The organism is Aeromonas sp. ASNIH7 (assembly GCF_002903485.1).
Taxonomy (GTDB): Bacteria; Pseudomonadota; Gammaproteobacteria; order Enterobacterales; family Aeromonadaceae; genus Aeromonas; species Aeromonas caviae.
Genome location: NZ_CP026226.1, coordinates 1,823,821 through 1,879,700, shown reverse-complemented (window position 1 = coordinate 1,879,700; position 55,880 = coordinate 1,823,821). Strand labels below are relative to the sequence as shown.

56 protein-coding genes and 1 pseudogene (2 of these 57 only partly in view) are annotated in these 55,880 nt (G+C 60.7%); 26 read left to right on the top strand and 31 right to left on the bottom strand.

Features of this window, described 5'->3' with window-relative positions; translation table 11 throughout:
* The 4 genes from C2U47_RS08910 to C2U47_RS08895 form a co-directional block, all read right to left on the bottom strand.
* Positions 1-743 carry the 5' portion of an ABC transporter permease gene (locus tag C2U47_RS08910; RefSeq protein ID WP_103261592.1) on the bottom strand. Its footprint begins 223 nt before the window's first position, so the window shows 743 of its 966 coding nt (coding positions 1-743); it begins with the start codon at positions 741-743; the stop codon falls past the left edge of the window.
* 2 nt (positions 744-745) lie between these two features.
* Positions 746-1,864 carry an ABC transporter permease gene (locus C2U47_RS08905; RefSeq protein ID WP_103261591.1) on the bottom strand — a complete coding sequence of 373 codons (1,119 nt, stop codon included), beginning with the start codon at positions 1,862-1,864 and terminating at the stop codon, positions 746-748.
* Between the two features lie 79 nt (positions 1,865-1,943).
* On the bottom strand, positions 1,944-3,521 hold the full coding sequence (locus C2U47_RS08900) for an ABC transporter ATP-binding protein (protein ID WP_103261954.1): 1,578 nt from the start codon (positions 3,519-3,521) through the stop codon (positions 1,944-1,946).
* 101 nt (positions 3,522-3,622) lie between these two features.
* A complete protein-coding gene (locus C2U47_RS08895) occupies positions 3,623-4,621 on the bottom strand; it encodes a BMP family lipoprotein (protein ID WP_158657396.1) in 999 nt (332 codons plus the stop codon).
* Positions 4,622-5,209: 588 nt separating this feature from the next.
* Between C2U47_RS08895 and C2U47_RS08890 the strand changes: the two genes are divergently transcribed.
* The 3 genes from C2U47_RS08890 (at position 5,210) to uvrD (ending at position 9,835) form a co-directional block, all read left to right on the top strand.
* Positions 5,210-7,129 carry a hypothetical protein gene (locus C2U47_RS08890; protein WP_125117011.1) on the top strand — a complete coding sequence of 640 codons (1,920 nt, stop codon included), beginning with the start codon at positions 5,210-5,212 and terminating at the stop codon, positions 7,127-7,129.
* A gap of 4 nt (positions 7,130-7,133) precedes the next feature.
* Positions 7,134-7,595, top strand: coding sequence for a hypothetical protein (locus tag C2U47_RS08885; protein WP_124244684.1), 462 nt, complete (start codon positions 7,134-7,136; stop codon positions 7,593-7,595).
* Between the two features lie 68 nt (positions 7,596-7,663).
* Positions 7,664-9,835, top strand: a complete 2,172-nt coding sequence (gene uvrD, locus C2U47_RS08880) for a DNA helicase II (protein WP_103261588.1) — start codon at positions 7,664-7,666, stop codon at positions 9,833-9,835.
* Positions 9,836-9,967: 132 nt separating this feature from the next.
* On the opposite strand, the gene C2U47_RS22840 is transcribed toward uvrD, so the two are convergent.
* Positions 9,968-10,657: a HEPN domain-containing protein gene (locus C2U47_RS22840; protein ID WP_158657395.1), complete on the bottom strand. Its 690-nt coding sequence runs from the start codon at positions 10,655-10,657 to the stop codon at positions 9,968-9,970.
* 153 nt (positions 10,658-10,810) lie between these two features.
* Here C2U47_RS22840 and C2U47_RS08870 point away from each other — a divergent pair, with 153 nt between their 5' ends.
* Entirely contained in the window at positions 10,811-11,791 is a 981-nt protein-coding gene (locus C2U47_RS08870) for an IS5-like element IS5 family transposase (RefSeq protein WP_026141915.1), read from the top strand.
* Positions 11,792-11,899: 108 nt separating this feature from the next.
* Here C2U47_RS08870 and C2U47_RS22835 read toward each other — a convergent pair whose 3' ends face one another.
* The 7 genes from C2U47_RS22835 to C2U47_RS08845 all read right to left on the bottom strand — a co-directional run bounded on the left by C2U47_RS22835 (position 11,900) and on the right by C2U47_RS08845 (position 17,463).
* The gene (locus C2U47_RS22835) at positions 11,900-12,121 is read right to left on the bottom strand and encodes a hypothetical protein (protein WP_158657394.1); all 222 of its coding nucleotides are present in this window, start codon (positions 12,119-12,121) and stop codon (positions 11,900-11,902) included.
* The gene (locus C2U47_RS08865; RefSeq protein WP_032495448.1) at positions 12,118-13,539 is read right to left on the bottom strand and encodes an IS66-like element ISKpn15 family transposase; all 1,422 of its coding nucleotides are present in this window, start codon (positions 13,537-13,539) and stop codon (positions 12,118-12,120) included. Before C2U47_RS08865 ends, C2U47_RS22835 begins: the two co-directional genes overlap by 4 nt.
* 100 nt (positions 13,540-13,639) lie before the next feature.
* Entirely contained in the window at positions 13,640-13,870 is a 231-nt protein-coding gene (locus tag C2U47_RS23055) for a hypothetical protein (RefSeq protein WP_199766846.1), read from the bottom strand.
* Complete coding sequence (locus C2U47_RS08860) at positions 13,863-14,351, bottom strand: DUF262 domain-containing protein (protein ID WP_435301497.1); 489 nt, start codon at positions 14,349-14,351, stop codon at positions 13,863-13,865. Before C2U47_RS08860 ends, C2U47_RS23055 begins: the two co-directional genes overlap by 8 nt.
* Positions 14,352-14,755: 404 nt before the next feature.
* On the bottom strand, positions 14,756-15,286 hold the full coding sequence (locus C2U47_RS08855; RefSeq protein WP_049636728.1) for an REP-associated tyrosine transposase: 531 nt from the start codon (positions 15,284-15,286) through the stop codon (positions 14,756-14,758).
* 210 nt (positions 15,287-15,496) lie between these two features.
* Positions 15,497-16,390 (bottom strand): LysR family transcriptional regulator, encoded by an 894-nt coding sequence (locus C2U47_RS08850; RefSeq protein ID WP_049636727.1) that lies wholly within the window; start codon positions 16,388-16,390, stop codon positions 15,497-15,499.
* Between the two features lie 287 nt (positions 16,391-16,677).
* Entirely contained in the window at positions 16,678-17,463 is a 786-nt protein-coding gene (locus tag C2U47_RS08845) for a hypothetical protein (protein ID WP_049636726.1), read from the bottom strand.
* A 237-nt stretch (positions 17,464-17,700) separates the two neighbouring features.
* Between C2U47_RS08845 and C2U47_RS08840 the strand changes: the two genes are divergently transcribed.
* The gene (locus C2U47_RS08840) at positions 17,701-18,042 is read left to right on the top strand and encodes an SH3 domain-containing protein (RefSeq protein WP_049636725.1); all 342 of its coding nucleotides are present in this window, start codon (positions 17,701-17,703) and stop codon (positions 18,040-18,042) included.
* Between the two features lie 104 nt (positions 18,043-18,146).
* Here C2U47_RS08840 and ydfZ read toward each other — a convergent pair whose 3' ends face one another.
* Positions 18,147-18,344 carry a putative selenium delivery protein YdfZ gene (ydfZ, locus tag C2U47_RS08835; protein ID WP_010672483.1) on the bottom strand — a complete coding sequence of 66 codons (198 nt, stop codon included), beginning with the start codon at positions 18,342-18,344 and terminating at the stop codon, positions 18,147-18,149.
* Between the two features lie 290 nt (positions 18,345-18,634).
* Here ydfZ and C2U47_RS08830 point away from each other — a divergent pair, with 290 nt between their 5' ends.
* Positions 18,635-19,135 (top strand): DUF1993 domain-containing protein, encoded by a 501-nt coding sequence (locus C2U47_RS08830; protein WP_039039533.1) that lies wholly within the window; start codon positions 18,635-18,637, stop codon positions 19,133-19,135.
* 60 nt (positions 19,136-19,195) lie between these two features.
* Here the strand turns inward: C2U47_RS08830 and C2U47_RS08825 are convergent, their stop codons facing one another.
* Positions 19,196-19,852, bottom strand: a complete 657-nt coding sequence (locus C2U47_RS08825) for a DUF3313 domain-containing protein (RefSeq protein WP_049636724.1) — start codon at positions 19,850-19,852, stop codon at positions 19,196-19,198.
* A gap of 127 nt (positions 19,853-19,979) precedes the next feature.
* Positions 19,980-20,423 (bottom strand): SRPBCC family protein, encoded by a 444-nt coding sequence (locus C2U47_RS08820; protein WP_049636723.1) that lies wholly within the window; start codon positions 20,421-20,423, stop codon positions 19,980-19,982.
* 198 nt (positions 20,424-20,621) lie between these two features.
* On the opposite strand from C2U47_RS08820, the gene C2U47_RS08815 reads away from it, so the two are divergent.
* Positions 20,622-21,287 (top strand): chromophore lyase CpcT/CpeT, encoded by a 666-nt coding sequence (locus tag C2U47_RS08815; RefSeq protein WP_041212148.1) that lies wholly within the window; start codon positions 20,622-20,624, stop codon positions 21,285-21,287.
* A 53-nt stretch (positions 21,288-21,340) separates the two neighbouring features.
* Here C2U47_RS08815 and C2U47_RS08810 read toward each other — a convergent pair whose 3' ends face one another.
* The 6 genes and pseudogenes from C2U47_RS08810 to C2U47_RS08790 form a co-directional block, all read right to left on the bottom strand.
* Entirely contained in the window at positions 21,341-21,979 is a 639-nt protein-coding gene (locus tag C2U47_RS08810; RefSeq protein ID WP_049636722.1) for a LysE family translocator, read from the bottom strand.
* Positions 21,980-22,064: 85 nt separating this feature from the next.
* On the bottom strand, positions 22,065-22,868 hold the full coding sequence (locus tag C2U47_RS08805; protein WP_049636721.1) for an AraC family transcriptional regulator: 804 nt from the start codon (positions 22,866-22,868) through the stop codon (positions 22,065-22,067).
* A gap of 56 nt (positions 22,869-22,924) precedes the next feature.
* Positions 22,925-23,820: pseudogene (gene rarD / locus C2U47_RS08800) on the bottom strand (EamA family transporter RarD).
* Between the two features lie 122 nt (positions 23,821-23,942).
* Positions 23,943-24,116 (bottom strand): hypothetical protein, encoded by a 174-nt coding sequence (locus C2U47_RS23050; protein ID WP_010672491.1) that lies wholly within the window; start codon positions 24,114-24,116, stop codon positions 23,943-23,945.
* 124 nt (positions 24,117-24,240) lie between these two features.
* Positions 24,241-25,737 (bottom strand): aldehyde dehydrogenase, encoded by a 1,497-nt coding sequence (locus C2U47_RS08795; RefSeq protein ID WP_041212149.1) that lies wholly within the window; start codon positions 25,735-25,737, stop codon positions 24,241-24,243.
* Between the two features lie 250 nt (positions 25,738-25,987).
* Positions 25,988-26,530: a cupin domain-containing protein gene (locus tag C2U47_RS08790; RefSeq protein WP_010672493.1), complete on the bottom strand. Its 543-nt coding sequence runs from the start codon at positions 26,528-26,530 to the stop codon at positions 25,988-25,990.
* Positions 26,531-26,701: 171 nt separating this feature from the next.
* Between C2U47_RS08790 and C2U47_RS08785 the strand changes: the two genes are divergently transcribed.
* The 6 genes from C2U47_RS08785 (at position 26,702) to C2U47_RS08760 (ending at position 33,190) form a co-directional block, all read left to right on the top strand.
* The gene (locus tag C2U47_RS08785; RefSeq protein WP_045522440.1) at positions 26,702-28,030 is read left to right on the top strand and encodes an aspartate aminotransferase family protein; all 1,329 of its coding nucleotides are present in this window, start codon (positions 26,702-26,704) and stop codon (positions 28,028-28,030) included.
* Positions 28,031-28,128: 98 nt separating this feature from the next.
* Positions 28,129-29,625, top strand: a complete 1,497-nt coding sequence (locus tag C2U47_RS08780) for a CoA-acylating methylmalonate-semialdehyde dehydrogenase (protein ID WP_039039524.1) — start codon at positions 28,129-28,131, stop codon at positions 29,623-29,625.
* An 83-nt stretch (positions 29,626-29,708) separates the two neighbouring features.
* Positions 29,709-30,437 carry a glutamine amidotransferase-related protein gene (locus C2U47_RS08775; RefSeq protein WP_010672496.1) on the top strand — a complete coding sequence of 243 codons (729 nt, stop codon included), beginning with the start codon at positions 29,709-29,711 and terminating at the stop codon, positions 30,435-30,437.
* Between the two features lie 153 nt (positions 30,438-30,590).
* Complete coding sequence (locus C2U47_RS08770; protein WP_041212153.1) at positions 30,591-31,562, top strand: LysR substrate-binding domain-containing protein; 972 nt, start codon at positions 30,591-30,593, stop codon at positions 31,560-31,562.
* Between the two features lie 60 nt (positions 31,563-31,622).
* A complete protein-coding gene (locus tag C2U47_RS08765; RefSeq protein ID WP_049636720.1) occupies positions 31,623-32,462 on the top strand; it encodes a PfkB family carbohydrate kinase in 840 nt (279 codons plus the stop codon).
* A 275-nt stretch (positions 32,463-32,737) separates the two neighbouring features.
* Positions 32,738-33,190, top strand: a complete 453-nt coding sequence (locus C2U47_RS08760; protein ID WP_010672499.1) for an Rrf2 family transcriptional regulator — start codon at positions 32,738-32,740, stop codon at positions 33,188-33,190.
* A 52-nt stretch (positions 33,191-33,242) separates the two neighbouring features.
* Here the strand turns inward: C2U47_RS08760 and C2U47_RS08755 are convergent, their stop codons facing one another.
* On the bottom strand, positions 33,243-33,755 hold the full coding sequence (locus C2U47_RS08755; protein ID WP_010672500.1) for a ferredoxin-type protein NapF: 513 nt from the start codon (positions 33,753-33,755) through the stop codon (positions 33,243-33,245).
* A gap of 137 nt (positions 33,756-33,892) precedes the next feature.
* Here C2U47_RS08755 and C2U47_RS08750 point away from each other — a divergent pair, with 137 nt between their 5' ends.
* Complete coding sequence (locus tag C2U47_RS08750) at positions 33,893-34,108, top strand: hypothetical protein (RefSeq protein ID WP_010672501.1); 216 nt, start codon at positions 33,893-33,895, stop codon at positions 34,106-34,108.
* On the top strand, positions 34,105-35,436 hold the full coding sequence (gene rmuC, locus C2U47_RS08745; RefSeq protein WP_049636719.1) for a DNA recombination protein RmuC: 1,332 nt from the start codon (positions 34,105-34,107) through the stop codon (positions 35,434-35,436). Before C2U47_RS08750 ends, rmuC begins: the two co-directional genes overlap by 4 nt.
* An 82-nt stretch (positions 35,437-35,518) precedes the next feature.
* Here rmuC and C2U47_RS08740 read toward each other — a convergent pair whose 3' ends face one another.
* The 5 genes from C2U47_RS08740 to def form a co-directional block, all read right to left on the bottom strand.
* Positions 35,519-36,961, bottom strand: a complete 1,443-nt coding sequence (locus tag C2U47_RS08740) for a TrkH family potassium uptake protein (protein WP_010672503.1) — start codon at positions 36,959-36,961, stop codon at positions 35,519-35,521.
* Positions 36,962-37,054: 93 nt separating this feature from the next.
* On the bottom strand, positions 37,055-38,431 hold the full coding sequence (trkA, locus tag C2U47_RS08735; RefSeq protein WP_049636718.1) for a Trk system potassium transporter TrkA: 1,377 nt from the start codon (positions 38,429-38,431) through the stop codon (positions 37,055-37,057).
* A gap of 74 nt (positions 38,432-38,505) precedes the next feature.
* The gene (gene rsmB, locus C2U47_RS08730) at positions 38,506-39,798 is read right to left on the bottom strand and encodes a 16S rRNA (cytosine(967)-C(5))-methyltransferase RsmB (RefSeq protein WP_010672505.1); all 1,293 of its coding nucleotides are present in this window, start codon (positions 39,796-39,798) and stop codon (positions 38,506-38,508) included.
* A gap of 60 nt (positions 39,799-39,858) precedes the next feature.
* On the bottom strand, positions 39,859-40,803 hold the full coding sequence (fmt, locus tag C2U47_RS08725) for a methionyl-tRNA formyltransferase (RefSeq protein WP_043153554.1): 945 nt from the start codon (positions 40,801-40,803) through the stop codon (positions 39,859-39,861).
* 12 nt (positions 40,804-40,815) lie between these two features.
* On the bottom strand, positions 40,816-41,328 hold the full coding sequence (gene def, locus C2U47_RS08720) for a peptide deformylase (protein WP_010672507.1): 513 nt from the start codon (positions 41,326-41,328) through the stop codon (positions 40,816-40,818).
* 108 nt (positions 41,329-41,436) lie between these two features.
* Here def and C2U47_RS08715 point away from each other — a divergent pair, with 108 nt between their 5' ends.
* The 7 genes from C2U47_RS08715 to aroE all read left to right on the top strand — a co-directional run bounded on the left by C2U47_RS08715 (position 41,437) and on the right by aroE (position 47,494).
* The gene (locus C2U47_RS08715) at positions 41,437-42,525 is read left to right on the top strand and encodes a LysM peptidoglycan-binding domain-containing protein (protein ID WP_010672508.1); all 1,089 of its coding nucleotides are present in this window, start codon (positions 41,437-41,439) and stop codon (positions 42,523-42,525) included.
* A 1-nt stretch (position 42,526) separates the two neighbouring features.
* Entirely contained in the window at positions 42,527-43,642 is a 1,116-nt protein-coding gene (dprA, locus tag C2U47_RS08710) for a DNA-processing protein DprA (protein WP_043153552.1), read from the top strand.
* Positions 43,635-44,108 (top strand): DUF494 family protein, encoded by a 474-nt coding sequence (locus C2U47_RS08705; protein ID WP_010672510.1) that lies wholly within the window; start codon positions 43,635-43,637, stop codon positions 44,106-44,108. The genes dprA and C2U47_RS08705 overlap by 8 nt, the downstream gene beginning before the upstream one ends.
* 55 nt (positions 44,109-44,163) lie before the next feature.
* Positions 44,164-44,721, top strand: coding sequence for a DNA topoisomerase family protein (locus C2U47_RS08700; protein WP_049636717.1), 558 nt, complete (start codon positions 44,164-44,166; stop codon positions 44,719-44,721).
* Between the two features lie 278 nt (positions 44,722-44,999).
* Complete coding sequence (locus tag C2U47_RS08695; protein WP_049636716.1) at positions 45,000-45,560, top strand: Sua5/YciO/YrdC/YwlC family protein; 561 nt, start codon at positions 45,000-45,002, stop codon at positions 45,558-45,560.
* A 100-nt stretch (positions 45,561-45,660) separates the two neighbouring features.
* Entirely contained in the window at positions 45,661-46,569 is a 909-nt protein-coding gene (gene hemF / locus C2U47_RS08690) for an oxygen-dependent coproporphyrinogen oxidase (RefSeq protein ID WP_049636715.1), read from the top strand.
* A gap of 103 nt (positions 46,570-46,672) precedes the next feature.
* Positions 46,673-47,494 (top strand): shikimate dehydrogenase, encoded by an 822-nt coding sequence (aroE, locus tag C2U47_RS08685; RefSeq protein ID WP_049636714.1) that lies wholly within the window; start codon positions 46,673-46,675, stop codon positions 47,492-47,494.
* A 980-nt stretch (positions 47,495-48,474) separates the two neighbouring features.
* Here the strand turns inward: aroE and yihA are convergent.
* Entirely contained in the window at positions 48,475-49,128 is a 654-nt protein-coding gene (gene yihA, locus C2U47_RS08675; protein ID WP_049636713.1) for a ribosome biogenesis GTP-binding protein YihA/YsxC, read from the bottom strand.
* Between the two features lie 143 nt (positions 49,129-49,271).
* Here yihA and C2U47_RS08670 point away from each other — a divergent pair, with 143 nt between their 5' ends.
* The 4 genes from C2U47_RS08670 (at position 49,272) to hemN (ending at position 53,125) form a co-directional block, all read left to right on the top strand.
* Positions 49,272-49,889, top strand: coding sequence for a c-type cytochrome (locus C2U47_RS08670; RefSeq protein WP_010672518.1), 618 nt, complete (start codon positions 49,272-49,274; stop codon positions 49,887-49,889).
* Positions 49,890-50,689: 800 nt separating this feature from the next.
* Positions 50,690-51,271: a Der GTPase-activating protein YihI gene (yihI, locus tag C2U47_RS08665; protein ID WP_010672519.1), complete on the top strand. Its 582-nt coding sequence runs from the start codon at positions 50,690-50,692 to the stop codon at positions 51,269-51,271.
* An 11-nt stretch (positions 51,272-51,282) separates the two neighbouring features.
* Entirely contained in the window at positions 51,283-51,723 is a 441-nt protein-coding gene (locus C2U47_RS08660; protein WP_039039514.1) for a DUF2489 domain-containing protein, read from the top strand.
* A 28-nt stretch (positions 51,724-51,751) separates the two neighbouring features.
* Positions 51,752-53,125: an oxygen-independent coproporphyrinogen III oxidase gene (gene hemN / locus C2U47_RS08655; protein ID WP_080988650.1), complete on the top strand. Its 1,374-nt coding sequence runs from the start codon at positions 51,752-51,754 to the stop codon at positions 53,123-53,125.
* 68 nt (positions 53,126-53,193) lie between these two features.
* On the opposite strand, the gene add is transcribed toward hemN, so the two are convergent.
* The 3 genes from add to glnL all read right to left on the bottom strand — a co-directional run.
* Positions 53,194-54,195 (bottom strand): adenosine deaminase, encoded by a 1,002-nt coding sequence (gene add, locus C2U47_RS08650; protein WP_049636711.1) that lies wholly within the window; start codon positions 54,193-54,195, stop codon positions 53,194-53,196.
* A gap of 141 nt (positions 54,196-54,336) precedes the next feature.
* A complete protein-coding gene (gene glnG / locus C2U47_RS08645) occupies positions 54,337-55,755 on the bottom strand; it encodes a nitrogen regulation protein NR(I) (protein ID WP_010672523.1) in 1,419 nt (472 codons plus the stop codon).
* A 9-nt stretch (positions 55,756-55,764) separates the two neighbouring features.
* Positions 55,765-55,880, bottom strand: the end of a protein-coding gene (glnL, locus tag C2U47_RS08640; RefSeq protein WP_010672524.1) for a nitrogen regulation protein NR(II). The gene runs 940 nt beyond the window's last position; the window shows 116 of its 1,056 coding nt (coding positions 941-1,056); the start codon falls outside the window, past its right edge; the stop codon is at positions 55,765-55,767.

Below are 55,880 nucleotides of genomic sequence, written 5' to 3'. Positions count from 1 at the left end.
CCGAACACCAGGGCCGCCAGCGCCATGAAGCCTTTGCCCGCGCTCATGTTGGGGATGAACTGGGCAGTCTGGGCCACCGCCAGATAGGTGCCCCCGATCCCCGCCAGCAGGCCGCCGATGATGAGGGCGGTGTAACGCATGCGCACCACGGAGATGCCTGCGGTGTCGACCGCCGCCGGGGCTTCGCCCACCGCCCGCAGCCGCAGGCCGAAGCGGGTGCGGAACAGCACCCACCAGGCCAGGGGCACGGCGGCGAAGGCCACGTACTCCAGCAGGGAGTGACCGCTCAAGAGCTCGCTGTAGAGCTGGCCGATGACGGGCACGTCATAGAGCTCCTTGGCATAGGGCAGGTCGATGGGGGCGAAGCGGGCATCGCCGGAGAGCGCCGGGGTCTGGCCGCCCTGATCGAACCAGTAACGGCCCAGGGTGACGGTCAGGCCGGCCGCCAGGATGTTGATGGCCATGCCGCTCACCACCTGATCACCGCGGTGGGTGATGGTGGCGAAGCCGTGCAGCAGGGCGAACAGGATGGAGATCCCCACCCCGGCACCCAGCCCAATCCAGGCGGAGCCGGTGACGGCGGCGGCCGCCGCACTGGCGAAGGCGGAGGCCAGCAGCTTGCCTTCCAGGGCGATGTTGACCACCCCGGAGCGTTCGCAAAACATGCCCGCCATAGCGGCAAGAATGAGCGGCGGCGCGGTACGGATAGTCGCATCCAGCATCAAAATCAGCATTTCGAACATGGTCAGGCTCCTTTGACTTGCGCGACTGAGCGGTTGGCGAAGGCCAGGTAGGCCTGCTCGATGCGCGGACGCAGCATGTGCTCGAGGGCGCCGCAGAACAGGATCACCAGACCCTGCAGCACCACGACGATGTTGCGATCCACCCCGAATTCGAAGCTGAGCTCGGCGCCGCCCTGGTAGAGGAAGCCGAACAGCAGGCTGGCGATGATGACGCCGACCGGGTGGTTGCGACCCATCAGGGCCACCGCGATGCCGGTGAAGCCGAAGCCTTCCACGAAGTTGAGCTTGATCTGGTGCAGCTCACCCTGCAGCACGTTGAGGGCGAAGAAGCCCGCCAGCATGCCGGAGATCACCATGGCCAGGATCACCACCTTGGGGTAGGAGATACCCGCATAGGCGGAGGCACTCTGGCTTGCGCCCACGGAGCGGATCTCGTAGCCCCAGCGGGTATGCCAGATGAAGACCCACACCAGGGCCGCACAGATCAGCGCCCAGAAGAAGCTGATGTTGAGGGGGCTGTTGGGCATGGCGATGCCGAAACCGGCCGCCAGCTCGCTCATCTTCGGCAGCCAGCTCGCCACGGCGAACACCTTGCTCTCGGTGGCCATGGATCCTGGCGGCTTGAAGACGTCTACCAGCAGGTAGGCCATCAAGGAGGCCGCGATGAAGTTGAACATGATGGTGGTGATGACGATGTGGCTGCCGCGCTTGGCTTGCAGCCAGGCCGGGATGAAGGCCCAGGCCGCACCGAACAGGCCGCCGGCGATGATGGCGAGCGGCAGCAGCAGGGCGAACGGCAACACGTCCCCGAGCAGCAGACAGACCAGACCGACCCCGAGGCCGCCGATATAGGCCTGCCCCTCACCGCCGATGTTGAACAGGCCGGCGTGGAAGGCCACCGCCACCGCCAGACCGGTGAAGATGAAACCGGTGGCGTAGTAGAGGGTGAAGCCTATCCCCTCGCCGGTGCCGAAGGCGCCGTACCACATGATTTCGGCTGCCTCGATGGGGCTGATGTCGAGGTAATAGAACAGGATGGCCGACACCAGGAAGGCCAGCAGGATATTGACTGCGGGCAGCACGCCCACGGATATCCAGGCAGGAACACGTGCTTGGCTCATGAATGGGCCTCCTTGATATCGTCGGGGACTGGTGTGTTGACCATCATCAGGCCGAATCCGTTACAAGTGGTTGTGACCTTCATGATGTGGCTCCTTGTGATTGGCTTGCCGCCACGTCGTCAGGAACTATGTTCGCCATCATCAGGCCGATGGTGCGTTCATCCGCCCTGGCGCCGTCCAGCTCGCCGACGATGCGGCCATCGGCGATGACCAGAATGCGGTCGGAGAGGCTCATGATCTCGTCCAGCTCCACCGACACCAGCAGCACCGCCTTGCCCTTGTCGCGCATGGCGATGATCTGCTGGTGGATGTACTCGATGGCGCCGATGTCGACGCCCCGGGTCGGCTGACCGACCAGCAGCACATCCGGGTCCTGCTCCACTTCCCGGGCGATCACCAGCTTCTGCTGGTTGCCGCCGGAGAAGTTCGCGGTCTTGTGCTCCGGGCTCGGCGGGCGCACGTCCCACTTGTCCATCTTGGCCTGGCAATCCTGGCGGATCGCCTCCTTGTCCTGCAGCCAGCCCTTGTTGTACTGGGCACGGCGGTGATAGCCGAGGATGAAGGCCTCTTTCGCCTCGAAGCGATTGATCAGCCCCATCTTGTGGCGGTCTTCCGGGATGTGGCCGAGGCCGAAGTTGCGCACCTGCTCCGGGTCGGCCGGGTGGCTCTGGCTCACCTCGTGGCGCTGCGTCCCGGCGATGGTGAAGCCGCCCTTGCTGGGCTTGAGGATGCCGCCGAGCATGCTGAGCAGCTCGGACTGGCCGTTGCCGGAGACCCCGGCGATGCCGACCACTTCCCCCGCCCGCACTTCGAAGCTGACGGATTTGACCCGTTCCACCCCGGCGTCATCGACGTAAGAGAGGCCCTCGACCTTGAGCTTGGCCTCGCCCGGCTGAGCGGTGCCCTTGTCGACCTTGAGGCGCACCTTGCGGCCCACCATCAGCTCGGCGAGCTGCTCCTTGTCGGTGTCTTTGGTGGCGACATGGGCCACCATCTCCCCCCGGCGCATGATGGAGACCTGATCCGTGATGGCCAGGATCTCCCGCAGCTTGTGGGTGATGAGGATGACGGTCGCCCCCTGATCCCGCAGCTTTTTCAGCACCTCGAACAGGTGATCCGCCTCTTGCGGGGTCAGCACCCCGGTGGGCTCGTCGAGGATCAGGATGCGGGCACCGCGATAGAGCGCCTTGAGGATCTCGACCCGCTGTTGCAGGCCCACCGGCAGATCCTCGACCTTCTCGTGCAGCGGCACCTCGAGACCATAGTCCCGTGCCAGCTCGCCCAGCAGCTTCTCGGCGGCCGCCAGGCTCTTGCCCAGGCGCCAGCCGTTCTCGGCCCCCAGGATGACGTTTTCCAATACGGTAAAGTTGTTCACCAGCATGAAGTGCTGGTGCACCATGCCCACCCCGGCGGCAATCGCATCTTGGGAGCCATGGGGTTTGAACGGATTCCCGTCGATCAGCATCTCGCCTCTGTCGGCGTGGTAGAAACCGTAAATGATGCTCATCAGGGTCGACTTGCCGGCGCCATTTTCGCCAACGATGCCGTGAATGCTGCCTTTACGAACCTGAAGGTCGATCTGCTTGTTGGCGTACACGTCGCCGAACCGCTTATCGATACCCCTTAATTCGATGGCATAGCGATCTGTCTGGTCCATGATGCAGTCCTTGCGGGTCATGAAGTAGAGACTAAAAACCGGCCCGTGCGGGCCGGTCATCACTGGTTGAGAGTCGTAGCAGTGACTCGGTATTTGCAGGATCAGTACTTACAGGAGTTGTCGCTCATGTAGTCGTGCACCTTGATCTTGCCGGCGATGATGTCGGCCTTGATGCTCTCGACCTTGGTTTTCATTTCCGGGGTGATCAGCTTGGCGTTGTTCTCGTCCAGCGCCCAGTCAACCCCGCCTTCGGCCAGACCCAGGGACTGGATGCCCGGCTTCCAGCTGCCCTTGGCGGCGTCATCCCAGCTCTTGTACGCGGCCAGACCCACGGACTTGACCATGGAGGTCAGCATGGTGCCCGGTTGCAGGTGGTTCTGGTTGGAATCCACACCGATGGCCAGCTTGCCTTCGTCCTTGGCAGCCTGATAGACACCGATACCGGTGCCACCGGCGGCGGCATAGACCACGTCGGCGCCCTTGGCGAACTGGGACTTGGCCAGTTCTGCACCCTTGGCGGGGTCGGCGAAGGCTGCCGGGGTGGAGCCGGTCATGTTCTGATAGACGTCGATCTTCGGATTGATGTACTTGGCGCCCTGCTCATAGCCGCACTGGAACTTGCGGATCAGCGGGATGTCCATGCCGCCCACGAAGCCGACCTTGCCGGTCTTGGAGGCGATGGCCGCCAGGGCACCCACCAGGAAGGAACCTTCATGCTCCTTGAAGATGAGGGACTGGACGTTCGGCTTGTCGACCACCATGTCGATGATGGTGAACTGGGTGTTCGGGAACTCGGTGGCCACTTTCTCTACCGCGGAACCCATGTTGAAGCCGACGGCGACGATGGGGCCGTTGCCACGGCTGGCCAGACGACGCAGGCCCTGCTCGCGCTGGGCTTCGTTCTGGGGTTCGAACTCCTTGACCTTGACGCCTTTGTCCTTGTTGTAGACTTCGACGCCGTTGCGGAACACGGCTTCGTTGAAGGACTTGTCGAATTTGCCTGCGGTGTCATAGATGACGGCGGGCTCGGAGGCTGCCTGGGCGGACAGGGCAGCGAGGGTGAGGGCGGCCACGGTGGCCAGCTTGAGCACTTTAGTCACGATCGTATCCTTGATTGTTATGTGAGGGTCCACAACCTGTCTTGGCAGGTCATAAAGCACGCTGGCTAACTGTAAGTGAGCCAGCCCGTTGGTCAAGGGGATCATAGAGGAAAAACGTTTGCGTTAACGGTTTGAAATATAAGCAAATTGCCTTATAAGTGGTTGTTTTATGGTGTTTTTGCAGAATTAAATTCCGGGATTAATAGGGCTCGATCGACATTTGTGTTTGGATTCATGACGTTAGGCGCAACCGTTTTCCTCCCCTGATGAAAAAACTGGCTTCCATCGGCACCAGCCCTGCGGCCTCATCGACGCCACGCCGGCGGGCGGGCTGGCTGATCGCCAGGAGGTCCGCCCCGGGTGTGACAGCCCACGATGGGTGGCTATTTCCCCTCCCAGGGCCGTCGTCTGTGGCCGTTTTTCCTGCTCGCTCGGGGCCTGCGTGATGGCAAGCACACTCATATGGAAATGCATTGGTGTTTGTCATATGGGTACGCTAGGTTATACCCGGATTAACTTGGCCCCCGGGATGGGGCCGTATTTTTGACATTTGTTCGGGTGATAAAAATGAAAAAAAACGTGCTGAGTATGGCAGTGGCTTGTGTGTTGTCCGGTGTCATGTTGACCGCTTGCGGGGGCGGTGGTGACGATAACGGTGGCGGCAGCAATGGTGGCAACAATGGTGGCAACAATGGCGGTGGCACCGACACCGGCAGCAAGCCTCTTCACACTGCCGTCTTCCTGGATTCCGTCGTGGGTGGCCTCGACTATCGGTGCAACGATTACACCGGTGTCACCAATGCCAAGGGTGAATTCCTGTTTGATGATGGCGACACCTGCGAATTCGCATTGGGCAACCAACGCCTGGGGGCGGTGACCCTCAAGGCGGGCAACTCGCTGGTGACCCCTTACACCCTGGCGGGTGACGACAAGGAGAAAGCGATCCGCATTGCGGCATTGCTGCAGACGCTCGACAGCGACAGCAATCCGGAGAACGGCATCACCCTCGACAAGGCGCAGGTCGCGCAACTGGGGATCGTCGAACTGGGTAGCGATGACGCCTTCAACACCTCCCTGGTCGAGGCGCTGAAAACAGCGGGCCTCACCAAGGCCGTCGTCTCTCTGGCTGCGGCGAAAGCCCACCTCTCCGCCACCCTGGCTGGCGTCAATGGCCGCTCCGTGGCGGTCGACAAGGTGCTGAGCGATCTGCAGGGACTGACCGATCTGAAAAACCTGGACGTCGAGAGCAAGTTCAAGGAGTACAAGGAGACCCTGCAGGCCGAGACCGGTGAGAGCGGCAAGGCCGATCGCCAGATCGTGCTGGCCATGCTGACCATGCTGGAGGTGACCAACAACCCCGTGGTGGCTGAACGCCTGGGCTTCACCTCGTCCGCCATTGGCAGTGGTTACAGCACCAGCCTGGCCAAGGTGATGGATGTCATCATCCACACCCCCGGCACCGCCTCCGTGGCGCTCAAAGGTGGCAAGGGATATACCCGTGACGTGGCCAAGCTGATGGGCGCCTATGCCGACAGCCTGGAAAACGTCGCGGCTGCCCTGGCCGATATCCAGGATCCGGATTACAGCGCCACCTATGGCGATGACGATACCGTCACCCTCAACCTCGACGGTGCCAAGGCCCTGCGGGCCTCGGCGATGGCGATGGCATCGGCCCTCAACATCGCCGCCTCCTACCAGTACGGTCCTGACAGCGCCTATGTCACCCAGCAGGAAGAAGTGACCTTGCCGCGTATGCACATCAAGGACACCTGGGGCATGCAGCCGACCACCACCTATGAAGAGAGCAGCAGCACCTTCGAGACCCAGTTCAGTCAGCAGGAAATCGAGCCGGATGCGCTGGTGGCGCACGCCGATTTCTTCCGTTTGACCGACGATGCCAAAGCACGGTTGGCCAAGGCCAAGTCGCAGTTGAAGGATGCGGTGAGCCTCGCTCTGACCATCGATCAGAGCAAGCTGGACGAGTCGTTGACCCAGGATGAGATCGAGGCCAATGCCGCGACTCTCAAGGAGCTGGCGAACCACTTTGCAGGCACTGTGCCCACTATCCAGTGGGAAAGCGTCGAGACCCGATACGTCAATACCGGCATGGGCTGGCAGCCTCAAGAGGTGGGGGTGAAGTACAACATCAATGTGCTGCCGTTCTTCGATGAGATGCTGGATCGCAGTGACATGACCATCAAGGTGACCGGCGGCTGTGATGGCGCCGTGGGGGCGCGGGATGCCGAGCTGTCCAAGGCCATGGGAGAGCCCATGTGTCTCATCACGAGCGACGAGTTCAAGGCACTTGCCCAGAGCGATCGCGGCGCACTGAAGTACATCGGCTGGATGCAGGAAGATCAGGAGAGCCACACCGCCATCTATGCCAAGGGGGTGGGTTATGACTGGTCAACCCAGATGACGCCGGTGGCCGGGTCGACCTTTGACAAGGTCTTCGTCTCCTGTACCGACCTGGATGACAACAAGGTCAGCTGTGCCGATCAGCTGTAAACCAGTGGGAGCGCTCCTGACGGGGGCGCTCCTGTTGTGGATGCCGGTGGCACAGGCTGCCGGCATGCTGACGCGCTACACCGATTATCGGGAGCGTGTCTTCGATCGTCAGGGTCAGTTGCAATATCAATTGACCACCCACGAATACTTGCAGCGGATGCCCAGCGGGCGTCCGTCATTGTCCAGTCTGTTTGCGTTGCGAGAGATGCAACGAGCATCACTGCAGCTCAAGCAGGGCACCTTGATGGTGAATGACGTCATCGTGCGCTTCGAGCATGGGCATTATCAGGACGGCATGCTGGTGATGGGGAACACGGAAGTGACCCTGCCTGAGGGCCGCATGCTGGCCGCTTCACTGCGATTTGATCCCGTCCAGCAGGTGCTGGATGCCCCCCGCGCCCGGTTGCTCAGCTTTTCCGGTGAGGTACTGGGCCAATACCGGGACTATCACCGCCCCCTTCGTTGATCCTGCCGGTTGGTCTCTGGCGGCTCAGGCCGTATAATCCTCGCCTGTATAAATAAACAGGAGTGGTGATGGACGTTTCAACCCTGCTCGACGGGCTCAATGACAAGCAAAGAGACGCGGTGGCGGCCCCCCGTTGCAACCTGCTGGTGCTGGCCGGTGCCGGTTCGGGCAAGACCCGGGTGCTGGTGCACCGTATCGCCTGGCTGATGCAGGTGGAACGCTGTTCACCCTTCTCCATCATCGCCGTGACCTTTACCAACAAGGCGGCGGCCGAGATGCGCGGCCGGGTCGAGAAGGTGATCGGTGACGGCGTGCGCGGCATGTGGATTGGCACCTTCCACGGCATCGCCCACCGCCTGCTGCGGGCCCACCATCTGGATGCAGGGCTGCCGCAGGATTTCCAGATCCTCGACTCCGACGATCAGTACCGTCTCATCCGCCGGGTGCTCAAGGCGCTCAACCTCGACGAGAAGCACTGGGCCCCGCGCGCCGTGATGGGCTACATCAACGGCAAGAAGGACGAGGGGCTGCGCCCCGGCGACATCGACCTTTACGGCGACCCCGTCACCCGCACCTATCAGCAGATCTACAAGACCTACCAGGAGACCTGCGATCGCTCCGGGCTGGTGGACTTCGCAGAACTCCTGCTGCGCGCCCACGAGCTGTGGCTCAACAAGCCGCACATCCTCGAGCACTACCGCGACCGCTTCCAGAACATCCTGGTGGACGAGTTCCAGGATACCAACGGCATCCAGTACGCCTGGCTGCGGATGCTGGCGGGCGACACCGGCAAGGTGATGATCGTCGGTGACGATGACCAGTCCATCTATGGCTGGCGCGGCGCCAAGATTGAGAACATCCAGCGCTTCCTGACCGACTATCAGGGCGCCGAGACCATCCGCCTCGAGCAGAACTACCGCTCCACCGCCAATATCCTCAAGGCCGCCAACAGCGTCATCGCCAACAACGCCGAGCGGCTCGGCAAGGAGCTGTGGACCGAGGGCGCCGAGGGGGAGCCGATCTCCCTTTACGCCGCCTTCAACGAGGTGGACGAGGCGCGCTTCGTGGTGGGCCGCCTCAAGGACTGGAAAGAGAAAGGTGGCTTGCTCGCCGACTGCGCCATCCTCTATCGCTCCAACGCCCAGTCGCGGGTGCTGGAAGAGGCGCTGATGCAGGACGCCATGCCCTATCGCATCTATGGCGGCCTGCGCTTCTTCGAGCGGCAGGAAATCAAGGACGCCATGGCCTACCTGCGGCTCATCAACAACCGTGGCGACGACGCCAGCTTCGAGCGGGTGGTCAACACCCCGACCCGCGGCATCGGCGATCGCACCCTGGAGATCCTGCGCAATAACGCCCGGGATCAGGGCCAGAATCTGTGGCAGTCCGCCAAGACTCTGCTCAATGACAAGGTGCTGACCGGTCGCGCTGGCAACGCGGTGCGCGGCTTTGTGGATCTCATCGACGCGCTGGAGGAACAGGTCTCCCTGCTGCCCCTGCACCAGCAGGCGGACATCGTCATCCAGAACTCCGGCCTCAAGGCCATGTATCTGGCGGAAAAAGGCGAGAAATCCCAGGCGCGGGTAGAGAACCTGGACGAACTGGTCACCGCCTGCCGCCAGTACCAGCGCCCGGACGAGCTGGAGGATATGAGCGATCTCTCCGCCTTCCTCGCCCACGCGGCGCTGGAGTCCGGCGAGAATCAGGCCGACGAATATGCCGACGCGGTGCAGCTGATGACCTTGCACAGCGCCAAGGGGCTGGAGTTCCCGCTGGTGCTGCTGGTTGGCGTCGAGGAAGGCATGTTCCCCAGCCAGCAATCCACCGAGGAGTCGGGGCGGCTGGAAGAGGAGCGCCGCCTCTGTTACGTGGGCATGACCCGCGCCATGGAGAAGCTCTACATCTGTTATGCCGAGAGCCGCCGCATCTACGGCCGCGAGATGTTCCACAAGCCGAGCCGCTTTATCCGCGAGATGCCCGCCGAGTGTCTGGAAGAGATCCGGCTGCGCACCCAGGTGAGTAGACCCACGCAATATGGCCGCTTTAGCCAGAACGAGGTGCAGCAGAGCTTCGACGCCAGCGGTATCAAGCTCGGCCAGCGGGTGCTGCACCCGAAATTCGGGGAAGGCATAGTGCTTAACTTCGAAGGGGTCGGCCAGCAGAGCCGGGTGCAGATCCAGTTCGACGACGTCGGCGCCAAGTGGCTGGTGACGGCGTATGCCAGATTGGAAGCGCTCTGATTTTTTCTGCCTCTTGATGCAATCAACCCGGCTTAGGCCGGGTTGATTTTTTTATATTGCCTATCGCGACAACTTTAAATACGCGATCGTCCGAATACGCTTCGCTACTCGAACCTACGATCATATGCAACACTATGTTTTTTCATCAGATAAATATGCTTCCAAAGAAAAGGCTTCTTTAAATCCATTTAATATATGAAAACATATTGACTCTATATCTTGAGTTTTCTTTTTCAACGAATCAAGCGTATATCTAGAGCCTATATTAATCGCCTTCTCTCTACCATGAGCGATAGCATTTCGATGGTCCTTAACTTCACTAAGGACCAGTCTGAGACTATTATCTGGTAGATGATGACCTGGCAAGTTGAAAAATTTCCAAACATCCTTTATTTGTTTGTCTGATATATTTATTCCATCAGCGGGGAAAACACTAGCATCAATACTTAGTAAGTCATCTGAAAATAAAGTATCAAAGAATGAGGCTTTTTTCTCCCATAAGTTTTTCTTTCCGCATTCTCTAACAGAGTTAAACTCGGAGTTCAATATAGTACACAACATATACTTATGATACTCTATCGGCCTTCTCTTATGCTTATTAAGCAGGGTTAAAAAGCATGCTGAGCTTGCAGTAAGACTGTACTCTATGGAGGAATACAATGATACGAAAAAAATTCCTTTCTGAATTTTTATTATATCGACCTCTCCAGCCTCTTTTTCAAGCTTTGCACTATTCCCTCCTTCTAATCTTTCAATCAGAGATAGAATTTCTTTCGACTGTCTAATTCTATCTCTAATTTCTTGCTCGGTTGAATCAAACATTGCCCTTAAACCTTTCACAGCAATAATTTATTCGAGAAAATACTCTAGGCTTAGAGTTAGTAGCGCCAGACGTCAGTTTAGTTAGGGAAGGTGCGAACAAGTCCCTGATATGAGATCATGTTTGTCATCTGGAGCCATGAAAAAGGGTTCATCATGAGTCATCAACTTACCTTCGCCGACAGTGAATTCAGCAGTAAGCGCCGTCAGACCAGAAAAGAGATTTTCTTGTCCCGCATGGAGCAGATTCTGCCATGGCAAAACATGGTGGAAGTCATCGAGCCGTTTTATCCCAAGGCTGGTAATGGCCGGCGACCTTATCCGCTGGAAACCATGCTACGCATTCACTGCATGCAGCATTGGTACAACCTGAGCGATGGCGCGATGGAAGATGCTCTGTACGAAATCGCCTCCATGCGTCTGTTTGCCCGGTTATCCCTGGATAGCGCCTTGCCGGACCGCACCACCATCATGAATTTCCGCCACCTGCTGGAGCAGCATCAACTGGCCCGCCAATTGTTCAAGACCATCAATCGCTGGCTGGCCGAAGCAGGCGTCATGATGACTCAAGGCACCTTGGTCGATGCCACCATCATTGAGGCACCCAGCTCGACCAAGAACAAAGAGCAGCAACGCGATCCGCAGATGCATCAGACCAAGAAAGGCAATCAGTGGCACTTTGGCATGAAGGCCCACATTGGTGTCGATGCCAAGAGTGGCCTGACCCACAGCCTAGTCACCACCGCGGCCAACGAGCATGACCTCAATCAGCTGGGTAATCTGCTGCATGGAGAGGAGCAATTTGTCTCAGCCGATGCCGGCTACCAAGGGGCGCCACAGCGCGAGGAGCTGGCTGAGGTGGATGTGGACTGGCTGATCGCCGAGCGCCCCGGCAAGGTAAGAACCTTGAAACAGCATCCACGAAAGAACAAAACGGCCATCAACATCGAATACATGAAAGCCAGCATCCGGGCCAAGGTGGAGCACCCATTTCGCATCATCAAGCGACAGTTCGGCTTCGTGAAAGCCAGATACAAGGGGTTGCTGAAAAACGATAACCAACTGGCGATGTTATTCACGCTGGCCAACCTGTTTCGGGCGGACCAAATGATACGTCAGTGGGAGAGATCTCACTAAAAACTGGGAATAACGCCTTAAATGGCGAAGAAACGGTCTAAATAGGCTGATTCAAGGCATTTACGGGAGAAAAAATCGGCTCAAACATGAAGAAATGAAATGACTGAGTCAGCCGAGAAGAATTTCCCCGCTTATTCGCACCTTCCTTAGCTCAGCATCATCAATCCAAGTAACAACATTTCTATTTGTTATATCGAATCCAGCTTCAATTGCCTCTGCTGCACCAACAGCAATAGCTTCATATAAGTTATATGGTGTATTTTTACGGGAACCTCTTTTAATACCGGATGGTAATTCTTTGCGTAAAGTAGAAAAAGTGTATCTATTCACCAGGACGGGGTTGACGGCATCAGTTCTGCCGGGATGGGATAATCTGTCTTCTCGATGCACGCCCTGACCACGGCCCTCAACCACTCCTGTGGGCAGCGGCCCAATCGCTTGCCGGTCTCCACCAACGACAGGATGCGCTGGCGAAACAGCTCGCCCCGGTGAGACCACACGCCGTAGCTACCCTTGCGCCAGAGCACATAGCCACGCAGCGCCCGCTCCGCCTCGTTGTTGGTCAGCGCTATTTCGTCGTCAGTCATAAACCGCCACAGCATCTCGTCATCCCGCAGCAGCAACTGGCATCGTCCACGGTAGCGTTTGCTGCACAACAGGGCGCCGCGCTCCAACTGGCTTCGCCAGCTTTGCCGGTAACGCGCGAGCCTGCGCAGGTATTTCTGCTTGCTCAACGCACCGCTTTCCCAACGGTGCCGGGTACGAAACACCGCATCCGCCAGCAAGACCAACCGGGCACCGATGGGCTGGTTGCACTGCTCGCTACTCTCGGCGATGGCCACGAGATTGCGGGCCACGTGGGCCCAGCACAGTTGCCGCTGGTCGGCGTCGATAAACCGGTAGCCGGCGTACTGGTCGGTCACCAGCACCCCGTCAAACTCGGCGCCCAGCAGCCGCTTGGCCGCCTCCTGACCACGGCCATAGGCCGTCATGAAGCAGACGGCTATCTTGCTCAGCGCCAGCCACATCCAGCGGCGCTCTCCACCCCGCTGATGCCGGGTCTCATCGGCATGAACGTGGGTGGCCGTCTGCACCTGCTGCTTGATGGCCTGGTAGGTCGGGGTGAGCATGGCACTCACCCGCCCCTGCGCCTCACTGATGGCGCCCCGGCTAAAACTCAGGCCGAAATGCTGTTTGAGCTGCTGCTGTATCTGGCTGACGCTCTGGTGAAACTGGCCGCTTTGCAGCGCGATGTAGCTGAGCAGATTGGCCCCCATCTGGCTGCTGCTGACGTTGTCTGGCAGTGCGGCCTGGGTCGTGCCGATACACCGTGAGCAGGTCGCACGATACAGTTGGTGTTCGGTGACGAGATAGCTCACCTCGGGCAGCTCGAACACCTGATGAACCTGATAGGGTTTGGCATGGGCCACCATGTCCCCGCCACAGCAAGCGCAATCGGCGGCAGGGTAATGCGGGACCAGGGTCAGGCGGGCATCAAGCGGATGCCGCTCGCGGCGATGTCCCTTGTGACCGGGCTGCGCCCCCCGTTGCTTGCCGGACGCCGGACGCTTGCGGGCCGGCGGCGGTGCACCGGGGCCGTCGCTGGAAGGCGGCTTGGAGGAGTTGCCGCTGTGCTGATTGAGGCGGTCCTCCAGCTCGGCGATGCGGTCGAGGAGCTTATAAATCAGCTCGTTGGCCTGCTCCAGAGTGGTGGGCATTCCCGCGGAATGCATGGTGTTTTTGCTCATGGGGGGAGCGTATCTAAGGAGCAGGATCAAGCAAGCAGGAAAGTGGGATCAAGAGACGATCGTCTCATTTTTCCTGTGTCAATACTGTTCCGGTGAATACTTACGAAAAAGTCTCCTCAAATATTTTACGTTCTTTAGAGTAATCAAAACTTTTAACAGACTCAGCCATATAATTATTTAAGAAACCAACGACACTATGATCAAACTCATCACGGTTATTTTTATATGCAAAGAACTTAAGTATTAACTCTTGTTTAGTACCATCATTTAACTTCGGGTCAGGTAAGTTAACAACAGCATTAAAGTCTTGATTGAGAGAAAGTTCAGTCAAGAAATCGTTGAATTGACCACGAAATACACATGCCCCGTATCTCTTGATCTGTCAACTTAATACCACCAGTATTCAATCGTTCAAAAAGATCAAATCTTACTTTCATGTCGCTTTTATCACTAAGCGTTGTAACTTTCAAAGGACGAAGTGAAAATTTTAGTTTTAATGTTGATGGAAGATCATCAAATGTGCAACCATTAAACTCACTCAAAATCTCCAAATCTTTTAATACGAGAGGACTCTCAAAAGAAAATTTCTTTAGCTGTTCAGGTGAACCAGCGAAATGAATCAATGAGTTTAATCTCTGTACACCATCAATCAACTCCCACGTTCCATCCCTGTTAGCAGCCATAAACAAGCTTGGAACAGGAATGCCAAGAAAAACAGACTCAATTAATTTTGATTGATTTTCGGCTGGCCATCTAAATTGGCGCTGATATTCAGGTGCAACATCGATAATATCATCATATGACATGGATATTATTTCTTTAACAGAAATATCGAAAGAATCAAAGTCAACCTTTCTTGTTTCTTGCTCTAAGGAAGGTGCGAATAAGTACCCTATGCGCCAAAACTAAAAAGTTTAGCCATTTAATATCAATAATTTAGAATGGTGTGTTTTTGTGCCAAGTGACTTGTTAGCACCTTCCCTAACTGGGTAATGAAATCTTTCATAATATTTTTACCATTCATATGACTGAAAGCACATAGTAATAACCAGATATGAATTATACAAATAAGTTTTTAATAAATCCGTTTTTTGCGACAACGTGCGTAGTGCGTAGGTTCGATTAGCGAAGCGTAATCGGACGATCGAGTAATCGGACGATCGCGTAAGACGATCGCGTAATCAGACGTTTACAACGGAACAACCCTTTTAGGGGTTTACTCCAATCCTCCCAACACCCCATCCACCGACCCGCACCAATCCGGCGGATAGACGCCACTCGCCACGTAACGATGGAAGGTGGAATACGGCCAATCGGCCACCCGGGTGACATGACCATGTTTGAGGGGGTTGATATGGACATAATCCATATGGTGGCGGTAATCCTGCTCATCCCGGATCAGGTGTTCCCAATAATGGCGTTGCCAGATGCCCCGCTCCCCGTGGCGCAACCGGGTCTGGCTACGCCGCTCGGTCACCGGCAAGGCGCGGGAAAAGTGGCTTTTGATCAACCGCCACCGCAGGGGGAAATCGGTGTCCCCCTGCGGTAAAGAGAGGATGCAGTGGAGATGGTCGGGCAACACTACCCATGCATGAATGGCGAAGGGGTGAGCCTGTTGCACCTTGGCAACGCTATGGCGCAGCAGGTCGATCTGCTCCACCAGCAACCGGTTGTTGCGCCGCTCCAGCAGGTTGACGGTAAAGAACCAGGTTCCTCCGGGCCACCATGCCCGCCGCCAGTTGGCCATGCATTTCCCCTATCTTCGGCAGAAAAGTCAAGCATAGCCTTGCCGCCCGGCGATCCGTTCGTGGGCCCCGTCGCGCGGTTGTCAGATGATGGGATGGACCGGTGACGCGATCGTTCGATTGTCCGATTGTCCGATTACGCGAACGTCCGATTACGCTTCGCTAATCGAACCTACATGCAGGCGGATATCCCAAGCTCCCGCCTGTCTGACTTACCTCGGCTGAAACGCCTTGACGATAAATTCGATAAAGAGCCGCACGTTGCGGGACTGCTCCTTGTGGAAGGGGTAGACGGCGAACAGGGCGTGGGGGTCGGGTTGCCAGTCGGGGAGCAATCTGACCAGGGTGCCGTCCGACAGGTCGTTCGACACGAATTCATCCGGTACCAGGATCACCCCGAGCCCTTGCACCGCCGCCTGTTTCAGGGCGATGCCGTTGTTGGCGCAGAAGCTGGCGGGGGGCAGCTCCACCGCCACGCTCTCCGCGTCCCGGGTGAAGAACCACTTGTTGGGGGAGGAGGAGAGGCTGTAGCGCAGGCAGTTGTGGGCCTTGAGATCCGCCGGGTGGGCGGGTTGGCCCGCCTCCTTCAGGTAGTCGGGGGCGCCGCAGAGCACCCGCTGCACCTCGCACAGGGGTTTGGCGCGCAGGGTGGAGTCCTCCAGGGTGCCAGCCCCCCGGATCACCACGTCCAGCCCCTGATCCACCAGATCCATGTAGGCGTCGCTCAGGATCACCTCGATGCCGATTTCCGGATAGCGGCGCTGGAACGCGCAGACAAGGGGGTTGAGGCGGATCAGCCCGTAGGACATGGGCATGCCGATCCTCAGCCTGCCCCTGGGGCTGAAGGAGGCAGCCATGATGGACTGGTCGGCGGCCTCCAGGCTGTCCAGCACGGCGCATATCTGGCCGTAATAGGCCATGCCGGCTTCGGTGACGCTCAGCCGCCGGGTGGTGCGGTTGATCAGCGCAATGCCGAGAAAGGCTTCCAGCTCGTTGATGTTCTTGCTGACCGCCGCCTGGGAGAGGCGCAGATCGTCCGCCGCTGCCCTGAAGGTGCCCATTTCCACCACCCGGCGAAAGACGTTCAGCGCCGTGATCTTGTTCATCCTGCCCCCGTTAATTCACTACTGGTAAATGATGGCGCCATCATTGCGCACTTTTATCACAATAGTGCGGTTCCCCGGGGTGTCCACCCCCCATCCCCCGCCAGACAGAGAGTTGCCCGTGGCAGACCGGCCCGGATCATGGCCCTCCGGGGCGTGGCGGGCCCGACAGAGACGCAGACGAAAGGGAGGCGATGAGCCCAGGGCTCCCCGGCCCGTGACGGCAGGCATAGCAGGCATAAAAGCAGGCGGCAGGGCCCGGGCCCCGCCGCCAGATGGCACGCACCGGCTTACTGCACTTTGCCAGGGGCGGGGGGCAGGGTGATGCCGACATCGGCCCAGGGGTTGGTGCCAAGCAACTGCGCGTGGGGCACGTCGGCCTGGTAGCGCATGGTGAACGCTCTGGGGCCGTGGGCGAAGGCTACCAGCAGCCCCTGTTTTGCATCCATCAACCCGGCGTGCATGCCGAGCCCGTGATAGCTGATCCGCACGGCCTTGTCCTCAAGGCCCACCTTGTCTATCTGGAAGCGGGCGATGCTGCCGTCTTTGAGGGTAAAGCCCCAGCGGAAGGGGCCGCCGCTGACCACCGTCATCACCTCGTCGATGTCGGTGCCGTCCTCGGCGGAGTTGACGTGCATGCGGCCATATTTGCCGAGCACGGCGCTGCGGGTGCGCTCGTCCAGCGCCATCAGGTCATAGACCTTGGGGTAGGGGCCGACGCCGGTCTCTTCGGTGGCGACGCCGCCCCCTTGCACCGCAGGCGCGCGCCCTGCGAGCCTGGCTTGCTCCAGCAGTTCTCCCTGACTCAGGTTGAAGGCCGAGATCAGGGCGCCGTGCTCCGCTTTGGTCAACGCGCGGCGGTGAGAGGCTTCAAGCAGCGGCCTGGCGGCCTCGGGAATGTCGACAGTGACCACGTTGACGCCGATGGGGTTGAGCGCGTTGTTGACCGCTTCGACCCCGGTCACGGCGGGGCGGCCATCGCTGAACTGCACCGAGACGATGTCACCGGCGAAGGTGTTGAAAGAGAAGGCCGAGGCGAGGGTGCCGGCCAGCAGCGGGATAGGGGTGAGTTTCATACAAGACTCCTCGTTAAGGTTCGAGAAGCAGTCTAGGGCGGTGATGTGTTCACTGAAATGACACTCGGATGATATGAAAATTCACTGACAGTAATGAATCGTGGGGATCAGGGTCGTCGGCCCGCCCTGGGGGAGCGTGCCCTCTGCCAGGGGGTGTGAGCCCGGTTGACGCAACGGGGCCCGGCTTGTGGTATGACTCTGGACGTTACTCATCAGAACCTGTCGGAGGACGAGACAATGCTGGCGTTGATCACCACGGCGCACCACACCTGCTACCCCAATCCCATCGCCTTTCGGGCCGGAGAGCGGGTGCGCATCGGCTACGAGGACGACGAGTTTCCGGGCTGGGTGCGCACCTTTACCGCAGACGGCAACGAGGGGTGGGCGCCCCTGTCCCTGCTGACCCCGATCGGCGCCGGGGAGGCGCAGGCGCGCCAGGACTATACCGCCCGGGAGCTGGACGTGGCGGTGGGGGAGCGGGTACGGGTGGATCGGGAGCTGGCAGGCTGGCTCTGGGTTCACAACGAAGCGGGGCAATCAGGCTGGATACCGGCAAGCTGCATCGCCTCGCCCTCATAAGGTGGCAGCGGCTCGGAGAAGGAGTAGAGCGGAGAGAGAAACCCGGCCAGCGACGGACGCGGCGGCCGGGTGAATTGTAAAGAGTAGGGTGACGGAAAACGGGATCAGCCTAGTCTAATCAACTCGATGGGGGCGTAGCGCTCCTGGCTGTTCGTCAGCAGCACGCACTTCTCATGTTCCGCCTCATAGGGGGTCAGGTTGTCGGTGTGCGCCTCCTTGAGGGTGTCGACTGCGCCGGTGGCGGCAATCATCACCCGTTGGCCCAGGGTCAGCACATTGCGGTTTCGATCGTAGATCTTCATGGCATTCTCCTTGTGGGATGGGTGCCTCGGCCCGTGCCGGGGCAACGGGCTCCAGACTACGCCCCTCGAAAAACGAGATGCCTGTCACAGATCAAAAAAGGGGGAAAGAGGGACGCGGTGCGGCGACGGGGTATGGCGCTCTGGTCTCGCTGCCCGCCGGTGATCGCCACCGCCTGTCGCAGGGCAGGGAGGACGCCCCCGCTTTTCATCCCCTCGGGCTCGAACTGCAAGGGGGATGCGCTATAGTGGAGCCGCTCGTTTTACTGCCTTCAACCAACCGAGAGTGCATTATGAATCGTGATATCGCAGCCCAGTTCATCAAGATGCTGACCAACCTGGACCAGTGTCTGGCCAAGGCCGAGGCCCACGCCGAGGCAAAGAAATTCAACGTGGACAACTTCTTCAATGAGCGCCTCATCGTCGACATGCTGCCCCTGAGCAAGCAGGTGCTGATCTGCTGTGACAGCGCCCGCGCCGTGGTGGCCACCGCCAGCCTGAGCGAGCCGCCGGTGCTGGGGGATGATCCCAAGACCATGGCGGATCTGCGCGCCCACGTGGCCAAGACCATCGCCTACCTGCAAGGCAAGCTGGAGGCGGATTTCAGCCAGTACGCGAGCGGCCACTACTACCCCTACTGGGCCGGTGGCAAGGGGATGGACGGCCACAGCTGCGTCCACGAGTACGGCATCCCGAACTTCTACTTCCACCTCACCATGACCTATGCCCTGCTGCGCCAGGCCGGGGTGGATCTGGGCAAGCGGGATTACCTGGGTGGTCTGAACCTGCAATAAACCGCGCTTCAGCGACGACAAAGCCTGCCCCCTGGCAGGCTTTGTCGTTTTCGGCCCGGCTCAGCGCCCCAGGTTGTCGGCCAGTTGTTTGGCGCGACTTGCGGCCCACTGATCGATCATCTTCTCCATCTCCTCGGCGGTGATGGGGGAATCCTTGTGGGTGGTGTCCGGGCTCTCGCGAGCGTCCATCACCCGCACCAGCAGCTTGCCGCTCTGGGCGTCGAGCAACTGGGCCATGCTGCCCACCCTGAGCAGATAGGGCTCCTTGCCTATTACCTCGCGGGTGACGTTGATGGCGATCTTGGCGGGCAGCAGATCCCGCAGCTTGGGGTCGGGGTGGGTCAGGTCGAAGTTGGTGATGGCCGCCTGCACCCGCATCACGCCGGGACCGGGTTCGGTAGCCATCTTGACGCCCTGGCTCATCAGCTCCCGCTGGAAGGTGGCGTGGTAGTAGCGGCCTATCTCGTTCTGCTCGTTGGCGGTCAGCAGATACCACTGGCCGTTCTCCTGGCGGATGAACTGCAAGGGATCGAGCAGCACCTGATGGTACTGGCGCAGATCCACGCCGGGCTCCTTGTAGATACGCTGGTTGGGGTTGCTTTCACTCTGCTGGAAGGCCGTGAGCGGGATCGCCTGCAGGCTGTGGGTGACCTGGTTCTTCACGGCGCACCCGCCCAGCAGGGCGGCAGCCATGGTCATCATCAAGACTCGTTTCATGGGGGCTCCTGGCGGTGGATGGTCGCTGCAAGGACGCAGCCCGCCCTGCCCACAGAGATACCTGATCAGGCCCCTCTCTCACAAGGGGTATCTGTGCGGGGGCCACCGGGGGTGCCCCCGTGTCGGGTCACTCGGCGGGGATCTCGGGCTCCACCAGGGTGGCGAGCTGCATCAGGGACTCCTGCCAGCCGAGGTAGCACATCTCCACCGGGATGACCGCCGGAATACCCGCCTGTTCGATGGCGAGATCGGTGCCGCACAGCACCTGGGTGAGGGTGATGGTGACCTGCATCTCCCCCGGCAGGTTGGGGTCGTCGAAGCGGTCGGTGTAGCGGATGCGCTTGCCCGGCTCCAGCGCGAGATACTCGCCGCCGAAGGCGTGGGTGTGGCCGCTGGCGAAGTGGGTGAACGACATCCTGAACTGGCCGCCGACCCTGGCATCCAGCGCCGCCACCTTGCAGGTGAAGCCATGGGGGCGCAGCCATTTGGCCAGGGCGTCCGGCTCGATAAAGGCCTGGTATACCCGCTGTGGCGGGGCCTTGAGTACGCGGTGCAGGGTGACTGTGTTCATGGGGGACTCCTCTTGGCGGCAACAGGGACGGGTCGCAGCAAGGATAGCCGTCATCCCCGTGGCCTGCGGGGGTGCGTCGCCTCCTTTCGCCTGCAGAGAGGATTTTTCGTTTTCTCTTCAAGGAGTTGATCAAGATAGAGGTTATTGTCACCGTTCGCTCATATAATCGCCGCCATGCAAGCGACTCGGAAGGATTCGATGACACAGCTGATGGCGGCCCTGCTGGGGCTGTTTTACGCCAGCCTGATCTGGGCGGCGCCCGTCCCCTTCGTGACGGCCCCCGGCCCCCATGCCACGCAGGGGAGGCTGGAGCCCCTGCTCTCCTGGTTCTCGGGGGAGTTTTCCAGCCAGGAGCAGGCCACTTTCGATGCCCGCTTCACCAGCGCCGAGCTGCGGCTGGTGGAGATCTGGCCCGGGGAGGGCCCCTTCCGCTGGGTCTATGCGGAGCAGTTTCTGACCGAACGGGCGCAGCGACCGTTTCGCCAGCGCATCTACCGCTTCTCCTCCCTGCCCGATGGCCGCATCCTGATGGCCGAACTGACCATGCCGAGGGCCACGGATTTTGCCGGCGCCTGGCGTCGGCCCGAGCTGCTCGACTCCCTCACCCCGCAGCAACTCTCCCTGCGCGAAGGGTGCGAGATCTGGCTGACCCGCCAGCCGGGCGGGGAGTACAAGGGACAGACCCGGGTCGGGCATTGCGCCACCGATTTTGGCGGTGCCACCACCCTGGTGCAGTACCTCTGGATCGGCCCGGACAGCGTCCGGCTGCTGGACAGGGCCTATGACAACGGCGCCCATCAGCGCTGGGGCAGCCCGGGGGAGGGTTACGTCTACCTGCGCAAGGGGATGCGGCGCGGGGAGTAGTCGCGCCGTCCGTCAGGGCCCCTCTCTGCTTGCCGCCAACAAGGACGTGCCGGTCAGGCTGCTGGCCAGTGCCCCTGCAGATCCACCAGGATGGAGAGGCTGACCGCGCCAAACAGCAGGCCCGTTATCAGGTTGAGCGGGCGCTGGATGCGGCCGAGCAGGTGCTGGGCGCGGGGAGTGGAGAGGCTCCAGGCCAGGGCGCTGAACCAGACGAGGGAGAGCAGGAACAGCTCCAGGATCAGCAATCCCCGGGTCAGGCCATCCACCTGGGGCGTCACCATGGCGGCCAGCAGTCCCATGAAGAACAGCATCGCCTTGGGGTTGAGCAGATTGGTGGCCAGCCCGCTCTTCACCCCCTTGCGCCAGCCCGGCCGCTCGCCTCCGGCGCGCAGCGCCAGATCCCCGCTTCCCTGCCAGGCCGCTTTCAGCGCCCCCCAGCCCAGCCAGCCCAGATAGATGGCACCCACCAGTTTCACGGCGAGAAAGAGCCAGGGCTGGCTTGCGATCAGCAGGCTGATGCCGGTCAGGCTCAGGGTGGCGTGGAGCAGGATGGCGAGGGCGATGCCAAGGGCCGCTCCGAGGGCGGTGGGCCTGTGCAGGCTGGTGCGCAGGATGAGTGCGAAATCCGGGCCCGGGCTCGCCAGGGCGACGAGGTGGACGAGACCCAGGGTCAGAAACAGGCTGGTGAACATAAAAGACCTCCGACAGCGGTATGGAGGTGACAGCATGGGGCAGGACGGGGGACGGGAGATTGTAAAAGATTGCAGCGGCGACGATTCAGGCGGGCAGCATCTGCTGGCGATACTCCGCCGGGGTGAGCCCGAAGGCCTGACGAAAACCGTGGTGGAAGTGGCTCTGATCGAAGAAGCCCACCGCCAGTGCCACTTCGCTCACCGGCAGACCGCTGCCGAGCAGGCGCTTGCCCTGTTCGAGGCGCAGCCGCTTGAGCCAGGCATAGGGGGTCATGCCGGTCTTCTTCTTGAACTGACGCAGGAAGGCGAAGCGATCCAGCCCGAACAGGGCGGCCAGGTCCTCCAGGGTGTGGCGCTCGTCCAGCCGGGCCAGCAGATGGTCGCGCAGGAACCTGAGCTGGGGATCCGCCAGGGCGTGGCGCTCGGGGGCGAGCCGGAACAGTTCGCCCAGCAGGGCCAGCAACTGGCTCTCCGCCAGCAGGCCGTCGGGGGAAGGGCCGTCCAGGTGCATGTGCAGGCGGGCAAAGCCCTGATAGAGGTCGGGGCGGCTCTGCAATCCCTGGTGGAAAAAGGGCTCGGGGTGTTCCGGCAGCCAGCGGGCCAGCTGCTCGGGGGCGATGGAGAAGACCCGCACCTCGTACCCTTCCGGCAGCAGGCTGAGGCCGTCGTGCATTTCGTCCGGGTTGACGGTGGAGAGTTCGCCGCGCACCAGGTTGTGGCTGTTCCCCTTGTGGATGAACTTCTGGCCGCCCCGCTGCACCAGACCGATGTGGTAGTCCAGATGCACGTGGCGGCCATAGCTGAACTCCCTGTGGTGGGAGTGGGAGAGTTCAACCCCCGGCAGCAGCCGGGATTGCCAGTAGTGGATGCGGGATTGGGGTGCGTTCATCCCCTATTGATACCCCGAAAGCGGCCCCTTGGCTTGTAGATTATTGCGCCGGCGCCTCAGCCGACCTCCTGGCGCCGCTTGCCGCTGCGCAGGCCATCCAGGCTGAACAGCACCAGGGCGCTCCAGATGCAGCCAAAGGTGATCATCTTGTCCAGCGCCAGCGCCTCGCCATACAGGGTCACCGCCAGGATGAACATCAGGCTGGGGCCTATGTACTGGAAGAAGCCCAGGGTGGAGAGCTTGAGCCGGGTGGCCGCCGCGGTGAAGCAGAGCAGGGGGCCGTGGTGACGGCGCCCGCGGCGATGAGCAGCAGGTTCAGGTGCCAGTCATTCTGGGTGAGGTGGCTGGTGGGGCTGTCGGCGATGCCCCACAGATAGAAGGCGGCCGGCGGCAGCATGATCAGGGTCTCGATGAGCAGGCCGGTGAGGGCGTCCAGGGCCAGCTTCTTGCGAATGAGGCCGTAGATGGCGAAGCTCGAGGCCAGCACCAGGGCTATCCAGGGCAGGGAGCCGAAGGCGATGAGCTGGACGGCAACACCGACAAAGGCGAGCCCCACCGCCCACCACTGCAGGCGGCGCAGCTTCTCGCTCAGAAACACCATGCCGAGCAGCACGTTGAACAGGGGGTTGATGTAGTAGCCCAGGCTCGCATCCAGCATGTGGCCGTTGTTGATGGCCCAGATGAACAGCAGCCAGTTGCCGCCGACGGTGACGGAGGTGAAGGCCAGGGTGAGCAGCACCTTGGGCTGGCGCAGCACCGCCTGCACCTTGTGCCACTGGCGTCCGAGCAGCACCAGCACCATCAACAGAGCGCAGGACCAGATCATGCGGTGGGTCAGGATCTCGGCGGCCGGCACGGCGGAGAGGGACTTGAAGTAGATGGGTGCCAGGCCCCAAAGGGTGTAGGCGCCGAGGGCATAGAGGACGCCCTGGCGCTGGATCTGTTGTTGCATGCGGATAACCTTCACTGGAGTGCGGATGTCGGGAAACATCGCAAAAAGTCAGTGTAGCGATCCTTCTGCAGGGAAAGAAGACAATAAATGGGTCTGACGGGATTTTAACAGCAGGAGCGACTTCAGCGACCGCCCCCGCGGCGGATCTTCTCCACGTCCATCAGCAGCCACAGCATGAGGGCGATGGCGGAGATCCAGGGGCCCCAGGTGACATAGGCTTCCCCCTGACCCAGCACGAAGAACAGCAGCGGCAGTCCCACCACCAGAAACAGTACACTTCCCAGAAAAAACAGCATTTTTATCTTTAAATTTAATGGCTTGCTATTTGACGATTATATCGATTGAGCGAGGGGATAAAAGAGTAAAAATGAGAAAGGGGGATTTCTCCCCCTGTTTTGTTGATAAGCGTCATTTATGACGTTATTCGAGCTGGATCCAGGTGCTTTTCAGCTCGGTGTACTTCTCCAGGGCGTGCAGGGACTTGTCGCGCCCGTTGCCGGACTGCTTGAAGCCGCCAAACGGCATGGTCATGTCGCCGCCATCCCAGTTGTTGACGAAGACGGTGCCGGCGCGCAGGGCGCGCGACCCCTTCACCGCCTGGTTGAGATCCGCCGTCCAGATAGCGGCCGCCAGGCCGTAGTCGGTGTCGTTGCCAAGGGCGATGGCCTCTTCCAGGGTGTCGAAGCCGGTCACCGCCAGCACGGGGCCGAAGATCTCCTCGCGGAAGATGCGCATCGTCGGGGTCACGTCGTCAAAGATGGTGGGCTCGATATAGTAGCCGCCCTCCTCGGGCTGGGTGCGCTTGCCTCCCAGCAGCAGCTTGGCGCCCTCCTGCTGGCCGATGGCGATGTAGTTGAGGACCTGCTCCATCTGGATGTGGTCCACCATGGCGCCGATGCGGGTGGTGGGGTCGAGCGGGTTGGCCGAGATCCATTCGCGGGCGTGGGCCAGCAGCCGCTCCATGAACTGGGGCTTGATGCTGTTTTGCACCAGCAGGCGGGAGGCGGCGGTGCACACTTCCCCCTGGTTGTAGAAGATGGCGCCGACGGCGCTTCTGGCGGCGGCGTCCAGATCCGGTGCATCCGCCAGCACGATGTTGGGACTCTTGCCGCCGCACTCCATAAAGGCGCGTTTCAGATTGGATTTCCCGGAGCACTGCACCAGATGCTTGCCGATCTTGGTGGAGCCGGTGAAGGTGATGCAGTCGACGTCCATGTGCATGGCCAGCGCCTCGCCCACGGTGTGACCAAAGCCCGGCAGCACGTTGAACACGCCGTCGGGGATGCCCGCCTCCTTCGCCAGACCCGCGATGCGCAAGGCGGTGAGGGGGGATTTCTCGGAGGGTTTGAGGATCACCGAGTTACCGGTGGCGAGCGCCGGGCCCAGCTTCCAGCAGGCCATCACCAGGGGGAAGTTCCAGGGCACGATGGCAGCCACGACACCGAGGGGCTCGCGGGTCACCAGGGCCAGGGCGGACTCTTCCACCGGGGCGACCTGATCGTAGATCTTGTCTATCGCCTCGGCGTTCCAGGCGATGCAGTTCGCGGCGGCGGGGGCGTCATACCCCATGGCGTCGCCGATGGGCTTGCCCATATCCAGGGACTCCAGCAGTGCCAGCTCCACCAGGTTCAGGCGCATCAGCTCGGCGAAGCGCTGCATGATGAGCTTGCGCTGCTTGGGAGAGAGGCCGCACCAGCGCTTGTCGTCGAAGGCGGCACGGGCCGCCTTGACCGCCAGCTCGGCATCGGCGGCGTCGCAGGAGGCGACCTTGGTCAGCAGTTGGCCGTTGGCCGGATTGATGCAATCGAAGGTGGCGCCGTTGACGGCATCCCGGTAGGTGCCGTCGATAAAGGCTTGCGAGGGCAGGGTCAGATGGGCGGCCTTGTGTTGCCACTGGGCCAGGGTCAGGTCACTCATGTTCACTCCTTGAACCGGCAGAAAGTCAGTCTCCGCGTATCAATATGCTAAACATCCTGCCGCTTGTAAATCCATCTTGTAACAATTCATTAAACACTGACCCCGAACAACCCGGGCCAACGGCGGGTCAAACCGGGGGCCCTGGCCTGTGGTGTCGGGGGTCGCGCGGCGGGGCGGGAGCCCGTGTCGCTGGCCTGATCCCTGGGCCGGGCAGGGGGGATCCCGGCGGGCTGTTCCGGGAGAAGGCCCGTCAGAAGCTGGCGGGCGTGTTGGCGGAGATCAGCACGCACTCCTGATCCCCCACGTTGCGAAAACGGTGGGGAGTGCGGCTGTCGAAGTAGTAGCCATCCCCCGGTGCCAGCAGGTGAACCTGCTCGCCTACCGTGACTTCCACCTGACCCCGGATGACGATGCCGCACTCTTCCCCTTCGTGACTCAGCATGTCGTCACCGGTGTCGGCGCCCGGGGGCAGTATCTCCTGCATCATGCCGATGGCGCGGTTGGCGCGGCTGTGACCCACCAGACGGTAGCTGATGGGGTGGGTGCCGAGATCCGGCATGTCGTCCGCACGGAAGATCACCTCGGAATCCATCTCCGTCTCGTCGGTGAAGAAGCTGGCCAATGACATGGGGATGCCTTCCAGCACCTTGCGCAGGGAGGCCACCGAGGGGCTCACCTGATTTTTCTCGATCTGGGAGATAAAGCCGTTGGTCACACCGGAGCGTTTTGCCAGCTCGCGCTGGGAGAGGGCCGCCTTGGTGCGAACCGCCTTGAGGCGGTGACCGATATCCATCGATAGACACTCCTTGACTGTTTACTATTATTAAAATTGTGTTAAATATCTTATACCACCCCTGAGGGGTGACACCAAGCCGGGCGATAAAAGCCCTTTTTTATGGATTCAGGTGTTTAATTTAATAGGCATGAGCCGGGTGTTACTAAACGCCTTAAGGATGAGGTGACCATGAAACCTGTCAGCGACATCAATACCCCCGACATGTCCGCATTCTGGATGCCGTTCACCGCCAACCAGCAATTCAAGGCGGCGCCGCGCATCCTGAAGTCGGCAGAGGGGATGTATTATCACTCAGAGGATGGCCGCAAGATACTGGATGGCACTGCCGGACTCTGGTGTTGCAACGCAGGCCATGGTCGGCGCGAGATCGCCGAGGCGGTCTCCCAGCAGATCTCCCACCTCGATTTTGCCCCCACCTTCCAGATGGGCCACCCCCTGCCGTTCGAGCTGGCCAACCGGCTGGTGGAGATCGCCCCCAAGGGATTCGGTCACGTCTTTTATACCAACTCCGGATCGGAGTCCGTGGACACCGCGCTCAAGATTGCGCTGGCCTGGCAGCGGGCTCGCGGCCAGGGGACCCGTACCCGGCTCATCGGCCGCGAGCGCGGCTACCACGGGGTGGGTTTTGGCGGCATCTCGGTGGGGGGCATTCCCGGCAACCGCAAGTGGTTCGGCTCCCTGCTGACCGGGGTGGATCATCTGCCCCACACCCTCAACATAGGGAAAAATGCGTTCACTAAGGGATTGCCAGCAGAAGACCTCACCCTGGCCGATGAACTGGAGAAGATTGTCTTCCTGCACGACGCCAGCAACATCGCGGCGGTCATCGTCGAGCCCATCGCCGGCAGCACCGGGGTCATCATGCCCCCCAAGGGCTATCTCAAGCGGCTGCGGGAGATCTGTACCAAACACGGCATCCTGCTGATTTTTGACGAGGTGATCACCGGTTTCGGCCGCCTCGGCTCCCCCTTCGCCGCCCAGGAGTTCGACGTCATCCCCGACATGATCACCTGCGCCAAGGGGCTCACCAACGGCGCCATCCCCATGGGGGCCGTGCTGGTGCAAAACCATATCTATGACGACATGATGGCGGCGGGCAAGGGGGCCATCGAGCTGTTCCACGGCTACACCTACTCCGGCCACCCGGTGGCGGCGGCGGCGGGTCTGGCCACCCTCGAGATCTACCGGAGCGAAAATCTGCTGACCCGGGCAGCCGAGCTGGCGGGCTACTGGGAGGAGGCTGCCCATTCCCTCAAGGGCTGCAAGCACGTGAAGGACGTGCGCAACTACGGCCTGGTGGCGGGCATTGAGCTCGAATCCATGCCCGATGCACCGGGCAAGCGGGCCTACGAGGTGTTCGTGCGCTGTTTCGAGAAGGGGGCGCTTATCCGGGTGACCGGCGACATCATCGCCCTGTCGCCTCCCCTCATCATCGAGCGCAGCCAGATAGACGATCTCTTCACCCTGCTGCAGGACGCCCTGCAGGCCCAGGACTGACCCCCACATCACACAGGATGGCGCTCGTCCCGGGCGTCATCCCCCTGTGCTGCCCCGGCGCGGCGAGGGGAGGACGGATGACCCATCACGGAGGATTTATGAGTTACAGGATCGACAACTTCATCGACGGCGAGACGACCGAGAGTCGCAGCGAGCGTTTCGGTGCCATCTTCAATCCGGCCACCGGCCAGCAGCAGGGCTCCGTCGTTCTCAGCACGGCCGATGAGTGTGCCGAGGCGATTGCCTGCGCCGAGCGCGCCTTTGGGGAGTGGTCCCAGACCCCGCCGCTGGTGCGGGCCCGGGTGCTGTTTCGCTTCAAGGAGCTGATGGAGCAGCACAGGGACGAGCTGGCCCAGCTCATCAGCCGCGAGCACGGCAAGGTCTTCTCCGACGCCCAGGGGGAGCTGACCCGGGGGCTGGAGGTGGTGGAGTTTGCCTGCGGCATTCCCCACCTGCTCAAGGGGGAGCACTCTCTCAACGTGGGCCGCGGGGTGGACAGTCACTCCATGATGCAGCCGGTGGGGGTCTGCGCCGGCATCACCCCGTTCAACTTCCCTGCCATGGTGCCGCTCTGGATGTTCCCGGTGGCCTTGGCCTGCGGCAACACCTTCATCCTCAAGCCCTCGGAGAAGGATCCGTCCCTCTCTCTGCGCATGGCCGAACTGCTCAAGCAGGCGGGCCTGCCGGACGGGGTGCTCAACGTGGTCAACGGCGACAAGGAGGTGGTGGACGTGCTGCTGACCGACCCGAGGGTCGGTGCCGTGTCGTTTGTCGGCTCCACCCCCATCGCCCAGTACATCTATGCCACCGCCTCGGCTCACGGCAAGCGGGTGCAGGCCCTGGGCGGCGCCAAGAACCACATGGTGGTCATGCCGGATGCCAATCTGGATCAGGCGGTTTCCGCCCTGATGGGGGCCGCCTATGGCGCGGCGGGCGAGCGTTGCATGGCGATCTCGGTGGCCGTGGTGGTGGGTGACGAGACCGCCGATGCCCTGGTGGCGAAGCTCTCGCCCCTGGTGGCGGCCCTTCGGGTCGGCCCCGGTCTCGGTCAGAGTCCGGAGAACGAGATGGGGCCCCTCATCAGCCGGGAACACCTGGCCAAGGTGCGCGGCTACGTGGATCAGGGAGTGGCCGAGGGGGCCGAGCTGGTGGTGGATGGCCGGGGCCTGAGCCATGGCGAGGGCTACTTCATCGGGGGCAGCCTGTTCGATCGGGTCGGCCCCGAGATGCGCATCTACCGGGAGGAGATCTTCGGCCCCGTGCTCGCCATCGTGCGGGCCCCGGACTACGAGACGGCCCTGCGCCTCATCAACGAACACGAGTACGGCAATGGCACCGCCATCTTCACCGGTGACGGAGATACCGCAAGGGACTTCACCACGCGGGTTCAGGTCGGTATGGTAGGGGTGAACGTTCCCATTCCGGTGCCCATGGCGTTTCACAGCTTCGGTGGCTGGAAACGGTCCATCTTCGGGCCGCTCAACATGCACGGGCCGGATGGGGTGCGCTTCTACACCCGGATGAAGACGGTGACCGCCCGCTGGCCCCAGAGCCTGCGCGCCGGCGCCGAGTTCTCCATGCCGACCATGAAGTGAGCCCCCGGCTCGCTGCCATGGCTTTAATCTCTTGCCCCCGCAGGCCGCCGGTCTGCGGGGGCGCTTCTGTCAAGGAGTAACAGATGCGACTGGGTATTCTCGATTGTGACCGGCTGGACCCCGATTTGGTGGGGGATTTTGGTCCCGTTTACTCCGAGATGTTTATCAAGGGTTTCCGGGCGTTGGCCCCCGAGCTGGAATTTCGGGTCTGGTCCGCCCTCGACGGCGATCTGCCCCCGGATCTGACCGAATGCGATGCCTGGCTCATCACCGGCTCGCGCCACGATGCCTACAGCGACATCCCCTGGATCCTGGCGCTGCGCGACTGGATCCGCCGGGCCCACGATGCCAACGTCAAGCTGGCCGGGGTCTGCTTCGGCCACCAGGTGATCGCCCAGGCGCTGGGAGGGGAGGTAATGAAGTCCACCAAGGGGTGGGGGCTGGGGGTGTCGGTCCATGCCATGCAGACGACAAAACCCTGGATGGCGCCGGGTCTGGACACCATCCGCATCCTGGCAAGCCACCAGGATCAGGTGGAGCAGCTTCCGCCGGGGGCGACCCTGCTCGCGGGCAACGACTTCTGCCCCAACTTCATGTTCCTGCAGGGGGATCACATCGTCGCCATCCAGGGGCACCCGGAATTCTCGGTGGCGTACAACCGGGCCCTGATCGAGCGGCGACGGGACAGGCTGCCCGATGCACATTACCAGAGCAGTCTCTCTTCCCTGGAAGGGGAGGTGGATTCCGCCACCATGATGCAGTGGCTGCTGCAGTTCCTCGGCATCCTGCCGATCGGGGCCGACGCGCGCTGAACCCCGTTTGTCATATCCACCGCGCTGATGCTAGATTTTGTAGCAAAATGAAGGATCAAGCGGCGATATGCCCAGTCCGGATGATACACTGGCCGCCATTTTTGGCGGCCTAGTCCATCGACGAGCGCCGCGTCAGTCTGTGAGGGGGCAACCTTGAAACTACAGCAGTTGAAGTATCTGATCGCGGTGCGGGACCACAATCTCAACGTCTCCGTTGCCTCCGATGCGCTCTATACCAGCCAGCCTGGGGTGAGCAAGCAGATCGGCTTGCTGGAGAGCGAGCTGGGGGTGCGCATCTTCGAGCGCCGCGGCAAGCACCTGCACCGGATCACCCCGGTGGGGGAGGAGATCATCAAGTGTGCCGAGGCCATGCTCAATATCGAGAGCAAGATCAAGGCCATCTCCCGGGAGTACCTGGATCCGACCGTGGGCACCCTCAACATCCACACCACCCACACCATCGCCCGCTACCTGCTGCCGAAAAGCGTCACCTACTTCACCAAAAAGTACCCCAAGATCTCGTTCCACCTGCATCCTGTGATGTCCGCCACCAAGGAACAGATCAGCAAGGGATACTCGGATTTTTCCATCGTGGCCCACGAGATAGGCTTCGACAAGGAGCTGATCGCGCTGCCCGCCTACCTCTGGACCCTCTCCCTGGTGGTGCCCCAGGAGCACCCCCTGGCCAAGGTGAAGAAGCCGACCCTAGAGCAGCTCTGCCAGTATCCCATCCTGAGCTACGAGAGCGGCGCCACCGGGCGTCAGGTGCAGGACAGGGTGTTCCAGGCGGCCGGCCTCACTCCCAACTACTACATGACGGTGATGGATGCCGGCGTCATCAAGCGCTACGTGGAGCTGGGCTTTGGCATCGGCATCATCTCCTCCCTGGTTGCCAACGATAGCGATGCCCCCGGCCTCGTGGCCATCAATCTGGAGCACCTGTTCGAGCCTTGCCCGGCCCAGATCTGCTTCAGCAAGAGCATCCTCTTGCAGAACTACATGTATGACTTCATCAGCTCTTTCTCCCCCCATCTCACCAAGGAGATGATCCAGAACGTGATGCAGCAGCCGACCCAGGCGCGCATCGACGAGCTGCTGTCAGGGGTGGAGCTGCCCGTCTACTGATCCCGCTTCCGTTTCTGTGCCGGCACCCCGGGGTGTCGGCCTCCTCCCGCCGAGGTTTCCATGTCCCGCATCCTGCTGCTCGCCAATCTCAACTGTGATCATGTGCTCTCCCTGGCCGAACCCCTGGTGGCGGGGGCGCGGCTGCAATACGTGGATCAGGGGCGCAGGCTCGGCGGCGGCGCCGCCAATACCGGCATCGGATTGGTGTGGGCGGGGCACGAGGTGATCATCGCCTCCCGGGTCGGGCTGGACGACACCGGTGACTGGCTGCTGGAGCAGGCGGCCTCATACGGCCTGGATTGCAGCCATGTGGAACGCTTTGGCGGCGAGACCGGCGAGCTGCTGGTGCTGGTGGACGCCACCGGTGAGCGCACCATTCTCAGGCGCCCACGTCGTCCGGATCTGCCGGGGGATCTGCCGACCGAAGGGGTGGATTGCCTCTATGTGAACTATCCGGGCACCGCCATCGTGGGCTACATGCGCCAGATGCTCGCCAAGAGTTTCGTAGTGGCCCAGTATCCCAAGGGGGGGCAGGCCCGCCGCCCCTGCCACGTGCTGGTGGCCTCCCGCTCCGATCTCGGCGAGGTGAGCGACCTCTGGCAGCATGCCCGCCAGCTCGCAGGGGAGCAGCTTGAATGGCTGGTGCTGACCGAGGGCAAGGCGGGCGCCGTGGCCATTCACGGGGAGGAGCAGGTCAGGGTGGCGGCGCGACCGGTCTCCGTGGTGGATACCACGGGGGCGGGGGATGCCTTCGCGGGCGGTCTCATCCACGGTCTTGCGCGGGGCATGGCCATGGCCGATGCGCTGCAGTGCGCCGTGGACTGGGGCGCTTTCGCGGTGGCCTCCGAGAGCTCCATCCCCTCCCAGGCGCTGCGCAACTGGCTGAAGCAGCCCCACTGAACTCGCCGGACAACGGCTCCGGCGATGGTAGAAGAGGTGGGGATTTGTCGACGGAAACCGCCAAAACCCCTCGCTGAGGCGGCAAGTTTGCGATCAATCAAAGAAAGTGTCGATTTATGTACATCTTCGTCGACACCCGCCCGGGCTGCTCTTACCCTTGTGACTTCACGACTCGGTCGAAGAAGCCCATCCCGTGCGCACGCATGTGCAGACCCCCTCTTTGGCCACCGGCTGTCGTCCTGATTTCTGGCTTGTAGTAAGAGGCAAGTGCGACCATGCAACTGACACGATTTACCGACTACGCCCTGCGTACCCTGACCTTCCTGGCCATCCAGCCCGGTGATCGCCTGTCGACCATCACGGAAGTGGCCGACACCTTCGCCATCTCCCGCAATCACGTGGTCAAGATAGTGCATCAGCTCGGCATCAAGGGTTACATCGAGACGGTGCGTGGCAAGCATGGGGGCATCCGCCTCGGCCGTGCCGCCGTCTCCATCAACCTGCGCGATGTGGTGATGGACATGGAGCACGTGCTCTGCCCGGTGGACTGCAAGCGCGAAAACTGCCGTCTCTCCGGGGGCTGCCGCATCCAGGGCATTCTACGCCGCGCCATGCACGCCTTCCTGGAGGTGCTGGGGGAGTACACTTTGGCGGATGCGGTGCGGGATCCCACTCGTCTGTGCCACCTTCTCGGCATAGAGCAGGATAATATCCTGACCATGGCATGATGCCACGGTGAATGACAGAGGGGCCTGCGGGCCCCTCTGTCATTGCCAGCGGTCAGAGCTGGGGCACAAGGGTGATGGCTCCGTGCAGGCAGGCGAGGCCGCAAGCGCCGCAGCCATCGCAGGCGGCCATGTTGACGGTCACTCCCTCGCTGCCGACCTTGATCGCCTGCTGGGGGCAGGCATCTTCGCACAGCAGGCAATAGTAGCCCTGACGGGCTTGGCAGCTCGCCTCTATCCTGACCCGGGTCTGCACCTGACGGCCGAGGCAGAGATCCAGTGCGCCCGTGGGGCAGGCTCTGGCGCAGCTGCCGCAATAGCTGCACTGGCCACAGGCGAGATCCAGCACTGGGGTACCGGCGATGGGGCTGCCGTCATATTCGGGGCGATCGGCGGGCTTGATGAGGCCGTTGGGACACGCCTTGAAGCAGTCGCCACAACGGGTGCAGAGGGTGAGGAACTGGGACTCGTCGATGGCCCAGGGCGGGCGTGCCTCATGGCAGACCACCTCGGGTCTGCGGGGGCTCCCCCATGCGTGTGCCAGCCAGCGACAGAAAAAATGCGTCATGCCCACCTCTATACCTATTAGGGGTTAATTTTATCCAGTTTTAGGCCGGCAAGCCAGAGAATAGCGGCGGGCAGGATCGCAAGCCGGGTTGCCCTTGTGTAAGCTAGGCGGGTCTTTTTGCGGGATTGAATGAACTCATGTGGCTATTTCTGTGGCGTGCTTCTCTGCTCTATGTCTTCCCCCTGCTGATGTGGGCTTACTGCCATCTCAAGGGTATCGAGTTCAGTGAACTGGATACCGGGGTCAACAGCCACAAGTGGGTGGTGCTGGCGGCCTACCTGCTCTATGTGCTGATTTGGTTGCTGCTCAACCGCTATCTCGAACTCTTCCTGCGCCAGCGGGGGCGCAGATGACCCCGCTGCTGACCTGGTGGCCTGCCATGCTGGCTGGCGGGCTGGCGCTGCTGTTCGGCTGGTGGTGGGGGCGGCGCAGCGGCCGTGAAGAGGCGCTGCTGCTGGAGGAGCGTCATCAGGGGTTGCAGGACCGCTGGGACGCGCTGCAGGACGAGAAGATGCTGGCTCAGCAGAAGCTGGATCAGCAGCAGACCCTGCTGCTCAAGCTCACCGCCCGCCTCAAGGAGGCCGAGGCGACTCTGCGCAGCGAGCGCATCGCCAGCGCCGAGAAGCTGCAGTTGCAGCAAGAGGCTGAGCAGCGCCTCAGTCAGCAGTTCGAGAACCTCGCCAATCGTATCTTTGAACAAAATGCTGGAAACTTCCGCGAACTGAATCAGAACAGCATGGATCTCCTGCTGACTCCACTCAAAGAGCAGTTGGAGGGCTTTCGCCGCCAGGTGGGAGAGACCCACGCCCAGGAGACGGCCCAGCGCCACAACCTCAAGTTCGAGCTGGAGCGCCTTGCCGAGCTCAACGCCCGCATGACCGAAGAGGCGGCGGCGCTGACCCGGGCCCTCAAGGGCGACAGCAAGCAGCAGGGCAACTGGGGGGAGGTGGTGCTGGCGCGGATCCTCTCCGAGTGCGGCCTGCGCGAGGGGCATGAGTACCACACCCAGGTCAACATCGAGGTGGACAAGGGCAAGCGCTACCAACCCGACGTCATCGTCCACCTGCCCCAGGAGAAGGACATCATCATCGACGCCAAGGTGTCGCTGACCGCCTATGAGCGCTGGTACAACGCCGCTGACGATCTGGAGAAGGCGGTGGCGCTCAAGGAGCACGTCGCCTCGGTGCGCAACCATATCCGCGAGCTGGGCCGCAAGGATTACCAGCAGTTGCCCGGGGTGCGCACCCTGGACTATGTGCTGATGTTCGTGGCGGTGGAGCCTGCCTTCCTCGCTGCCCTGGAAGCGGACCCTTCCCTGGTGCGCTACGGGCTGGAACACAACATCCTGCTGGTGAGCCCTACCAACCTGATGGTGGCGCTGCGCACCATAGAGAACCTGTGGCGCTACGAGCGGCAGAACCAGAACTCGCGCCAGATAGCGGAGCGGGCCGGCCGCCTCTACGAGAAGCTGCGGCTGTTCGTGGAGGAGATGCAGCAGATGGGGGGCAGCTTGCACAAGGCGCAGGAGAGCTACGACAAGGCGATGGGCCGCCTGGTCAACGGTCGTGGCAACCTGATCGCCCAGGCCGAGCGCTTTCGCGAGCTGGGGGTCGAGGTGACCAAGCCCTTGCCGGACGCGCTGGTGGACAGGGCGCTGGAGCGGGAGGAGTCGGCGGACTGAGGGGAATCGTCATTCGCCGGGACAACGAAAAGGGCAGCCATTGGCTGCCCTTTTCGTTTCATGCAACAGCCTGGACGGCTGCTTATTGCTTCCAGAAGGAGGGGAAGAAGAGTACCGCCACCGTCAGGATCTCGAGGCGTCCCAGCAGCATGCCGAACGACAGTATCCACTTGGCCGCATCCGGCAGACTGGCGAAGTTGGTGCTGGGACCGATGACAGGCCCCATGCCCGGGCCCACGTTGGCGACGGCGGTGATGGAGCCCGAGATGGCGGTCAGGGGGTCCAGCCCGATAGCGGCGAGCAGGGCGGCGATCAGCAGGATGATGGCGAAGTAGACCAGCACGAAGGAGATCAGGGAGCGGATGATGGCGTCGTTGACCGGACGGCCGTTGTACTTCTGGGGAAACACGGCGGAGGGGTGCATCAGCTGGCGCATCTGTTTCTTGAACAGGGCGAAGGCCACCTGGACCCGAAAGATCTTGAGCCCGCCCGAGGTGGAGCCGGAGCAGGCGCCGAGTGCCAGCAGGATGATGAAGATAATGGTGGTGAGCGGGCCCCAGGTGCCGAAGTCGCCGAGTCCGAAACCCGTGGTGGTAAGCACGGAGACGATATTGAAGCTGCTGATGCGCAAGGCATCCATGAAGCCGTAGATGTCTCTCACCCAGAGATAGAAGGTGACGACCAGGGTCACCCAGACGATCAGCCAGAAGAAGCCCTGCACCTGGGCATCCTTGAACAGGCTGTTGTCACGGCGGGAGAGAGCCTGCACATAGAGCAGGAAGGGCAGGCCACCGAGGAACATGAAGAGGGTGCCTATCCAGTGCGCCGCGTGGGAGAAGTGGGACATGGATTGATCGGAGGTGGAGTAGCCGCCGGTGCTGAGGGTCGTCATGGCGTGGTTGACCGCTTCGAACAGGTTCATGCCACTCACCCAGTAGGCGAGGAAGCAGAGCATGGAGAGTACCAGATAGACCAGCACTATGTTGTTGGCCACCGTTTTGGCGCGGGGGGCGCTCTTGTCGGACCAATCGGAGCTCTCGGTCTGGAACAGCTTCATGCCACCGACGTTGAGGTAGGGCAGCACCGCCACCGCCATCACGATGAAGCCGACCCCGCCCAGCCACTGCAGGATGGATCGCCACAGCAGGATGCTGTGGGCCATGCCGTCGAGCCCCGACAGCACGGTGGATCCCGTGGTGGTGACCCCCGACATGGTCTCGAAGTAGGCGTCGGCAAAGTCGATATGGGTGATGAAGACGAAGGGCAGGGCCCCGAAGACGCAAGCGACCACCCAGACCGAGGTGGTGAGCAGGAACATTTCCCGCACGCCGAGGTGAAACTCTGCCTTGCGACCGTAATGGAGGCAGAGCAGGGCGGCACCATGGGTGATCAAGACCGACTTGAGAAATTCGACGAAACCTTCCGAACCGGTCAGCAGGGCCAGCAGGGTGGGCAGCCACATGAAGAGCGCCAGCTTGGAGAGCACCAGCCCGAGCGTGAAGACGATGGGATGCAGCTTGATCATGCAAGAAAACCTGGTCGTTGATTGAAAAAAGACCCGGACCTTTCCTGAGAAAAGGGGCCGGGTCCGGATACCGTTGCCAGAGACATGGCCGGCTTACAGGAAGAAGGGACTGGGCTGGAACAGACGCTCCACTTCCGGGATGTACTTCTTGTCCACCAGGAACATCACCACGTGGTCATCCTGCTGTATCTGGGTACGATCGTGGGCGATCAGCACCTCATCACCGCGCACCACTGCGCCTATGGTGGTGCCCGGGGGCAGCTTGAGATCGCCCACTGTCTTGCCCACCACCTTGGAGGTGTTCTCGTCCCCGTGGGCGATCGCCTCGATGGCTTCGGCCGCCCCGCGGCGCAGGCTGTAGACGTTGGCGATGTCGGCACGGCGCACATGGGTCAGCAGGGCCGAGATGGTGGCCTGCTGGGGGGAAATGGCGATGTCGATGGAGCCGCCCTGTACCAGGTCCACGTAGGCGCCGCGCTGGATCAGGACCATGGTCTTCTTGGCCCCCATCTTCTTGGCGAGCAGGGCCGACATGATGTTGGCCTCATCCTCGTTGGTGACCGCGATGAAGACGTCGATCTGGTCGATGTGCTCCTCCGCCAGCAGCTCCTGATCCGCCGCATCGCCGCAGAAGACGATGGTGTGTTCCAGGTGTTCTGAGAGCTGCTCCGCCCGCTTCTGGTTGCGCTCGATGAGCTTGACGCTGTAGCGCTTCTCTAGCTGGCGGGCAAGGCCGGCGCCTATGTTGCCGCCGCCGACGATCATGATGCGCCGGTAGGGGCTCTCGAGGCGTTGCAGCTCCGACATCACGGCGCGGATATGGCCCGCCGCGGCCACGAAGAACACCTCGTCATCGGCTTCGATGATGGTGGTGCCCTGGGGGCGGATGGAGCGCCCCTGGCGGAAGATGGCGGCGACCCGGGTTTCGATGTTGGGCATGTGTTCCCGCAGGGTGGAGAGCGCATTGCCCACCAGGGGGCCGCCGTAATAGGCCTTGACCGCCACCAGGCCCACCTTGCCGTCGGCAAAATCCACCACCTGCAACGCCCCCGGATACTCGATCAGGCGACGCACGTAGTCAGTCACCAGCTGCTCGGGGGCGATCAGGTGATCCACGGGGACGGATTCGGGCAGGAACAGGCGATCCCGCTCCACCAGATAGGCGGGAGACCGAATGCGCGCCACCTTGTTCGGGGTGTTGAACAGGGAGTAGGCGACCTGGCAGGCGACCATGTTGGTCTCGTCGCTGTTGGTGACGGCGACCAGCATGTCGGCATCCTGGGCGCCGGCTTCGCGCAGCACCCTGGGATGGGCGCCGTGGCCATTCACCACCCGCAGGTCGAATTTGTCCTGCAGTTCGCGCAGGCGCTCGCTATCGGTGTCGACGATGGTGATGTCGTTGTTCTCGCCGGCGAGATTCTCAGCCAGGGTGCCACCCACCTGACCTGCGCCCAGAATGATGATTTTCATAAGGCCATCTTACTCAAGGTTGTTGCTTCGTAATGAGGCGGCCCGTCACCGGGCCTGCCATCCGCCGGTTCGGCCTACAGCTTGATGAGCTTGGCATAGTAGAAGCCGTCCATCTCCGCCTCGCCGGGCAGGAACTGGCGACCCGGACAGGCCGGGGTGTCTTCTGCATGCAACGGCACCAGGCGGGCATCCGGGGTATCGGCCAGGAAGGCGCGGATCTGCTCCCGGTTCTCTTCCGGCAACACGGAGCAGGTGGCGTAGAGCAGGGTGCCGCCCTGCTTCAGCTTGCCCCAGAGGGCATCGAGAATGCGGCGTTGCAGCTCGGCCAGCTCGCGGATGTCTTGATCCCGGCGCAACCACTTGATGTCGGGGTGACGACGGATGACGCCGGTGGCGGAGCAGGGGGCATCCAGCAGGATGCGGTCGAACTGCCCCTGTGGCCACCACAGATCCGGCGTGCTGGCATCACCGTGGATCACTTGGGCCTGAAGGCCGATGCGATCCAGGTTCTCCTGCACCCGCTTGAGGCGGTTGTCGTCGGCGTCGACGGCAACCACGCCGGCAAGGGCCGGCTGGCGTTCCAGCAGGTGGGCGGTTTTGCCGCCGGGGGCGGCGCAGGCGTCCAGCACCCACTCTCCCGGCTGGGGATCGAGCAGGGCGGCGGCCTGCTGGGCGGCACCGTCCTGCACCGAGCAGTCACCCTGCTCGAAGCCGGGCAGCTTTGTCACGTCGCAGGGGCGCTCCAGCAGGATGCAATCTTCCCCTTCCACACCGGCCATGGCCGGGATGCCCGCCTCGCTCATGCGGGCCAGCATGGCCTCGCGGCTCTGGCGCTGGCTGTTGTTGCGGATCCACATGGGCGGGCGCTGGTTGTTGGCCTCCATGATGAACTCCCAGTCATCGGGATAGGCCTGACGCAGGCGCTTGGTGAGCCATTCGGGGTGGCCGAGGCGGACGCTGGGGACGCGGTCGATGCGCAGCAGGATCACTTCGGCGCTGCGCTGGAAGTTGCGCAGTACGCCGTTGATGAGGCCGCGCAGGGAAGAACCCTTGAGCAGCTTGACGGCGTTGACGGTCTCGGCCACGGCGGCGTGAGCCGGAATGCGGGTATAGATGAGCTGGTAGAGGCCGACCAGGATGAGGTAGTGGAAGATGCGGCTCTTGTTCTTGAGCGGCTTGTCCATCATCTCGCTGACCGCCGCATCGAGGCGGGGCAGCCAGCGCAGGGTGCCGTAGCAGAGTTCTTGCAGGAGGGCGCGATCGCGAGGGGCGACCTTCTCCTGGGCAGCAGGCAGAACGGCGGAGAGAGATTGGCCCTGATCCAGCACCTGTTGAATGACGAGAGCAGCCTGTGCGCGTGTTTTCATAGCGTTACCTTAGATGCACAAGTCGGGGCCAGGGCCCCGCTTGTGTCAATTCAATCCAGATCAAATCAGTTGCGTGCCAGGTTCAAACCAGTCGCGGCGAGAGTTGAGCAGATCCGAAACGGACATGGCCTTCTTGCCGGGAGGTTGCAGGGTCAGCAGGCGCAGCACCCCCTGACCGGTGGCAACCTCGATCCCCTGCTTGTCGGCCTTGAGCAGGGTGCCGGCTGCCTGGCCGTGATCCTGTGCGACGACCTCGGCCTGCCACACCTTGACGGTCTGTCCGGCGACGTCGAACCAGCTGATGGGCCAGGGGTTGAAGGCTCGGATGCAGCGTTCGATGGCAACGGCGTCCATCGACCAGTCGATGCGGGCCTCTTCCTTGGAGAGCTTCTCGGCGTAGTTGGCCAGCGCATCGTCCTGGGGCTCGGCAGCGGTATCGCCGGCAGCCATGGCGTCCAGGGTATCGACCAGTGCCTGCGGGCCCAGACCGGCCAGCTTGTCATAGAGGCTGGCAGAGGTCTCATCACTGGCGATGGGGCAGATTACCTTGCGGATCATGGCGCCGGTATCCAGCCCCACATCCATCTGCATGATGGTGACGCCGGTTTCGGCATCCCCCGCCCAGATGGAGCGTTGAATCGGGGCGGCACCACGCCAGCGTGGCAGCAGGGAGCCGTGCACGTTGATGCAGCCCAGACGCGGCGTATCGAGCACCGCTTTGGGGAGGATGAGGCCATAAGCCACGACGACCATCAGGTCGGCACCCAGAGCGGCCAGTTCGGCCTGCGCCGCTTCATTGCGCAGGGAGGCAGGTTGATAGACCGGCAGATCGTGGGCCAGCGCCAGTTCCTTGACCGGGCTGGCAGTGAGCTTCTGGCCGCGACCGGCGGGCTTGTCCGGCTGGGTATAAACGGCGACGACCTCGTGGCCGGAAGACAACAACGCCGCCAGATGACGGGCGGCGAAGTCGGGGGTACCGGCAAAAATCAGTTTCAGCTTGTTCAATGGAGCGGATCCTCAGAGGACTTTGCGATCTTCACGGGCCATCTTTTCCAGCTTCTGACGAATGCGCTGGCGCTTGAGCGGGGACAAGTAATCCACAAACAGCTTGCCGACCAGATGATCCATCTCATGTTGTATGCAGATGGCGAGCAGATCGTCCGCTTCCAGCTCGAAGGTGTTGCCGTGGCGATCTTGCGCCCTGACCTTGACCCACTCGGCGCGCGGAACCAGAGCACGGTTGCCGGGCACGGAGAGGCAGCCCTCTTCGATGCCGGTGCTGCCGGACTGCTCCAAGATCTCCGGGTTGATCAACACCAGCTGTTCTTCGCGGTTCTCGGAGACATCGATGACGATGATGCGCTGATGAATGTCGACCTGGGTCGCGGCCAGGCCGATGCCTTCCTCCGCGTACATGGTTTCGAACATATCATCTACAATGTGTTGTAACTCGGGTGTAAAGGCTTCGACAGGGGCCGCGACTGTGCGCAGACGCTCATCGGGGAAACGCAATACATCTAGAATGGCCATAATTTTTTCTTTAGTTTCATATAAACGCAGTCAATATTGACGTAATTCTAGTCATTTACGCCGACAAAAAACAGCAACACTTTGCGTGCAGAAGTAACAGGGAGTGTTATGTATCTGAAGCAAATCGTCGTCGCCTGCCTGGCGACAGCCCTGGCCGGTGGCGCCATGGCACAGCAGTTGACGCTCAAATCCGGTTACCCCGAGACTTATGTGGTGCAAAAAGGGGACACCCTCTGGGACATCTCGGGCCAGTATCTGGCCGAACCCTGGCTCTGGCCACGCCTCTGGAACATCAATCCGCAGATCGCCAATCCCCACTGGATCTATCCCGGTGACGTGCTGCACCTGAGCTGGGTCAATGGTGAGCCTCGGCTCGGCAAAGCCAGTCAGGGGGGCAAGCAGGTCATCCGTCTCTCGCCCAAGAACCGCTATGAAAACAAGGCTAATCCCATACCAACCTTGCCTCTGAGCGAGATAGCGCCCTTCCTGCAGACCGACCACATTCTGGCCAACAGCCAGCAGAGCAAGGACCTGCCCTATGTGCTCGGCAACAATGACAAGCATGTCGGGATGCTGGAGGGCGACATTCTCTATGTGAAAGGAGCCCTGAACCCGGGCCAGAGTTATGGCCTCTATCGCCCGGGGGTGGCATACAAGGACAAGCATACCGGCGAGTCGCTCGGTCAGGAGGCAATTTTTGTCGGCACGGTGCGGGCAGAGGAGTACCTTGCCCACGACACCACCAAAGTGACGCTGACCCATAACCGGCGTGAGGTGTATCAGGGCGACAAGGTGATGCCGCTGCCGTCGCAGGAGAGCATCTCTGCCGTGTTCATGCCAAAGGCGGCACCCTCCATTTCCCCCGGCTATGTGATCGAGCTGCCGAGTAAGGTACATGGTGGGGGCAAATTTGATGTGGTACTCATCAACAAGGGGGGGCGTGATCAGGTGGCCCCGGGCGATGTGCTCGAGATCCTGCGCCCGGGAGCCGAGATGGTGGACAAGAATGGCAAGGTGTCATACCGGGAATATTCATCCGTTTATGACAAGGCGTTCTATTCTGCCGGCAAGTCATCGCTGCCTGCCGAGGCCGTTGCCAGAGTCATGCTGTTCAAGGTCTACGACAAATTGAGTTACGGTCTTATCCTGCAGAGTCAGGATCTGGTCGGCTCTGGCTATCAGGTCAGTAATTTCTGACGTGTCCTTGCCACTGGAGCGGTTGTCGCTATGGCTGACGCTGGATGCCGTTACAGGCATAGGCCCGGTCACCGCCGCTCGCCTGCTGGCTCATGTGGGTGGTGACATCACAACTCTGTTTGACTCAGATGATGGCGCCCTGCGAGTTCTTGGTCTGCAGAGTGCCCAGATTCAGCAGATGAGATGGCCTCTTCCTGTCGTGGAGCAGGGATTGAGCTGGGCCGCCGAGCCCGGCAATCACCTCCTCTGTCCCGATGACCCCGCATATCCTGCCCTGCTCAAAGAGATCCCCGGCGCCCCGCTCTTGCTCTACTGCCGCGGGAACGTCTCATCCCTCTCCCTGCCACAGTTGGCGATGGTGGGTACCCGCCACCCCACCTATGCCGGCAAAGACAATGCGACACGCTTGTGTGCCGAGTTGGTGGGCTGTGGTCTGGCGATCACCTCCGGCCTCGCGTTGGGCATCGATGGCGTCTGCCATCAGCAGGCGCTGGCATCGGGCGGAATCACCCTGGCGGTGCTGGGATCCGGTCTGGATTGTCTCTACCCCAAGCGTCATCAGGGGTTGGCGATGCAAATCCTCGAGCAGGAAGGCCTGCTTGTTTCCGAGTTGGCGCCCCAGCAAGGCCCCCTGGCTGAACACTTCCCTCGCCGCAACCGTATCATCAGTGGCCTGTCGCTGGGGACACTGGTGGTGGAAGCGGCAGAACAGAGTGGTTCGCTCATCACGGCCCGTTATGCGCTGGAGCAGGGCCGCGAGGTCTTTGCCGTTCCCGGCGCTCCGCAAAATGCACAGGCAGCAGGGTGCAACCGTCTGCTTCAACAGGGTGCCAAGCTGGTCTTGAATGCCGCCGATATCCTGGAAGAGTTTCCAAGGCTGGTCTTGTCCCCTGGACCTGCCAACGGTTCTTCCGAGGCGCAGCATAATAGCGAATTGCCTTATGCCGATTTGTTGGATAACGTAGATTATGAGACCACGAGCGTGGATACCGTTGCCGAACGGGCCCGGCTTCCTGTCGATGTCGTACTGGGCAGGTTGGTAGAGCTGGAGCTGGTTGGTGCAGTGATGGCGGTAGCCGGTGGATACGTCAGAGCGAGGAGGGCGAATCATGTTTGATGTATTGATGTACCTTTTCGAGACCTACATCCACAGCGATGCAGATGTGATGGTCGAGCAGGATGAACTCACCGACGAACTGAGCCGGGCCGGTTTCGACAAGGACGAGATCGAGAAAGCGCTCAACTGGCTGGAGCGACTGGCCAACCTGCACGACAGCGAGCGGGAAGTCTATGTCACCGCAAGCCAGCAGGGCTCTATGCGGATCTATGCGCCGCAGGAGCTGGTTCGCCTCAGTACTGAATGTCGCGGTTTCCTGCTGTTCCTAGAGCAGGCGCAAGTGCTGAATGCCGAAACCCGTGAAATCTGCATCGAACGGTTGCTCGAGCTGGACAAGCCGGACATCGAGCTGGACGATCTGAAGTGGGTCGTCATGATGGTGCTGTTCAATGTGCCAGGCAGTGAAAACGCCTACCAGCAGATGGAAGAGCTGGTGTTTGACGAGTCGGACGGCGTCATCCACTGACAGCCCGGTGCCGCGCTGGTAGAATTCAGGCCATCTGGATTTCAAGGCGCGGCCCATGTCAAAGATCGATCACCACCTCTTCTCTGCCCACGAACATGCCTTCGAGCGCGAGCCGTGCCCGCAGTGTGGTGCTGAACTGGTGATCCGCCAGGGCAAGCACGGTCCCTTCCTTGGTTGTTCAGCCTATCCCGCTTGCGATTACATTCGCTCCCTCACCCCCTCTGGCCGCGATATAGAGAAAGTGCTCGAGGGGTCGTCCTGTCCGGATTGTGGCCATCCACTGGCCATCAAGAAGGGTCGTTACGGTCTGTTTGTGGGATGTACCCAGTACCCGGCCTGTCAGCATATCGAATCCCTTCAGGAGAGTGACGATACCCAAATCCTCTGCCCGGAGTGTGGCAAAGGTCATCTGGTGAGCCGCACGTCCCGTTATGGCAAACAGTTCTACTCGTGTGACGCCTATCCTAACTGCAAGTATGTGGTGAATGACAAGCCGGTTCCCATGCCCTGTCCCGAGTGTGGCTGGGGCATCATGATCGAGAAGAAGGTGCGGGGAAACCTGCGCTGGGTCTGCCCGCAAAAGAAATGCTCCCACCAGATTGAGCGGGTATAATCTCGCCGCCCATGATCAGGCAGGCGGATTGCTGGTCAGCGTGAGGTTGTGAGCCGATGCACATCGCCCAACTTGCCCTGATCCTGACCTGGTCGCCATCTCAAGCTCCCTGCGGTTGCTCGGTTCACTGATGCACTCAAGCGTCTGAACCGAAATGCATGACTGAAGAGGAGCAGGGATATAGCCCATATCGCAGCAGTGATGGCCCCGATGCCGTCATGTCGGTTCAACATACAATCCAGTGATGAGAGGCGGCAGCGTGGCTGTCGCATGTGCTTATGCCAAATGAATTTGAACAAGCGGTTGCCGCCCTTCAAGGAGAAGGGGTTATCGCCTATGCCACCGAAGCCGTGTTTGGTCTGGGGTGTGATCCTGATTCCGAAGCCGCCGTGCAGCGGCTGCTGGCCATCAAGCAGCGGCCGGTGGAGAAGGGATTGATCCTGATCGCGGCAGATCTGGCGCAATTGCAGGACTACATCGACCTGAGCCAGCTCAGCGATGAGCAGCTTGCTCGCGTGCAGGCGAGCTGGCCTGGTCCCTTCACCTGGATCATGCCCGCTCGCGCGACGACGCCGTCCTGGTTGACCGGTCAGTTCGAGACCCTGGCGGTGCGGGTCACAGGCCATCCCCAGGTGCAAGGGCTTTGCCGGGCATTTGGCAAACCGCTGGTGTCCACCAGTGCCAATCTAACCGGTGATGAACCCGCTCGTCGGGTGGCTGATATTGGCGATCTGCTGGCAAGCCAGCTGGCTTACATTCTGCCCGGCGAAGTCGGGGGGCAAGCCAACCCGTCCGAAATCAAGGACGCCCTCACCGGGGCCATTATTCGCCCATCCTGAGTTGGGCACGGCCCTGTTTCATGCAGGTTGTGCGATGAGGTCATGACAATACGAGAAGTGCAGGCAGTGCATGCATGATGCCTGTCTGACAGGAGATAAAATGAGCAAACCGGATGTGGCCCAGGTAAAAGCCTTCCTGCTGCAATTGCAGGATGATATCTGCCGTGGCCTGGAGCAGGCCGATGGATGCGGGCGCTTTGTGGAAGATGCCTGGAGTCGCGAAGGTGGTGGTGGCGGTAGAACACGGGTGCTGCGTCAGGGGGCGGTGATCGAGCAAGGTGGGGTCAACTTCTCCCATGTCTATGGCGATGCCATGCCGGCATCCGCGACCGCACATCGTCCCGAACTGGCTGGCCGCAGGTTTGAGGCCATGGGGGTATCGCTGGTGATCCACCCGCATAATCCCTATGTACCGACCAGCCATGCGAATGTGCGGTTCTTCATCGCCGAGAAAGAGGGGGAGGAGCCGATCTGGTGGTTTGGTGGCGGCTTCGACCTGACGCCCTTCTATCCGTTCGAAGAGGACGTGAGGCATTGGCACCAGGTCTCCCGTGAGCTCTGTCAGCCGTTCGGCACCGACATTTATCCCGAGTTCAAATCCTGGTGCGATCGTTACTTCTTCCTCAAGCATCGGGGCGAGACGCGCGGGGTGGGCGGTCTTTTCTTCGATGACCTGAACCGCTGGCCCTTTGCCGACTGCTTTGCCTTCATGCGTGCAGTGGGTGAGGGTTACCTCGCGGCCTACTTGCCGATTGTCGAGCGACGCAAGGAGCTTGCTTATGGGGAGCGGGAACGGGCGTTCCAGCTTTATCGCCGTGGCCGCTACGTGGAGTTCAATCTGGTCTACGACCGCGGGACCCTGTTCGGACTGCAGACGGGGGGGCGTACCGAATCCATCCTGATGTCGATGCCGCCGCTGGCGCGCTGGGAGTACGACTGGCAGCCGGAGGCTGGCAGCCCGGAGGCATTGCTCTACAGCGACTACCTCAAACCGCGCGAGTGGTTGTGACCAGAGGGGCCATGATGGCCTCTTCTTATTGGCCGATATTCGGCTTGTTCCTTCATGAGAAAACCCGTTAAATCGGGATATTGCTCTCAAAAGGAACGCCTTGATGGATCGTTATCTGGTTTTTGGCCACCCCGTACGCCACAGCAAATCTCCCTTCATTCATACCCTGTTTGCCAGGCAGACCCAGCAAGCGCTGGAGTATGGTCTGGCAGAACCTGCTGTCGATGAGTTTGCCAGCGCTCTGAACCACTTCTTCGCCGAAGGAGGGAAGGGGTGCAACGTGACCGTACCTTTCAAGGAGCAAGCCTTCGGGCTGGTGGAGCGGCTGAGCCCCAGGGCCAAGCGGGCGGGAGCGGTCAACACCATCAAACTGACTGATGATGGTGTGCTGCTGGGTGACAATACCGACGGCGCCGGGCTGGTCGCCGATCTCAAGGCTCACGGAGTGAACCTTGCCGGTAGCAGGATCCTGCTTCTGGGGGCCGGTGGCGCAGCTCGTGGTGCCCTGGCCCCCCTGCTGGCGGAAGCGCCGGGCGAGATCGTCGTGGTCAACCGTACCCATGCCAAGGCGGAACAGCTGGCTGTGGAGTTCAGGGATCTGGGCAGCATCACGGCTCAATCCTATGAACAGTTGGTGGGGCCGTTCGATCTCATCATCAATTCCACCTCAGCGAGTCTGCAAGGAGAGTTGCCACCTTTGGCGCCAACCCTCATCCACCCGGACATCGCGATCTACGACATGATGTATGGCGCAACGGACACAGCCTTCATCGGCTGGGCCAAACAACATGGCGCGCGCCATACCATGGATGGATTGGGCATGCTGGTCGAGCAGGCTGCTGAGGCCTTTACCGTATGGCGAGGGATCCGGCCCGGCACCAAGCAGGTATTGAGAGAGTTGCAGCGCAATCTGGGCGTCGTGTGAACCAGCTTGTGCGTTCTATTGGGCTGTCGGCAGGTCTGATGTAGAGATTCTGCATCTCTGGATAAGGGCTCCCTCGTGATGCGGCACGGCACGTGTGATGTGAAACGGTCGTTCTGCGGTGGGTGTGTGGCAGAACAGGTGCCATTTTTATAAAACCATTGCATAACAATAAGTTACTTTTACTTTGCCGTCACTCGCAGAATTTTTTTGAGTTTTTTCTCAAAGCAGCGGAACTTCTGTAACGGACTGCTGACTAACTGGATAGTTGAGGAAGTGCTAGCTAGTCACCTTTATAACTCCCCGGTATTCGTACTGGGGATTTTTTTATCTGCATGAAAATTATGAATATTTTTTCTTTTTTCTACCATTGAAACTAAATTACATAAATTACTTTCACTTTCTGCTGCTTTGCTGTACAGTTGTCGGCGTAGGGTACAGAGGTAAGATGTTCTATCTTTCAGACCTTTTATTTCACGTAATTGAATGTGGCTGAATAGCAGCCCCGATGAGTCATCGTCGGGGCGTTTTTTTATGCGCAACATTTAGAGCAAATGCTTTAATTGTTGCCGTTCTTTGTTAGAATGAAGGCGTTTCTTGAGGAAAACCAATCGTCTTTGTTCTCGAGAACTCGCTTTTTCCCAAATTTTTGAACTCATTTCTTCAGGCCGGTTTGCAATGGCAAGACCGGCCTCATTTTTATCCCTATATTGCCTCATCGTGTAATTAAATTTCAGTTTCGTTTGTTACGGCCTTCAATTCTGATTTTTTACTCGATATCCATGAAAACGGTATCAGGTTGATGATTAGTTAATTCTTTTCGCGTCTAAACATGCTATCAGTATGATTTAAATATATTTTTTGAGGTTTTTCTTCAGAGGTGGCGAAGGCGGGGAGGGAGGGCTCGGAGATGGGGGGATCATGAAAGCCTTTCAATCAGCGGAGGTCCAACTCCGCCAATTGCAGCCAGGGAGAGGAGTCGTTTACTCCTCGTTCTGATTATCTTCGTCGTCTGCCTGGGCGTTGTCTGCTTCGGACAGGTACCAGCCGCTCAGGGTCTGGGCCAGCTTCTCGACGCCGATATTGGTCAGAGAAGAGAATGCTTCAACCTGGATCTGCGGGCCCAGTTCTGCCACCGCCTGACGAACCTTGATCACCTGGTTGTTGCGGGGCCCCGGGCTTAACTTGTCCGCCTTGGTCAGCAACAGCATCACCGGCAGTTCACGGTGTGAACTCCATTCCAGCATGTTCATGTCGGTTTCCTTGAGCGGATGGCGGATGTCCATCAGGATCACCAGCCCTTTCAGGGACTCCCGTCGTTGCAGGTATTCAGCCAGTGACTTTTGCCACTTGAGCTTCATTTCCAGCGGAACCTGGGCATATCCATAGCCGGGCAAGTCGACCAGGCGTTTGCCCGGTTCCAGCTCAAACAGGTTGATCAGCTGAGTACGGCCAGGGGTCTTACTGGTACGTGCCAGGTTCTTGTGTTTGGTCAAGGTATTCAATGCAGACGATTTGCCAGCGTTGGAACGACCGGCAAACGCAATCTCGACACCCCCATCATTTGGCAGGTGGCGGATGTCGGGTGCGCTGGTCACAAAATGCACCTTATTGAAATTCAGAGTTTGTGTATCCAACGTAAATTCCCCATAGAGATAGAGGGTTATAGAGTTACTTTTTTGTGAAATAGTGTAAAATGGCGTCGCTTGAACGCGTTTATTTTAACATGCCTTCAGCGGCATGGGATCTGGAAGCCTAATAACGAGAAAGTTGGAACGCCATGAAGAACCTAGTCATTACACTTGCTCTGATGGTTGGCGTAACTGGGATGGCACAAGCCAAGGGCGATGCCGCTGCGGGACAAACCAAGGCTGCCGTCTGTGCGGCCTGTCATGGACCGGACGGCAACAGCCCAGTCGACATGTATCCCAAGATTGCTGGTCAGCACGCATCATATATCAAAAAACAATTAGTTGAACTGAAGGCTGCAGCTTCTGGCCAAACTGGTCGGGTTGCGCCCGTCATGGGACCCATGGCGTTGCCGTTGTCCGAGCAGGATATGGACGATCTTGCCGCCTATTTCTCCAGCCAGAAGGTGACGCCGGTTGCCGTGCCCGATGAGGTGGTTGCCGCAGGCAAGGCGCTTTATATGGGGGGAGACATGGAGCGAGGCCTGGCCGCCTGTACCGCCTGTCATGGCCCACGGGGTTCCGGCGTCGAGCAAGCGAAGTACCCCAGCCTGTCAGGGCAGCATCCCGCCTATATCAAGGCCCAGCTCACCGCTTTTCGTTCGGCGACCCGCGACAACGATCCCAATGGCATGATGCGGGATGTGGCCAAGAAGCTGACGGATCAGGACATCGAGGCGCTCTCCAAGTATGTGGCGGGGCTTCACTGATATAGACTGTTAGTTATCTTGTTGAAAAGAACAGGGAACCATTGTGTTCCCTGTTCTTTTTTGAGGTTGTAGCGATCGCCCGTAAACAGCCTGCATTGCTGTAAGAGATCTTCTATATACGGGGCTGGTCGTGTCTGAAAGATTGCTCACGTATATTATTTTATTTTTTGTTTTTCAATGAATTAAGAAATAGAACATTACTTTGTACCAGTTCGAAATGTGCTTTGGTTGATTGAGTCATCCAGCGAAGAAGTTACAGTAGGCAATCAGGATTGGCCGGAGAGAGGGAGCAAGACCCGTCTTCGGTTTGACAGGATGTCTGCTCGGAGCATGCGATGAGCAATAGATGCAAAAAGCCAGGATGGTGACCGCCAGGGATGAGCGGGGCTGCGGGAGGCAACCACCCCGATGGGAGGCAGGATGTCGCCGGTTTGGGTTAGACAAACAAACACACGCACACTCAGGACTGGTCAATAAGGATCAGGATGATCCAACGAAATGATGCGCCGTGGTTCGCCCAGGGATAAGGCGATTGGCTACCAGGGAATGGAACTCGCATGATGGAAAAAGGCAGCTTCGGCTGCCTTTTTTCTATTGGGTCATTAACCCGCCAAGACATTCTGTGTCAAAATACCAGCAACATGCCCAGAGGATGCCGATCCTGCGGTGTTCAGCGACCCAACGTGGTCGAATTGGTGCGGGATCCCACTCTTGTTCCATATTTACTGTTCCCCGCTTCAGCATCCTCCCCGGACGACACGCTCCGGGGGTTTCCATTCAGTTATTTGTCGGAGTCATTCATGTCGGCCAAACAACCCAACCGCAAGCCTACCGGCAAGCGCAAAGAATCAGATGCCAGTGCCCAGGAAGGTCGTGAGCGCAAGCGCGCCGCCAAGCGCAAGGGCCTGAAGGCGGGCTCCCGCCAACAGGTCGAGCAGGCGGGCAAAAAGAGTGGCTCCAAGCAGGTCAAGGATCCACGCATCGGCTCTCGCAAGCCCATCGTGCTGATTGCCGACGAGAAGGGCAGCAAGCCGGTGGCGACCAAGCCTGCGAAAGAGAAGCGGGTGGTGATGACCCCCGAGCAGGAGCTGGCGTCCATCGAAAATGATGATCGCCTCAATGCCTTGCTGGATCGTCTGGATGCCGGTGAAACCCTGGAGGCCGCAGAGCAGGCATGGGTCGATCAGCGGGTTGACCGTTATCAGGAGCTGATGGACGAGCTCGGTATCATCGACAACGACGATGACGAAGATGGCGACATGGATTTTGATGATGCCGATTTTGATGAGCCGAGTCAGCCTGCCTCCGAAGAGGAGCTGTGGGAGCGTTTCTCTCAGGCGGACTACCAGCCTGAAGCCAAACCCGAGCCGAAGAAAAAGTGATGAGTGGATGGATGCTGGCCGCCCTGTTGGGTGGCCTGATTTTGCTGGGGCTTGCCGTCTATGCCGGCACCCTGATGGCGCGTCTCAAACGCCAGCAAGAGATGCAGCAGCACGCCATTGCGGCCCGCAACGAGCGGATCCTGGAGAGTGTCAGGGTGATCGCCCACGCGGTACGAGATGGTCAGTGCGACTACTCAGAAGGCGCCATCCGGCTGACCAATCTGCTGGATGCCTTGCAAATAAAGGGGGGCCGCGCCTTTGCCACCGAGTTCCCGGGGCTCTACGGCCTCTATGAGAAGGTGAAGGAGATGCCGACCCATGAGGCGAGGCGGGCACTCAAGCGCAATGAAGTGATGAAGATGGATCTCGAACGCAGCGGCTACGAGGCCGAGCTGGAGGCGCAGATCCTTGAGGATGTCGCCAGACTGAAGGATTTTCAGTTAAGCCGGTGAGCCCATGACAAAGACAGAGGAAGCAAGCGTGCAAGCAGAACAGATTGTGTGGGATCAGGCCCTGATCGAAAAATACAACTACAGTGGTCCGCGTTATACCTCCTATCCCACTGCGCTGGAGTTCAACGAGGGGTTCGGCTATCCGGACTTTGTCCAGGCAGCGGGCCAGTATCCTGCACGCAATCTGTCTCTCTACGTGCACATCCCCTTCTGTCACAAGCTCTGCTACTACTGCGGTTGCAACAAGGTCATTACCCGGCACCAGCACAAGGCAGATCAATACCTCGACTACCTCGAACAGGAGATCAAGGCCCAGGCCCCCCTGTTCAAGGAGAGACTGGTCACCCAGCTGCACTGGGGTGGCGGCACACCCACCTATCTGAGCGAACCCCAGACTCGTCGCCTGATGGCCATGTTGCGGGAGCACTTCCACTTCGCCGAGGAGGGGGAGATCAGCATCGAGGTGGATCCCCGCGAGATCGAATTGTCCATGCTGGATGTGCTGCGGGAGCTCGGTTTCAACCGCATCAGCCTTGGCGTTCAGGACTTCAACAAGGCGGTCCAGGTTGCGGTCAATCGGGAGCAGGACAACGACTTCATCCGCGCCATGCTGGTCCGTGCCCGCGAGCTGGGGTTCCGCTCCACCAATCTGGATCTCATCTACGGTCTGCCGCACCAGAACCGGGAGAGCTTCCATCACACCCTGGAAGAGGTGCTCAAAACCGACCCGGCCCGCCTCTCCATCTTCAACTATGCCCACCTGCCGAGCCGTTTTGCCGCCCAGCACAAGCTGAAAGAAGCGGACATGCCGGCGCCGCAGGAGAAGCTGGCCATGCTGCAAGATACCATTGCCTTCCTGACCGGCCAGGGTTATCAGTTCATCGGCATGGACCACTTTGCCAAGCCCGATGACGAGCTGGCGGTCGCCCAGCGCGAAGGCAAGCTGCATCGCAACTTCCAGGGCTATACCACCCAGGGGGATTGCGATCTGCTGGGGCTGGGGGTCTCTTCCATCAGCATGATGGGGGATGCCTATTCCCAGAACCAGAAGGATCTCAAAACCTACTACGCCCAGGTCGAGTCACTAGGCCATGCCCAGTGGAAGGGGTGCTCCCTCAATCGGGACGATCTGATCCGTCGTGAGGTGATCAAGCGCCTCATCTGCGATTTTTCCCTGAACTTCGCCGCTGTGGAGCAGGCCCACGGCCTGGTGTTCAAGGAGTATTTTGCCGAGGATCTCAATCTGTTGCAGACCTTCATCGACGACGGTCTGGTGCGCATGACCGAAGAGGGGCTGGAGGTGGTCTCCACCGGTCAGCTGCTGATCCGCAACATCTGCATGTGCTTCGATGTCTACCTGCGCAACAAGGCGCGCCAGCAGCAGTTCTCCCGGGTGATCTAGGCCGGGCAATGTCGTTGGACAATAAAAAACCGCCTTTCGGCGGTTTTTTTATTGGGTTTTACCCCTGCTCAGCGTTGAGCCGCGCGGGCACTCAGCTCGGCCTTCTCGGCTTCGCTCAGGAAGGCCAGGATCAGGCCGTTCTGCTGGGCGGTGCGGATTTCGCTCACCGTCATGCCGGCAGCGGGGGCAGCCACCTCGTATTCATGGGGCAGGTCGATCCCCTCCACCGCCGGATCGTCGGTATTGAGGCAGGCCAGCACGCCGGCGGCCAGGAACTGGCGGATCGGGTGATCGGCCAGATTCGCCACCGTGGTGGTCTGGAGGTTGGAGGTGAGGCAGGACTCGATGCCGATGCGGTGTTCGGCCAGATAGGCCATCAGGGCCGGATCCTGGATGGCCTTGACGCCGTGGCCGATGCGCTCGGCTCCCAGCTCGCGAATGGCCTGCCACATGCTCTCGGGACCGGCGGCTTCACCGGCGTGCACGGTGACCCGCATGCCTGCATCCCGCACCCGGCGGAAGTGGTCGGTGAAGAGATCGCCCGGGAAGCCCAGCTCGTCGCCGGCCAGATCGATGGCGACCAGGCGATCGCGATGAGCCAGACAGGCATCCAGCTCCTGCTTGCACTGCTCGGTGCCGAAGGTACGGCTCATGATGCCGATGAGATTGGTCTTGATGCCGAAGTCACGGCTGCCTGCGGCCACGCCGTCGATGATGGCTTCGACCACGCCCTGTGGGTGCAGTTTGTGGGTCATCGCCATGTAGGCCGGGCTGAAGCGCAGCTCGGCATAGTCGATCCCGGCACGCAGCAGATCTTCCACGTTTTCGTAGGCGACCCGGCGGCAGGCATCGTAGTCGGCCAGCACGGCCACGCCCCAGTCCAGTTTCTTCAGGAAGGCCACCAGACTCGGCTCGTTCTCGACGATCTGCACGTGCGGGCGCAGGGCTTCCAGCTCATCGGCCGGCAGTCGGATGTTGTGCTGACGTCCCAGCTCGAGAATGGTCTGCGGGCGGATGTTGCCATCCAGATGGCGATGCAGGTCGGTCAGGGGGAGGGATCTGTCAATCATGGGGCACCTTCTGCGAGTCGGGTTGGAAAGCCTGCCATTCTAGGCGGGGCGCCTGAAAAAGATACCCCGTTTGCAAGCAAACGGGGTGTGATTGGTCAGGCTTTCCCTCAAGGCGTGATGGGAATCGTTTTTCCCGCGGGCTCAGGGAATGTCGAGCTCCTTGAGCTTGCGGGTCAGGGTATTGCGGCCCCAGCCGAGCAGGCGGGCTGCCTCCTGCTTGTGACCGTGGGTGTGATCCAGTGCCGTCTCCAGCATGATCCGTTCGAACTGGGGCATGGCATCCGCCAGGATATCGGTCTCCCCCAGCGCCAGCTTGGCGGCCACCCAGTCCTGCAACTGTTGCTGCCAGCCACCGGTCAGGGCGGGCTGGCCCGGCTCGGCGGTGCTGGTGATGGGAGTCAGCAGCTCGGTGGGCAGATCGCCTACCAGCACCTCCTGGCCCGAGGCCATCACCGTCAGCCAGCGGCAGACGTTCTCCAGCTGGCGCACGTTGCCCGGCCAGGGGAGGCGGCTGATGTAGGTCTGGGTATCCGGGTGCAGGCTCTTGGCCTCCACGTTCAGCTCCTTGGCGGCTCGCAGCAGGAAGTGCTGGGCCAGCTGGGGGATGTCCTCCCGGCGCTCCTTGAGGGCCGGAATATGGATGCGGATGACGTTGAGGCGGTGGAACAGGTCTTCCCGAAACTCGCCGTCGGCGACCCGCTTCTCCAGATTCTGGTGGGTGGCGGCAATGATCCGCACATCCACCTGCACCGGTTGGTGGCCGCCAACCCGGTAGAACTGCCCGTCCGCCAGTACCCGCAGCAACCGGGTCTGCACGTCCAGCGGCATGTCGCCTATTTCGTCGAGAAACAGGGTGCCACCATCGGCCTGTTCGAAGCGGCCGTGACGAATGTTGTTGGCGCCGGTGAAGGCTCCCTTCTCATGGCCGAACAGCTCGGATTCGATGAGATCTTTCGGGATGGCCGCCATGTTGAGGGCGATGAAGTTCTTGTGGGCCCGGGGGCTGTGCTTGTGCAGGGCATGGGCAACCAGCTCCTTGCCGGTACCGCTCTGGCCGTTGATGAGCACCGAGATGCTGGAGCGCGACAGCCGGCCGATGGCGCGGAACACCTCCTGCATGGCAGGGGCTTCGCCGATGATCTCCGGGGTGGTGGTGGCTTCCTGCTGGCGAGCCTTGCGCTTGGTACGTTGCTCCTTGAGGTGGTTCTCGGCCCGGCGTACCAGGGTGACCGCCTCGTCGATGTCGAACGGCTTGGGCAGGTATTCGAAGGCACCGCGCTGGTAGGCGTTGACCGCGCTGTCGAGGTCCGAGTGGGCCGTCATGATGATGATGGGCAGATCGGCCTGGCGGCGATGGATCTGCTCCAGCAGGCTCAGGCCGTCGATGCCCGGCATGCGGATATCCGAGAGGATCACGTCCGGTGAGCGCATCTCCAGTGAACTCAGCAGGGCTTCGCCGTCGGCGAAACTTTCGCATTCGAAGCCTTCGCTGCCAAGGGTGCGCTCCAGAACCCACCGGATGGAGCTGTCGTCATCGACGATCCACACTTTTGCTGTCATGAGGTTCCCTTATTTGCGAAGTGGTAAATAAATGGTGAATTCGGTGTGGCCTGGCCAGCTGATGCAGTCGATGCGACCCTTGTGCTGATCGATCAGGTTCTGGGCGATGGAGAGGCCCAGGCCCG

What these genes read in the sequence shown, in the direction of transcription:
- C2U47_RS08905 (WP_103261591.1), bottom strand. Translation starts at nt 1,864, where the DNA reads ATGAGCCAAGCACGTGTTCCTGCCTGGATATCCGTGGGCGTGCTGCCC.
- C2U47_RS08900 (WP_103261954.1), bottom strand. Translation starts at nt 3,521, where the DNA reads ATGGACCAGACAGATCGCTATGCCATCGAATTAAGGGGTATCGATAAG.
- C2U47_RS08890 (WP_125117011.1), top strand. Translation starts at nt 5,210, where the DNA reads ATGGCAGTGGCTTGTGTGTTGTCCGGTGTCATGTTGACCGCTTGCGGG.
- uvrD (WP_103261588.1), top strand. Translation starts at nt 7,664, where the DNA reads ATGGACGTTTCAACCCTGCTCGACGGGCTCAATGACAAGCAAAGAGAC.
- C2U47_RS22840 (WP_158657395.1), bottom strand. Translation starts at nt 10,657, where the DNA reads ATGTTTGATTCAACCGAGCAAGAAATTAGAGATAGAATTAGACAGTCG.
- C2U47_RS08870 (WP_026141915.1), top strand. Translation starts at nt 10,811, where the DNA reads ATGAGTCATCAACTTACCTTCGCCGACAGTGAATTCAGCAGTAAGCGC.
- C2U47_RS08865 (WP_032495448.1), bottom strand. Translation starts at nt 13,539, where the DNA reads ATGAGCAAAAACACCATGCATTCCGCGGGAATGCCCACCACTCTGGAG.
- C2U47_RS08855 (WP_049636728.1), bottom strand. Translation starts at nt 15,286, where the DNA reads ATGGCCAACTGGCGGCGGGCATGGTGGCCCGGAGGAACCTGGTTCTTT.
- C2U47_RS08850 (WP_049636727.1), bottom strand. Translation starts at nt 16,390, where the DNA reads ATGAACAAGATCACGGCGCTGAACGTCTTTCGCCGGGTGGTGGAAATG.
- C2U47_RS08845 (WP_049636726.1), bottom strand. Translation starts at nt 17,463, where the DNA reads ATGAAACTCACCCCTATCCCGCTGCTGGCCGGCACCCTCGCCTCGGCC.
- C2U47_RS08840 (WP_049636725.1), top strand. Translation starts at nt 17,701, where the DNA reads ATGCTGGCGTTGATCACCACGGCGCACCACACCTGCTACCCCAATCCC.
- ydfZ (WP_010672483.1), bottom strand. Translation starts at nt 18,344, where the DNA reads ATGAAGATCTACGATCGAAACCGCAATGTGCTGACCCTGGGCCAACGG.
- C2U47_RS08830 (WP_039039533.1), top strand. Translation starts at nt 18,635, where the DNA reads ATGAATCGTGATATCGCAGCCCAGTTCATCAAGATGCTGACCAACCTG.
- C2U47_RS08825 (WP_049636724.1), bottom strand. Translation starts at nt 19,852, where the DNA reads ATGAAACGAGTCTTGATGATGACCATGGCTGCCGCCCTGCTGGGCGGG.
- C2U47_RS08820 (WP_049636723.1), bottom strand. Translation starts at nt 20,423, where the DNA reads ATGAACACAGTCACCCTGCACCGCGTACTCAAGGCCCCGCCACAGCGG.
- C2U47_RS08815 (WP_041212148.1), top strand. Translation starts at nt 20,622, where the DNA reads ATGACACAGCTGATGGCGGCCCTGCTGGGGCTGTTTTACGCCAGCCTG.
- C2U47_RS08810 (WP_049636722.1), bottom strand. Translation starts at nt 21,979, where the DNA reads ATGTTCACCAGCCTGTTTCTGACCCTGGGTCTCGTCCACCTCGTCGCC.
- C2U47_RS08805 (WP_049636721.1), bottom strand. Translation starts at nt 22,868, where the DNA reads ATGAACGCACCCCAATCCCGCATCCACTACTGGCAATCCCGGCTGCTG.
- C2U47_RS23050 (WP_010672491.1), bottom strand. Translation starts at nt 24,116, where the DNA reads ATGCTGTTTTTTCTGGGAAGTGTACTGTTTCTGGTGGTGGGACTGCCG.
- C2U47_RS08795 (WP_041212149.1), bottom strand. Translation starts at nt 25,737, where the DNA reads ATGAGTGACCTGACCCTGGCCCAGTGGCAACACAAGGCCGCCCATCTG.
- C2U47_RS08790 (WP_010672493.1), bottom strand. Translation starts at nt 26,530, where the DNA reads ATGGATATCGGTCACCGCCTCAAGGCGGTTCGCACCAAGGCGGCCCTC.
- C2U47_RS08785 (WP_045522440.1), top strand. Translation starts at nt 26,702, where the DNA reads ATGAAACCTGTCAGCGACATCAATACCCCCGACATGTCCGCATTCTGG.
- C2U47_RS08780 (WP_039039524.1), top strand. Translation starts at nt 28,129, where the DNA reads ATGAGTTACAGGATCGACAACTTCATCGACGGCGAGACGACCGAGAGT.
- C2U47_RS08775 (WP_010672496.1), top strand. Translation starts at nt 29,709, where the DNA reads ATGCGACTGGGTATTCTCGATTGTGACCGGCTGGACCCCGATTTGGTG.
- C2U47_RS08765 (WP_049636720.1), top strand. Translation starts at nt 31,623, where the DNA reads ATGTCCCGCATCCTGCTGCTCGCCAATCTCAACTGTGATCATGTGCTC.
- C2U47_RS08760 (WP_010672499.1), top strand. Translation starts at nt 32,738, where the DNA reads ATGCAACTGACACGATTTACCGACTACGCCCTGCGTACCCTGACCTTC.
- C2U47_RS08755 (WP_010672500.1), bottom strand. Translation starts at nt 33,755, where the DNA reads ATGACGCATTTTTTCTGTCGCTGGCTGGCACACGCATGGGGGAGCCCC.
- C2U47_RS08750 (WP_010672501.1), top strand. Translation starts at nt 33,893, where the DNA reads ATGTGGCTATTTCTGTGGCGTGCTTCTCTGCTCTATGTCTTCCCCCTG.
- rmuC (WP_049636719.1), top strand. Translation starts at nt 34,105, where the DNA reads ATGACCCCGCTGCTGACCTGGTGGCCTGCCATGCTGGCTGGCGGGCTG.
- C2U47_RS08740 (WP_010672503.1), bottom strand. Translation starts at nt 36,961, where the DNA reads ATGATCAAGCTGCATCCCATCGTCTTCACGCTCGGGCTGGTGCTCTCC.
- trkA (WP_049636718.1), bottom strand. Translation starts at nt 38,431, where the DNA reads ATGAAAATCATCATTCTGGGCGCAGGTCAGGTGGGTGGCACCCTGGCT.
- rsmB (WP_010672505.1), bottom strand. Translation starts at nt 39,798, where the DNA reads ATGAAAACACGCGCACAGGCTGCTCTCGTCATTCAACAGGTGCTGGAT.
- def (WP_010672507.1), bottom strand. Translation starts at nt 41,328, where the DNA reads ATGGCCATTCTAGATGTATTGCGTTTCCCCGATGAGCGTCTGCGCACA.
- C2U47_RS08715 (WP_010672508.1), top strand. Translation starts at nt 41,437, where the DNA reads ATGTATCTGAAGCAAATCGTCGTCGCCTGCCTGGCGACAGCCCTGGCC.
- C2U47_RS08705 (WP_010672510.1), top strand. Translation starts at nt 43,635, where the DNA reads ATGTTTGATGTATTGATGTACCTTTTCGAGACCTACATCCACAGCGAT.
- C2U47_RS08700 (WP_049636717.1), top strand. Translation starts at nt 44,164, where the DNA reads ATGTCAAAGATCGATCACCACCTCTTCTCTGCCCACGAACATGCCTTC.
- C2U47_RS08695 (WP_049636716.1), top strand. Translation starts at nt 45,000, where the DNA reads ATGCCAAATGAATTTGAACAAGCGGTTGCCGCCCTTCAAGGAGAAGGG.
- hemF (WP_049636715.1), top strand. Translation starts at nt 45,661, where the DNA reads ATGAGCAAACCGGATGTGGCCCAGGTAAAAGCCTTCCTGCTGCAATTG.
- aroE (WP_049636714.1), top strand. Translation starts at nt 46,673, where the DNA reads ATGGATCGTTATCTGGTTTTTGGCCACCCCGTACGCCACAGCAAATCT.
- C2U47_RS08670 (WP_010672518.1), top strand. Translation starts at nt 49,272, where the DNA reads ATGAAGAACCTAGTCATTACACTTGCTCTGATGGTTGGCGTAACTGGG.
- yihI (WP_010672519.1), top strand. Translation starts at nt 50,690, where the DNA reads ATGTCGGCCAAACAACCCAACCGCAAGCCTACCGGCAAGCGCAAAGAA.
- C2U47_RS08660 (WP_039039514.1), top strand. Translation starts at nt 51,283, where the DNA reads ATGCTGGCCGCCCTGTTGGGTGGCCTGATTTTGCTGGGGCTTGCCGTC.
- add (WP_049636711.1), bottom strand. Translation starts at nt 54,195, where the DNA reads ATGATTGACAGATCCCTCCCCCTGACCGACCTGCATCGCCATCTGGAT.
- glnG (WP_010672523.1), bottom strand. Translation starts at nt 55,755, where the DNA reads ATGACAGCAAAAGTGTGGATCGTCGATGACGACAGCTCCATCCGGTGG.